Annotated in this window: 53 protein-coding genes, 2 tRNA genes and 2 pseudogenes (1 of these 57 only partly in view); 30 read left to right on the top strand and 27 right to left on the bottom strand. The window is 69.5% G+C overall.

Annotated features, from left to right (window positions below; all coding sequences use genetic code 11):
* Positions 1-508 carry the beginning of a CBS domain-containing protein gene (locus EXE46_RS00285; protein ID WP_137686507.1) on the bottom strand. It extends 695 nt beyond the left edge of the window, so 508 of the gene's 1,203 nt are visible here — the first part of the coding sequence; it begins with the start codon at positions 506-508; its stop codon lies off the left edge, out of view.
* An 84-nt stretch (positions 509-592) separates the two neighbouring features.
* Between EXE46_RS00285 and EXE46_RS00280 the strand changes: the two genes are divergently transcribed.
* Entirely contained in the window at positions 593-973 is a 381-nt protein-coding gene (locus tag EXE46_RS00280; protein ID WP_137686506.1) for a cupin domain-containing protein, read from the top strand.
* 38 nt (positions 974-1,011) lie between these two features.
* Here the strand turns inward: EXE46_RS00280 and EXE46_RS00275 are convergent, their stop codons facing one another.
* Positions 1,012-1,815, bottom strand: coding sequence for a succinylglutamate desuccinylase/aspartoacylase family protein (locus EXE46_RS00275; RefSeq protein WP_137686505.1), 804 nt, complete (start codon positions 1,813-1,815; stop codon positions 1,012-1,014).
* 151 nt (positions 1,816-1,966) lie between these two features.
* The gene (locus EXE46_RS00270) at positions 1,967-2,542 is read right to left on the bottom strand and encodes a DUF309 domain-containing protein (RefSeq protein ID WP_137686504.1); all 576 of its coding nucleotides are present in this window, start codon (positions 2,540-2,542) and stop codon (positions 1,967-1,969) included.
* A 150-nt stretch (positions 2,543-2,692) separates the two neighbouring features.
* On the opposite strand from EXE46_RS00270, the gene EXE46_RS00265 reads away from it, so the two are divergent.
* The 7 genes from EXE46_RS00265 to EXE46_RS00235 all read left to right on the top strand — a co-directional run bounded on the left by EXE46_RS00265 (position 2,693) and on the right by EXE46_RS00235 (position 8,208).
* Positions 2,693-3,574, top strand: coding sequence for an EamA family transporter (locus EXE46_RS00265; RefSeq protein ID WP_137686503.1), 882 nt, complete (start codon positions 2,693-2,695; stop codon positions 3,572-3,574).
* Positions 3,575-3,659: 85 nt separating this feature from the next.
* Complete coding sequence (locus EXE46_RS00260) at positions 3,660-4,706, top strand: HAMP domain-containing sensor histidine kinase (protein ID WP_137686502.1); 1,047 nt, start codon at positions 3,660-3,662, stop codon at positions 4,704-4,706.
* Positions 4,707-4,736: 30 nt separating this feature from the next.
* Positions 4,737-4,820 (top strand) — tRNA-Leu (locus EXE46_RS00255).
* Positions 4,821-5,000: 180 nt separating this feature from the next.
* Entirely contained in the window at positions 5,001-6,656 is a 1,656-nt protein-coding gene (locus EXE46_RS00250) for a CTP synthase (RefSeq protein WP_137686501.1), read from the top strand.
* Positions 6,657-7,574, top strand: coding sequence for a glutamine-hydrolyzing GMP synthase (gene guaA / locus EXE46_RS00245; RefSeq protein WP_137686500.1), 918 nt, complete (start codon positions 6,657-6,659; stop codon positions 7,572-7,574). It abuts the gene before it with no gap.
* Positions 7,574-7,924, top strand: coding sequence for a CTP synthetase (locus EXE46_RS00240; protein ID WP_137686499.1), 351 nt, complete (start codon positions 7,574-7,576; stop codon positions 7,922-7,924). Before guaA ends, EXE46_RS00240 begins: the two co-directional genes overlap by 1 nt.
* Positions 7,921-8,208 (top strand): glutaredoxin family protein, encoded by a 288-nt coding sequence (locus EXE46_RS00235; RefSeq protein ID WP_137686498.1) that lies wholly within the window; start codon positions 7,921-7,923, stop codon positions 8,206-8,208. Before EXE46_RS00240 ends, EXE46_RS00235 begins: the two co-directional genes overlap by 4 nt.
* 33 nt (positions 8,209-8,241) lie before the next feature.
* Here the strand turns inward: EXE46_RS00235 and EXE46_RS00230 are convergent, their stop codons facing one another.
* Positions 8,242-9,966, bottom strand: a complete 1,725-nt coding sequence (locus EXE46_RS00230; RefSeq protein ID WP_137686497.1) for an HVO_2922 family protein — start codon at positions 9,964-9,966, stop codon at positions 8,242-8,244.
* A gap of 141 nt (positions 9,967-10,107) precedes the next feature.
* Here EXE46_RS00230 and EXE46_RS00225 point away from each other — a divergent pair, with 141 nt between their 5' ends.
* Together EXE46_RS00225 and ligA are read left to right on the top strand one after the other, a co-directional pair.
* Complete coding sequence (locus EXE46_RS00225; protein ID WP_137686496.1) at positions 10,108-11,307, top strand: amidohydrolase family protein; 1,200 nt, start codon at positions 10,108-10,110, stop codon at positions 11,305-11,307.
* Positions 11,308-11,366: 59 nt separating this feature from the next.
* Complete coding sequence (gene ligA, locus EXE46_RS00220) at positions 11,367-13,535, top strand: NAD-dependent DNA ligase LigA (RefSeq protein WP_137686495.1); 2,169 nt, start codon at positions 11,367-11,369, stop codon at positions 13,533-13,535.
* Between the two features lie 72 nt (positions 13,536-13,607).
* On the opposite strand, the gene EXE46_RS00215 is transcribed toward ligA, so the two are convergent.
* Positions 13,608-15,023: a GntP family permease gene (locus tag EXE46_RS00215; protein WP_137686494.1), complete on the bottom strand. Its 1,416-nt coding sequence runs from the start codon at positions 15,021-15,023 to the stop codon at positions 13,608-13,610.
* Between the two features lie 280 nt (positions 15,024-15,303).
* Here EXE46_RS00215 and EXE46_RS00210 point away from each other — a divergent pair, with 280 nt between their 5' ends.
* Entirely contained in the window at positions 15,304-16,368 is a 1,065-nt protein-coding gene (locus EXE46_RS00210; RefSeq protein WP_137686493.1) for an ABC transporter ATP-binding protein, read from the top strand.
* Positions 16,365-17,180 (top strand): ABC transporter permease, encoded by an 816-nt coding sequence (locus EXE46_RS00205; protein ID WP_137686492.1) that lies wholly within the window; start codon positions 16,365-16,367, stop codon positions 17,178-17,180. The genes EXE46_RS00210 and EXE46_RS00205 overlap by 4 nt, the downstream gene beginning before the upstream one ends.
* Positions 17,181-17,211: 31 nt before the next feature.
* Here the strand turns inward: EXE46_RS00205 and EXE46_RS00200 are convergent.
* Positions 17,212-17,285: transfer RNA gene (locus EXE46_RS00200), tRNA-Val, on the bottom strand.
* 60 nt (positions 17,286-17,345) lie between these two features.
* Between EXE46_RS00200 and EXE46_RS00195 the strand changes: the two genes are divergently transcribed.
* Entirely contained in the window at positions 17,346-17,834 is a 489-nt protein-coding gene (locus EXE46_RS00195; RefSeq protein ID WP_137686491.1) for a DUF192 domain-containing protein, read from the top strand.
* Positions 17,835-17,876: 42 nt separating this feature from the next.
* Positions 17,877-18,290 (top strand): SHOCT domain-containing protein, encoded by a 414-nt coding sequence (locus EXE46_RS00190; protein ID WP_137686490.1) that lies wholly within the window; start codon positions 17,877-17,879, stop codon positions 18,288-18,290.
* A 51-nt stretch (positions 18,291-18,341) separates the two neighbouring features.
* Here EXE46_RS00190 and EXE46_RS00185 read toward each other — a convergent pair whose 3' ends face one another.
* The 4 genes and pseudogenes from EXE46_RS00185 to EXE46_RS00170 all read right to left on the bottom strand — a co-directional run bounded on the left by EXE46_RS00185 (position 18,342) and on the right by EXE46_RS00170 (position 22,867).
* Entirely contained in the window at positions 18,342-19,460 is a 1,119-nt protein-coding gene (locus EXE46_RS00185) for an ABC transporter ATP-binding protein (RefSeq protein WP_137686489.1), read from the bottom strand.
* 102 nt (positions 19,461-19,562) lie between these two features.
* Positions 19,563-20,507, bottom strand: a complete 945-nt coding sequence (locus EXE46_RS00180) for a carbohydrate ABC transporter permease (protein ID WP_137686488.1) — start codon at positions 20,505-20,507, stop codon at positions 19,563-19,565.
* Positions 20,504-21,490, bottom strand: coding sequence for a carbohydrate ABC transporter permease (locus EXE46_RS00175; protein ID WP_137686487.1), 987 nt, complete (start codon positions 21,488-21,490; stop codon positions 20,504-20,506). The genes EXE46_RS00180 and EXE46_RS00175 overlap by 4 nt, the downstream gene beginning before the upstream one ends.
* 53 nt (positions 21,491-21,543) lie before the next feature.
* Positions 21,544-22,867, bottom strand: a pseudogene (locus EXE46_RS00170) (ABC transporter substrate-binding protein).
* Between the two features lie 198 nt (positions 22,868-23,065).
* On the opposite strand from EXE46_RS00170, the gene EXE46_RS00165 reads away from it, so the two are divergent.
* From EXE46_RS00165 to EXE46_RS00145, 5 genes are all read left to right on the top strand, one after another.
* Complete coding sequence (locus tag EXE46_RS00165) at positions 23,066-23,722, top strand: DUF4013 domain-containing protein (RefSeq protein ID WP_137686486.1); 657 nt, start codon at positions 23,066-23,068, stop codon at positions 23,720-23,722.
* A gap of 94 nt (positions 23,723-23,816) precedes the next feature.
* Positions 23,817-24,866: an AAA family ATPase gene (locus tag EXE46_RS00160; protein WP_137686485.1), complete on the top strand. Its 1,050-nt coding sequence runs from the start codon at positions 23,817-23,819 to the stop codon at positions 24,864-24,866.
* A complete protein-coding gene (locus tag EXE46_RS00155) occupies positions 24,863-25,504 on the top strand; it encodes a protein sorting system archaetidylserine decarboxylase (RefSeq protein ID WP_137686484.1) in 642 nt (213 codons plus the stop codon). Before EXE46_RS00160 ends, EXE46_RS00155 begins: the two co-directional genes overlap by 4 nt.
* Positions 25,505-25,610: 106 nt before the next feature.
* Positions 25,611-26,261 carry an HVO_2922 family protein gene (locus tag EXE46_RS00150; RefSeq protein WP_137686483.1) on the top strand — a complete coding sequence of 217 codons (651 nt, stop codon included), beginning with the start codon at positions 25,611-25,613 and terminating at the stop codon, positions 26,259-26,261.
* Between the two features lie 152 nt (positions 26,262-26,413).
* Entirely contained in the window at positions 26,414-27,601 is a 1,188-nt protein-coding gene (locus EXE46_RS00145) for a DNA primase (protein WP_137686482.1), read from the top strand.
* A gap of 48 nt (positions 27,602-27,649) precedes the next feature.
* On the opposite strand, the gene EXE46_RS00140 is transcribed toward EXE46_RS00145, so the two are convergent.
* The 5 genes from EXE46_RS00140 to EXE46_RS00120 all read right to left on the bottom strand — a co-directional run bounded on the left by EXE46_RS00140 (position 27,650) and on the right by EXE46_RS00120 (position 30,269).
* Positions 27,650-27,865, bottom strand: coding sequence for a hypothetical protein (locus EXE46_RS00140; protein ID WP_137686481.1), 216 nt, complete (start codon positions 27,863-27,865; stop codon positions 27,650-27,652).
* A 58-nt stretch (positions 27,866-27,923) separates the two neighbouring features.
* Positions 27,924-28,115, bottom strand: coding sequence for a hypothetical protein (locus tag EXE46_RS00135; protein WP_137686480.1), 192 nt, complete (start codon positions 28,113-28,115; stop codon positions 27,924-27,926).
* Between the two features lie 117 nt (positions 28,116-28,232).
* Positions 28,233-28,577 (bottom strand): 50S ribosomal protein P1, encoded by a 345-nt coding sequence (rpl12p, locus tag EXE46_RS00130; RefSeq protein ID WP_137686479.1) that lies wholly within the window; start codon positions 28,575-28,577, stop codon positions 28,233-28,235.
* 16 nt (positions 28,578-28,593) lie between these two features.
* Positions 28,594-29,634: a 50S ribosomal protein L10 gene (locus EXE46_RS00125; protein WP_137686478.1), complete on the bottom strand. Its 1,041-nt coding sequence runs from the start codon at positions 29,632-29,634 to the stop codon at positions 28,594-28,596.
* Positions 29,631-30,269: a 50S ribosomal protein L1 gene (locus EXE46_RS00120; RefSeq protein ID WP_137686477.1), complete on the bottom strand. Its 639-nt coding sequence runs from the start codon at positions 30,267-30,269 to the stop codon at positions 29,631-29,633. Before EXE46_RS00120 ends, EXE46_RS00125 begins: the two co-directional genes overlap by 4 nt.
* Before the next feature lie 296 nt (positions 30,270-30,565).
* Here EXE46_RS00120 and EXE46_RS00115 point away from each other — a divergent pair, with 296 nt between their 5' ends.
* The gene (locus EXE46_RS00115) at positions 30,566-32,110 is read left to right on the top strand and encodes an acyl-CoA carboxylase subunit beta (RefSeq protein WP_137686476.1); all 1,545 of its coding nucleotides are present in this window, start codon (positions 30,566-30,568) and stop codon (positions 32,108-32,110) included.
* Complete coding sequence (locus tag EXE46_RS00110) at positions 32,110-32,436, top strand: hypothetical protein (protein WP_137686475.1); 327 nt, start codon at positions 32,110-32,112, stop codon at positions 32,434-32,436. Before EXE46_RS00115 ends, EXE46_RS00110 begins: the two co-directional genes overlap by 1 nt.
* A gap of 240 nt (positions 32,437-32,676) precedes the next feature.
* Here EXE46_RS00110 and EXE46_RS00105 read toward each other — a convergent pair whose 3' ends face one another.
* Positions 32,677-32,889, bottom strand: a complete 213-nt coding sequence (locus EXE46_RS00105; protein ID WP_137686474.1) for a hypothetical protein — start codon at positions 32,887-32,889, stop codon at positions 32,677-32,679.
* Between the two features lie 86 nt (positions 32,890-32,975).
* Here EXE46_RS00105 and EXE46_RS00100 point away from each other — a divergent pair, with 86 nt between their 5' ends.
* A complete protein-coding gene (locus EXE46_RS00100; protein WP_137686473.1) occupies positions 32,976-34,853 on the top strand; it encodes an acetyl-CoA carboxylase biotin carboxylase subunit in 1,878 nt (625 codons plus the stop codon).
* A 585-nt stretch (positions 34,854-35,438) separates the two neighbouring features.
* Here the strand turns inward: EXE46_RS00100 and EXE46_RS00095 are convergent.
* Positions 35,439-36,281 carry a 3-keto-5-aminohexanoate cleavage protein gene (locus EXE46_RS00095; protein ID WP_137686472.1) on the bottom strand — a complete coding sequence of 281 codons (843 nt, stop codon included), beginning with the start codon at positions 36,279-36,281 and terminating at the stop codon, positions 35,439-35,441.
* On the bottom strand, positions 36,278-36,499 hold the full coding sequence (locus EXE46_RS00090; RefSeq protein ID WP_137686471.1) for a hypothetical protein: 222 nt from the start codon (positions 36,497-36,499) through the stop codon (positions 36,278-36,280). Before EXE46_RS00090 ends, EXE46_RS00095 begins: the two co-directional genes overlap by 4 nt.
* A 281-nt stretch (positions 36,500-36,780) precedes the next feature.
* On the opposite strand from EXE46_RS00090, the gene EXE46_RS00085 reads away from it, so the two are divergent.
* The 3 genes from EXE46_RS00085 to EXE46_RS00075 all read left to right on the top strand — a co-directional run bounded on the left by EXE46_RS00085 (position 36,781) and on the right by EXE46_RS00075 (position 38,354).
* A complete protein-coding gene (locus tag EXE46_RS00085; RefSeq protein WP_137686470.1) occupies positions 36,781-37,128 on the top strand; it encodes a hypothetical protein in 348 nt (115 codons plus the stop codon).
* Between the two features lie 142 nt (positions 37,129-37,270).
* Entirely contained in the window at positions 37,271-37,735 is a 465-nt protein-coding gene (locus tag EXE46_RS00080) for a TRAM domain-containing protein (protein WP_137686469.1), read from the top strand.
* A gap of 133 nt (positions 37,736-37,868) precedes the next feature.
* Positions 37,869-38,354, top strand: a complete 486-nt coding sequence (locus EXE46_RS00075; protein ID WP_137686468.1) for a Tfx family DNA-binding protein — start codon at positions 37,869-37,871, stop codon at positions 38,352-38,354.
* A 29-nt stretch (positions 38,355-38,383) separates the two neighbouring features.
* Here the strand turns inward: EXE46_RS00075 and EXE46_RS00070 are convergent, their stop codons facing one another.
* Positions 38,384-39,424: a succinylglutamate desuccinylase/aspartoacylase family protein gene (locus tag EXE46_RS00070; protein ID WP_137686467.1), complete on the bottom strand. Its 1,041-nt coding sequence runs from the start codon at positions 39,422-39,424 to the stop codon at positions 38,384-38,386.
* Between the two features lie 113 nt (positions 39,425-39,537).
* On the opposite strand from EXE46_RS00070, the gene EXE46_RS00065 reads away from it, so the two are divergent.
* Positions 39,538-40,365, top strand: coding sequence for an MBL fold metallo-hydrolase (locus tag EXE46_RS00065; protein WP_137686466.1), 828 nt, complete (start codon positions 39,538-39,540; stop codon positions 40,363-40,365).
* 84 nt (positions 40,366-40,449) lie between these two features.
* A complete protein-coding gene (locus EXE46_RS00060; RefSeq protein WP_137686465.1) occupies positions 40,450-41,574 on the top strand; it encodes a molybdopterin-dependent oxidoreductase in 1,125 nt (374 codons plus the stop codon).
* A gap of 31 nt (positions 41,575-41,605) precedes the next feature.
* On the opposite strand, the gene EXE46_RS00055 is transcribed toward EXE46_RS00060, so the two are convergent.
* Complete coding sequence (locus EXE46_RS00055) at positions 41,606-44,083, bottom strand: DEAD/DEAH box helicase (protein ID WP_137686464.1); 2,478 nt, start codon at positions 44,081-44,083, stop codon at positions 41,606-41,608.
* A gap of 317 nt (positions 44,084-44,400) precedes the next feature.
* Here EXE46_RS00055 and EXE46_RS00050 point away from each other — a divergent pair, with 317 nt between their 5' ends.
* Positions 44,401-44,841 (top strand): DUF5807 family protein, encoded by a 441-nt coding sequence (locus EXE46_RS00050; protein ID WP_137686463.1) that lies wholly within the window; start codon positions 44,401-44,403, stop codon positions 44,839-44,841.
* A 47-nt stretch (positions 44,842-44,888) separates the two neighbouring features.
* Here EXE46_RS00050 and EXE46_RS00045 read toward each other — a convergent pair whose 3' ends face one another.
* From EXE46_RS00045 to EXE46_RS00035, 3 genes are all read right to left on the bottom strand, one after another.
* On the bottom strand, positions 44,889-46,541 hold the full coding sequence (locus EXE46_RS00045) for a long-chain fatty acid--CoA ligase (RefSeq protein ID WP_137686462.1): 1,653 nt from the start codon (positions 46,539-46,541) through the stop codon (positions 44,889-44,891).
* Between the two features lie 124 nt (positions 46,542-46,665).
* Positions 46,666-47,964: a homoserine O-acetyltransferase gene (gene metX / locus EXE46_RS00040; protein ID WP_137686461.1), complete on the bottom strand. Its 1,299-nt coding sequence runs from the start codon at positions 47,962-47,964 to the stop codon at positions 46,666-46,668.
* Between the two features lies 1 nt (position 47,965).
* Positions 47,966-49,258, bottom strand: a complete 1,293-nt coding sequence (locus EXE46_RS00035; protein WP_137686460.1) for an O-acetylhomoserine aminocarboxypropyltransferase/cysteine synthase family protein — start codon at positions 49,256-49,258, stop codon at positions 47,966-47,968.
* A 211-nt stretch (positions 49,259-49,469) separates the two neighbouring features.
* On the opposite strand from EXE46_RS00035, the gene EXE46_RS00030 reads away from it, so the two are divergent.
* Positions 49,470-50,888: a DHH family phosphoesterase gene (locus EXE46_RS00030; RefSeq protein WP_137686459.1), complete on the top strand. Its 1,419-nt coding sequence runs from the start codon at positions 49,470-49,472 to the stop codon at positions 50,886-50,888.
* 25 nt (positions 50,889-50,913) lie between these two features.
* Here the strand turns inward: EXE46_RS00030 and EXE46_RS00025 are convergent, their stop codons facing one another.
* Both EXE46_RS00025 and EXE46_RS00020 read right to left on the bottom strand, forming a co-directional pair.
* Complete coding sequence (locus EXE46_RS00025; protein ID WP_137686458.1) at positions 50,914-52,431, bottom strand: molybdopterin-dependent oxidoreductase; 1,518 nt, start codon at positions 52,429-52,431, stop codon at positions 50,914-50,916.
* Between the two features lie 143 nt (positions 52,432-52,574).
* Positions 52,575-53,138, bottom strand: coding sequence for a HalX domain-containing protein (locus EXE46_RS00020; protein ID WP_137686457.1), 564 nt, complete (start codon positions 53,136-53,138; stop codon positions 52,575-52,577).
* A 144-nt stretch (positions 53,139-53,282) separates the two neighbouring features.
* Between EXE46_RS00020 and EXE46_RS00015 the strand changes: the two genes are divergently transcribed.
* A complete protein-coding gene (locus EXE46_RS00015; RefSeq protein WP_137686456.1) occupies positions 53,283-54,014 on the top strand; it encodes an ATPase domain-containing protein in 732 nt (243 codons plus the stop codon).
* 11 nt (positions 54,015-54,025) lie between these two features.
* Here EXE46_RS00015 and EXE46_RS00010 read toward each other — a convergent pair whose 3' ends face one another.
* On the bottom strand, positions 54,026-55,087 hold the full coding sequence (locus EXE46_RS00010) for a transposase (RefSeq protein WP_241981477.1): 1,062 nt from the start codon (positions 55,085-55,087) through the stop codon (positions 54,026-54,028).
* Positions 55,084-55,182 (bottom strand): annotated as a pseudogene (locus EXE46_RS00005) (IS1595 family transposase); the annotation flags it as partial. The gene EXE46_RS00010 and the pseudogene EXE46_RS00005, both read right to left, overlap by 4 nt.

Here is a 55,182-nt window from a genome sequence, read left to right as displayed (position 1 = left end):
GGACGACGTTCAACAGCGCGAGGTAGCCGAAGACGAAGAGGGCGGCGTTCACCGCGACCGAGGCACCCGTCCCGGCGGGCAGGGCGAAGACGATCCCGTAGCAGGCGACCCCGACCCCGACGCTGACCAGCGGCCCGGCGATCGCGATCCAGAACTCGTGTTTCCAGTCTTCGGGGAACTCGGCGAAGCTGGCGAGGCCGCCGAGCAGCCACAGCGTGATCGACTCGATCTCGTACCCGTACCGCATGGCGACCAGCGAGTGGCCGAACTCGTGGAGCAGCACGCCGACGAACAGCCCGATCGCCGCTGCCAGCCCGAGCAGCCACGGCGCCGGTCCCGACGCGAGTACGGCCGCGTCGATCCCGAGCCCCGCGGTCTCGTTCATCACCTCGACGATCGTTCCGACCTGCTGACCGATGAGGTACGCGAAAAGCGGTAAGACGAGCAGAAACGTCCAGTTGAGGCGGATCGGAATCCCGAACGCGCTCCCGACATTGATCCCACGCATGCCCTCGAGTTCGGCCGGTGATCGGTTAAGTCACCGGGTCCGTGCGGTGATCGGTTAAGTACCCGCCACCCGTCACGGACGCCCATGAACGACGCAGGCGATCCCGAGTCGGTCGTGAAACGCGGCGACGCGGTCGCGTCCGAGCCCGTCGACGCCGCCGAGGGACTCTCGAAAGCCGTGCTCCTCGACGAGTCCGACGGCGCCCCGAACTTCGCGATGCGGCGCTTCGAGCTCGCGCCCGGCGCCGAGGTCCCCAGACACACCAACGCGGTCGAACACGAGCAGTACGTCCTCGCCGGCGAGTACGTCGTCGGGATCGGCGACGAGGAACACGCCGTCGCTCCCGGCGACGCGCTCCTGATCCCCGCGGGCGTCGAACACTGGTACCGCAACGAGGGCGACGAGCCCGGCGCGTTCATCTGCGCGGTGCCGAACGGCGACGACGCGATCGAACTCGTCGAGTAAGAAGCCGGGGCCGACCGCGCTCGGCGCCGCGAGGGCGACTACTCCAGCGTCCCGACGCGGTCGGCGACGTAGCCGAACTGGTCGCGGTAGCCGTTCGGCGACAGCAGCACGGGGTAGAACGGCTCCTCCGCGAGCAGGGGCTCGCCGTCGGCGGCCGCGAACCGCTCGCCGGACTCGACGCGCTCGAAGTTGCGCGCGAACACCTCGTACGCCTCCGCCTCGGGCTTCGGGATGCGGTCGCGCAGCCGGAACACCGAGACGTCCTCGCGGCCGCCCGCGTCCACCACGTCGTCGGCGCCCGGCGCGGAGATGGCGCCGGTCGCCGCGAGGAACGCCCGCGACAGCCAGTAGGCGTTGTCGGCGGCGGCCTCGGAGCCCTGGAGCCCGGCCTCCACTTCGAGTGTGTGCGGGTGCTCGATGAGCCGGCCCTCGGTGAACGCGTCGGTCTGGATCACGGCGCCGACCGGGAGGTGCGGCGCGACCGCGCGGGTCACCTCGTCCATCGAGTCGATGACGGCGAACGGCTCGGCGTACGACTGCGTCGAGTGGATCGCGAGGGTGGTACACCCCGCCAGCGCGTCGAAGAGTTCTGCCGCGAGCCGAACTTCGTGGGCCTCAGCGTCCGGATTTCCCGGGAACACTCGGTTGAGGTCGGCGTCGAGGTAGCGCTCCCCGGCCTCTAGGGCTTCCTCGTTGGCGACGATCAGCCGCACCGGCCGCTTGGGGTCGAGGTCGGCGTCGAGCAGGCGCTCGACGGCACGGGCGCCGCAGGGCTCGTCGCCGTGGATCGCCCCGACGACGGCGACCTCGGGCTCCCCGTCGCCCAAATCGTGAACTTCCATATCTCCCGCAGGCGCGCGGCGGATAAGTGGCGTTCGGATCCGGGGCGACGGGAGGGTGACCGCCGTCGTCCGTGCCGGTTCCGTTCGTCGACCGCTGTCACCCGCGCCGGTTCCGTTCGTTTCCCGTCGCCGCTCACGTCGGCCGGTCCCCTCAGTGCTCCTCGTCGACGCGCTCCGCGTACTCGTAGTCGGCGGGGTACGCCGGCGGGCGCGCGTCGTCGAGGGCGATCCGCCAGTCGTCGACCGCGCTGGGGTCGTCGAGCGCGGCCCGGAGGGTTTCGCGGACGTCGTCGACGTCGACGCCGTAGAAGTCGCCCGGGACGCCCTCGAGGTACTGAAGGGCGGTCTCGAACAGCGACCGCATCCCGGCGTCGTTCTCGAAGTCGACGCGCTTGTACGCGCCCGCCGCGACCTGAACCATCCCGTGGAGGAAGGCGCTCTCGACGGTGCCGCTCCCGTAGTTGTACCACTCGTTTTCGAAGCAGTCGTGGCTCTCGTGGTAGGCGCCGTCGTTGAACAGCCGCACGCCGTGTTCCGTCGCTCGCCGGAGCGTCGCGTGTTCCCAGTACCCGCCGACCACCCGCGAGTCGGACGGTGCGTCGGACCGCGCCGGACCGCCGGACCCCTCCGCCGCGTCGACGGAGTCCGGACCGTCGTCGCCCGCGTGCCACCCGGTCGGGTTCCCGAGCGGCGGGGCGACCCCGGGGTCTCGGGTGTGGTCGTCCATGTGCGCGGCGTTCGCCGGGGAGCGACCTAACGGTTTCGCGGTGACGTGGGAGCGGCCGGTCTCGCGGCGACGGTCCGCGGCCGGTCTCGCGGCGACGGTCCGCGGCCGGATCGAACCCTTCTTTCCCCCGGTCGCGTTCGGATGGATCGAATGGACGCCGGACTCCTCTTCGCGCTCGCCGCCGCCGTCGTCTGGGGCGCGTACCTCTTCGTCCTGAAGCGCGCCTTCTCGGGGTATCCCCCGGCCGCGCTGACGGTGACGATCAACGCCGTGGCGCTCGGGTGGTTCCTCGCGGCGACGGGGCTCACGGTCGGGTTCGGCGACGCCGCGGCCGGGCTGTCCGCGCTCGTCGTCCCGCGGCGGTTCGCCGTCGTCGCCGTTACGAGCCTCGCGACGGCCGCGGCGTTCGTCCTCTTCCTGCGCACCATCGAGGACGGGGCGGTGTCGTACGTCGCGCCGATCAACAAGGTCGTCCCGATGTTCGTCCTCCCGCTGGAGGTCGGGCTGCTCGGGCAGGTGCTGGCGCCGATTCAGGTCGCCGGCGTCGTCGTCACCACGCTCGCGGTGTACGTCGCGAACTACGAGCCGGGGAGCTTCTTCGCGCCGTTCGTCCGGGCCGCTCGCTCGCGGCCCGCGCAGCTGGCGCTCGCGAGCGCGGCCTGCTACGCGGTCGCCGACGTGGGCAAGCGGGTCGCGCTCCAGGAGCTCGCGATCCCCGGGACGCTCTGGGTCCCGCTGCTGCTCGCGGGCGTCGCGGTCGTGCTGCTCCCCGCCGCGGTCCGGACCCCGATCGAGGTCACCCGGCGAGACGTCCCGAAGTTCCTCGCGGTCGGCGCGCTCGTCGCGCTGGGCGAGCACCTGACGACGGTCGCGTTCGCGGCGCTGCCCGCGAGCGTCGCCTCCCCGGTCATCAACACGCAGGCGATCGTCGCGGTCGTCCTCGGCGGCGTGCTGCTCGGCGAGCGCCACTTCCGACTCCGCCTCGTCGCGGCCGTCCTCGCCGTCGTCGGCGTCGCGATGATCGCGGGGTGAGTGCTGCCCGAACCGAGGGGCGCGGTCGTCGCCCGCACCCGCCGACACCCGGGAGACACTTGACCCCCCGGCCCGTAGCGGGCGCATGGATTCTGCGCCGGGACCCGACCGGATCGACCACGCCGAGTCGATCGTGAACGCCCTCGGCGACGGCGCGTACGTCCTCGACGCCGACCGGAACCGGGTGTTCGTCAACGACCGCCTCCGCGAGGTGACCGGCTTCGACGAGGACGTGCTCCACTCGAAACACCCGGAGCGGCTCGTCGAGGAGGGGTACTGGGCCCCCGAGACGGGCGAACGCTACCGGGCCAGCGCCGAGCGCGTCCTCGCTGACGAGGCGGACGACGAGCGGCTCCAGCTCGCGATGACGCTCGGCGACGGGTGCGAGATAACGGTCGAGACGCGGCTGACGCCGATCGAACACGGCGGGTCGATCGTCGGCGTCGTCGGCGTCATCCGCGACGTCACGGACCGGGTCGAACGCGAGCGGGAACTGAAGCGGCTCAACGAGCGGCTCGAACGCCTCGCCGGCTTCCTCTCGCACGACCTCCGGAACCCGCTGTCGGTCGCGCGGGGGTACGTCGACCTCGCACGCGAGACCGGCGAGACCGAGGAGTTGGGGGCCGCCGAGGACGCGCTCGACCGGATCGAGACGATGATAGACGAGGCGCTCGTGATGGCCCGCGACCCCGAGGAAGTCGAGACCGAGGACGCCGCGGTCGACCTCGCGGAGCTCGCGAGCGACTGTCTCGAATCGGGCGACTTCGGCGACTGCCCGGCCGACGCCGACCTCGTCGTCGAGGACCCGGGACCGGTCGCCGGCGATCCGACGCTGCTCCGGCGCGCCGTCGGAAACCTGATCGGTAACGCCTTCGACCACGGCGGCGACGCGCCGACGGTCCGGGTCGGCGTCGACGACCGAGGCGTGTACGTGGCCGACGACGGCCCGGGGCTCCCCGACGCCGACCGCGCGGAACTGACCGACTTCGGCGTCTCGCCGGACGGCGGAACGGGCATCGGCCTCGCCATCGTCGAGCGCGTCGCGGCCGCGCACGGCTGGACGCTGGAGATCGGCGAGTCCGCTGAGGGCGGGTTCCGCGCGACGCTCGTCGGCGCGCAACCGACGGGATAAAGGGCGACGCCTCCCAACGACGGACCGCGTGCGAGGGTAGCCAAGCCCGGAAACGGCGGCGGATTCAAGCTCCGCTCCTGTAGAGGTCCGTGGGTTCAAATCCCTCCCCTCGCATCGCCGGGGTTCACCCCCCGTGATGCGGAAGACGCTCTCGGAGCGCTCTTCCCTCGCAAAATTCCTCACGCCACGCTTCCGCAAGCGACCGCGCCGCCGGTCGCGACGCGGATATTCACGAACGTCCACCCGAAACGGAGGGTCCGAAACGGTTTTGACCCGGCCTGCCGGACGGTCGATATGCCAGCAGATCCCGACACGGGGTACGACCCCTCGCTGGGTCGGAAGTTCGTGTTCGTCACGGGCGGGGTGATGTCCGGACTGGGCAAGGGCATCACCGCCGCCAGCACCGGGCGCCTTCTCGCCAACGCGGGCTTCGACGTCACCGCCGTCAAGGTCGACCCCTACCTCAACGTCGACGCCGGGACGATGAACCCGTACGAGCACGGCGAGGTGTACGTGCTGAAGGACGGCGGGGAGGTCGACCTCGATCTCGGCAACTACGAGCGCTTCCTCGGCACCGACATGACGTTCGACCACAACGTCACGACGGGGAAGACGTACGAACACGTCATCGAGCGCGAGCGTGCCGGCGACTACCTCGGCAAGACCGTCCAGATCATCCCGCACGTCACCGACGACATCAAGCGCCGCATCCGGGAGGCGGCCGAGGGCTCCGACGTCTGTCTGATCGAGATCGGCGGGACCGTCGGCGACATCGAGTCGATGCCGTTCCTCGAAGCGCTCAGGCAGTTCGCCCACGAGGAGGACGACGAGGACATCCTCTTCACCCACGTCACCCTGGTCCCCTACTCGAAGAACGGCGAGCAGAAGACGAAGCCGACCCAACACTCCGTGAAGGAGCTGCGCTCGATCGGGCTCCAGCCGGACATCCTCGTCGGGCGCTCCGAGGACCGGCTCGACCCGGAGACGAAAGAGAAGATCGCCTTGTTCTGCGACGTGCCCACGGACGCCGTCTTCTCGAACCCCGACGTCGAGGACATCTATCACGTCCCGCTGATGGTCGAAGACGAGGGGTTAGACGAGTACGTGATGGAGCGGCTCGGCCTCGCCGACGAGGCGCTCCCGAAGGCCGAGCGGTCGACCGAGTGGCGCGAGCTGGTCACCCGGGATCGCGATCAGGAGATCGACGTGGCCCTGGTCGGCAAGTACGCGCTCGAAGACGCCTACATGTCGATCCACGAGGCGCTGAAACACGCCGGCATCCAGACCGGCACCGAGGTGAACGTGCTGTGGGTCGACGCCGACGAGACCCGCGAGGAACACGAACAGCGCCTCGCCGATGCGGACGCCGTCGTCGTCCCCGGCGGCTTCGGCTCCCGCGGCACGGACGGGAAGATCGAGGCGATCCGCTACGCCCGCGAGAACGACGTGCCCTTCCTCGGGCTCTGTCTGGGCTTCCAGATGGCGGTCGTCGAACACGCGCGCAACGTCCTCGGCCTCGACGGCGCCCACTCCGCGGAGATCGACGCCGACACGCCCCACCCCGTCATCGACCTCCTCCCCGAGCAGTACGAGACGGAGGATATGGGCGGCACGATGCGGCTCGGCGCCCACGAGACCGACATCGAGCCGGACACGCTCGCGGCCGAGGTGTACGGCGCGGACTCCTGTACCGAGCGCCACCGCCACCGCTACGAGGTGAACCCCGAGTACATCGACGCCTTGGAGGCCGACGGCCTCGTCTTCTCCGGGCGCGCGGACAACCGGATGGAGATCCTCGAACGCCCGGACCACCCGTTCTTCTTCGGGACGCAGGCGCACCCCGAGTTCCGGTCGCGACCGGACCGCGCGAGCCCGCCGTTCGTCTCGCTCGTCGAGGCGGCGCTGGGATCGACGGACACAACCGAGCGGAACGCGGACGTGAGGCTATAGATGGTCGACACCGAGGAGTTCATCGAGGAGGCGACCGCCGAGATCAGCGAGGCGATCGGCGACGCGAACGCCGTCATCGCGCTCTCCGGCGGGGTCGACTCGTCGGTCGCGGCGACGCTCGCGTACGAGGCGGTCGGCGACCAGCTCACCCCCGTCTACGTCGACACGGGGCTGATGCGGAAAGGCGAGACCGAAGAGATCCGCGACACCTTCTCCTTCATGGAGTCGCTGCGCGTGATCGAGGCCCAAGACCGGTTCTTCGACCGGCTCGCGGGCGTCACCGACCCCGAGGAGAAGCGCCACGTCATCGGCGAGGGGTTCATCGACGAGTTCGAGGCGGTCGCGCGCGACGTCGACGCCGACTACCTCGTTCAGGGGACGATCTACCCCGACCGCATCGAGTCTGAGGGGAACATCAAGTCGCACCACAACGTCGGCGGACTCCCCGAGGTCGTCGACTTCGAGGGGATCGTCGAGCCCGTCCGCGACCTCTACAAGGACGAGGTGCGCGAGGTGGCCCGCGCGCTCGGCCTCGAAGAGATAATCTCCGAGCGGATGCCGTTCCCCGGGCCCGGGCTCGCCGTCCGGATCGTCGGCGAGGTGACGCCCGAGAAGGCCGCGGTCGCCCGCGAGGCGACCCACGTCGTCGAGGAGGAACTGGAGGAGTACGACCCGTGGCAGGCGTTCGCGGCGGTCCTCGGCAAGGCGACCGGCGTCAAGGGCGACAACCGCGTTCACGGCTGGGTCGTCGCCGTGCGCTCCGTCGAGAGCCGCGACGGGATGACCGCCCGCGCGCAGGAGCTCGACTGGAGCACGCTCCAGCGGATCCAGAGCCGGATCACCGGCGAGAACGAGAACGTGGCGCGGGTCGTCTACGACGTGACCCACAAGCCGCCCGCGACGATCGAGTACGAGTGATGGCGGACCAGCTAACGGCCGTCGTCGCCGGCCCCGACGAGCACGGCCTCGGCGAGGAACTCGCCGCGCTCGGCGTCGAGATCCGCCGGATCGAGGGGCTCGTCACGGCGGAGAAACTGGAGGACGCCGGTATCGCCGACGCCGCCTACTTCGCCCTCACCGACGTCGAGGAGGCGACCGGCATCCCGGTCGCCAAGGAGCTGAACCCGGGCGTGCGGGTCGTGACGTACGCGAGCCGGTCGCTGCCGGAGTTCGTCGCCACCGTCGCCGACCTCGCGGTCGACCCCGAGCTGCTGGACGCCGCGACGGTCGCCGAGGAGCTGCTGGCCGACGGCGACAGCGACTCGTGAGCGCGGACGACGCCGCGGACGCCGACCCGACGACGGTGCCGGTGACCCTCTACACCCGCGAGGACTGCTCGCTCTGTGTCGTCGCCCGCGAGACGATCGAGTCGGTCGCCGCCGACCTCGACGGCGTGACGGTCGACATCGACGAGGTCGACGTCGACACCGATCCCGAGCTGGCAGACGAGTACGGCGAGCGCGTCCCGTACGTGCTCGTCGACGGCCACCCGGCGTTCAAGTACGAGGTCGACGAGCGCGACCTCCGGCTGAAGCTGCTGGCGGCGGCCTGACCCCGAAAAACCCGCTCGATCGCCGCGCGGCGCCTACTGCTCGACGGTCTCCGCACCCATGGCGTTCGCCTTCACGCGGGTGACGGCCTCGACGGCGTCCGACCGGGAGGTGTACCCCTCGCCGGAGTCGGCGAGGATCTCGCCGTTTCGGTGGCGGAGCCGCCAGCGCCACTCCTCGCCGGCGTCCTCGTAGATCTCGAACGCCGCGCTCCCGGCCACCAGCGCGCTCGCGTCGGGCGCGTACTCGCTCGCGCGCTCGACGGCGTCCGTCGCGTTCGACTTCGAGGCGTACCCCTCGCCGGAGTCGGCGATGACGTTCCCGTTGTCGTGGACGAGCCGCCAGCGCCACGTGCCGCCCCCGTCCTCGTAGACGTCGAACGTCGCCTTGCTCTCGCCGTCGCCCGCCCGGTCCTCGTCGTCGCCGTCGGGGAACGCGACCCCCGCGCCGGCGGCGTTCGCCCTGACGCTGTCGAGGCCCTGCTGGGCCTTCTGCCGGGAGGCGTACCCCTCGCCGGAGTCGGCGAGGACGTTGCCGTTCTCGTGGACGAGCCGCCAGCGGTACTCGCCCGCGGCGTCGCGGAACACCTCGAACGCCGCGGGGTCGATCCGGAGGTAGTCCGCGGCCGCGACGTGGTCGCGAAGCCGCGAGAGCGCGCGCTTCGCGTTCGACTTCGAGGCGTACCCCTCGCCGGAGTCGCCGAGGACGTTCCCGTTGTCGTGACGGAGTCGGAAGCGCCACTCGTCGGCGTCGTCCGCGAACAGCTCGAAGGTCGCCCGGCTCTCGGGGGCCGCCGTCTCGTCCGGGAAGGCGACGTCCGGCTCCTCGGCGTCCTCCGGCTCCGGGCCGTCGTCGTCGGCGACCGCCGCCGCCTCCTCGACCGGGGTCTCGATCCGGAGGAGTCCCGCGCCGAGCGCGTTCCGCCGCACGCTGTGGAGCCCCTGCTGGGCCTTCCCGCGGCTGCTGTACCCCTGTCCAGACGTCGCGATGACGTTGCCGTTGCGGTGGCGGAGCCGCCAGCGCGGCCGCCCGTCCGCGTCCTCGAACAGCTCGAACCGAGCCTTACTCGCACGGAGCGACTCGACCGCCGCCTCCGCCGTCCTCCGGTCTTCTCTGACCGTCTCCAACTCGGCCTCGGTCGCGTCCAACTCCTCGCGGACGGTGTCCAGTTCGGCCTCGGTCGCGTCCAACTCCTCGCGGACGGTGTCCAGTTCGGCCTCGGTCGCGTCCAACTCCTCGCGGACGGTGTCCAGTTCGTCGCTCGTCTCCGCGGCGGTCGCCGTCGCCGCGGTCGACTCGGTGCGCATCCGCTCGTAGTCCTCCCGGACCGGGTCGGTCACCATCGGGACGACCGCTCCCGCGAGGCCAATCAGAACGATTCCGGCGGCGTACAGCGCGTTCACGACCGGGTTCCCGGTGCTCGTCGACCACCCGCCCGGGAAGACGGCGAGGAAGTACACCACCGCGACGAGCGTCAGGAGCGTGCCGAGGCCGCCGAGCAGCGTCGCGGACCGCCGGAGCGGGAACCGGACGATCGCGCCCAGCATCGCCAGCGGCGGCGACAGCGCGACGAGCGCGTACCCCACCGAGCGCGGCCCCGTCGCCGCCGTCGTGAGCGAGAAGACGACGACGCCGAGCGCCCCGCAGAGGACGCCGACGGCGAACAGCCAGTACCCCCGGACCTCGTCGTCCGTCGTCGGAGTGCCGATTCGGCCCTCGTACACGTCCGCCAGCGGCCCGGACGGGTTTTTTTGTGACATCCGTTTTGGCGTCACGGCCCAGCCGCATATACTTGCGGATTGCTACCACACTACATAACGTTAGCTCACGGAGCGCGGACGCTCGCGACGCCTCCTACCGCGACCCGACCCTTTACCTTCGCGTCCCACCCTCTGATCGGCATGGCACACAGCGGCGTACACCTGTTCACCGGCGGTCGAGTCGCGGACGCGGACGGAACCCGGCGGGCCGACGTCGCGGTCGTCGACGGGGAGATCGCCGCGGTCGGCGACCCGGGCGCGGTCGCGGCCGCGGTCGAAGACGTCCCGGCCGAGGACCTCGAACGCGTCGACGCGAGCGACCGCGTCGTCGCCCCGGGCCTGATCGACGCGCACGTCCACGTGATGATGGACGGACGGCCGGACGTCGCGACCGCGGTGTCGGACAGCGATTACACCGCGAGCTACCGAACCGCGAGCAACCTCGAAGCCGCCGTCTCGGCCGGCGTCACGACCGTCCGCGACCTCGGCAGCCGGGGTACGCTCGCGCTCGACGCCGCGGAGGCGGTCGCCGCGGGCGACATCCCGGGTCCCCGCGTGCTCGCCTGCGGCCGCAACGTGATCATGACCGGCGGTCACGGCAACTGGTTCGGACGCGAGGCCGACGGCCCCGCGGAGGTGCGGAAGGCGGCCCGCGAGCAGCTGAAGGCGGGCGCGGACGTGCTCAAGTGTATGGCGACCGGCGGCGTCCTCACCGAGGGCGCGGTGACCGGCGCGCCCGAACTGACGCCCGAGGAGCTCGCGGCGTTCACCGACGCCGCCGCGCCGACGGACACGCCGACCGCGGCCCACGCCCACGGCGAGGAGGGGATCAAAAACGCGGTCGAGGCGGGCATCTCCAGTGTCGAACACGGGACGTTCATGGACCGCGAGGCCGCCGAGATGATGGCCGAGCGGGGCACCTACTGGGTGCCGACCGCGAGCGCGCTCCGCGGTATCGTCGAGAACGGCGTCGAGGCCGGCATCCCCGAGGACGCCGTCGCGAAGGCCGAAGACGCCGCGGACCGCTTCGACGACGCGTGGGACCACGCGCTCGCGGCCGACGTCCCCATCGCGATGGGCACCGACGCGGGCACCCCGTTCAATTTCTTCGCGGAGATCCCCCAAGAGCTGGCGCACATGGTCGAGTACGGGCTCTCGCCCGAGCGGGCGCTGGAGGCCGCCACTGTCAACGCCGCCGACCTGCTCGGGCTCGACGGCGTCGGCCGCGTCGAGGAAGGGCATCGGGCGGATCTGGTCGTTCTCGACGCCGATCCGAACACCGACGTCGAGGCGTGGCAGGAGCCGGAGGCGGTGTTCGCGCGCGGCGAGCGCGTCGCCTGACCGGAACCGGCGCCGCGGGAACGAGCATTTTTACCCCGATTCGGCCCCATCTCCCGTCGATGACGACTTCGTCGACCCGGCACGCGGACCCGGCCGAGAACCCCTACGTCGAGGACCCGCCGACCGAGTTCGAGCCGGTCGGCGAGCTCACCCCCGAGGAGGCGGCCGAGCAGGCCGAACTGCTCCGCGTGGCGGTCCGCGAGCACGACCACCGGTACTACGTCGCGGCCGATCCCCTGATTTCGGACGAGGCGTACGACGCGCTGTTCGCCCGGCTGGAGGAGCTGGAAGCCGCGTTCGACCTCCCGACCGAGGACTCCCCGACCCGCCGAGTCGGCGGCGAACCCCTCGACGCGCTGGAGACGGTCGAGCACGTCGCGCCGATGCTGTCGATCGACAACGACACCGACGCCGCGGCGGTCCGCGAGTTCGACGAGCGCGTCCGGGCGGGACTAGCCGACGCAGCCGAGGCCGGAGAACTTGCGGACTTCGACCCCGACGACCTCGCGTACGTCTGCGAGCCGAAGTTCGACGGGCTCTCGATCGAGGTGATCTACGAGGACGGTGAGTACGTCCGCGCGGCCACCCGCGGCGACGGCCGCGAGGGCGACGACGTCACCGAGCAGGTCCGCACGATCCCCTCGGTCCCCGGCCGCCTGCGCGGCGACGACCACCCCGAACGCCTCGCGGTCCGGGGAGAAGTGTACATGCCCCGGGACGCCTTCGAGGCGTACAACGACGAGCTGATCGAGCGCGGCGAGGAGCCGTTCGCGAACCCGCGAAACGCCGCGGCCGGCACCCTCCGCCAGCTTGACCCGTCGGTCGTCGCCGAGCGCCCCCTCGACGCCTTCTTCTTCGACGTGCTGGCGTGGGAGGCCGGCGCGGACGGTCCCGAACGGCCTGGTCGGCACCGCGAGGCGCTCGACGCGTTCGCGTCGCTCGGCCTCCGCCGGAACGACCGGGTGGCGATCGTCGACGACGTCGAGGCGGCGATCGACTACCGCGACGAGATCCTCGCCGCCCGCGACGACCTCAACTACGCCGTCGACGGCGTGGTGATCAAGGTCGACGCGCTCGCGCACCGCGAGACGCTCGGGAGCACGTCGCGCGCGCCGCGCTGGGCGTTCGCCTACAAGTTCCCGCCCCGGACCGCGACGACGACCGTCGAGGGGGTCACGGTCCAAGTGGGGCGGACCGGTCGCCTCACTCCGGTCGCCGAGCTCGACCCCGTCGACGTCGGCGGCGTCACGGTCGCCCGCGCGACGCTCCACAACCCCGCCGAGATCGAGGCGCTGGGCGTGAACGTCGGCGACCGCGTCCGGATCTACCGTGCGGGCGACGTGATCCCGTACGTCCCCGAGGTCGTCGAGAAGCGCAGCGAGGGGACGTACGCGTTCCCCGAGACCTGCCCGGTCTGCGGCGCCGACGTCGAGCGCGACGGCCCGCTCGCCTTCTGTACCGGCGGGCTCGGCTGCCCGGCGCAGCTGGAGCGCGCGGTCGAACACTGGGCGCGCCGCGACGCGCTCGACGTCGAGGGGCTCGGGCCGGAGCGCGTCGAACAGCTCCGCGAGACCGGCCTCGTCGAGTCGCTGCCGGACCTGTACGACCTGACCGCCGACGACCTCGCCGACCTAGAGGGGTGGGGCGAGACGAGCGCCGAGAACCTGATCCGCGAACTCGACGCGACGCGAGCCCCGCCGCTCGACGACTTCCTCGCCGGGCTCGGGATCCCGGACGTGGGCGCGACGACCGCGCGGGCGCTCGCCGCGCACTTCGGGACGCTCGACGCCCTCCTCGACGCCGACGAGGAGGCCCTCCGCGAGGTCGACGACGTCGGGCCCGAGGTCGCCGAGTCGATCCGGACCTTCCTCGACGGCGAGGAGAACCGCGCGGCGATCGAGGGGCTCCGCGAGCGCGGCGTCGACCCCGAGCCCTTCGAGACCGGCGCGGGCGACGGGGCGACAGACGCGCTCGACGGTCTGACGTTCGTGTTCACCGGCTCGCTGTCCGTCCCGCGGAGCGACGCGCAGGCCCACGTCGAGGCTCACGGGGCCAACGCCACGTCGAGCGTCTCCGGGAACACCGACTACCTCGTCGCCGGCGAGAACCCCGGCCGGTCGAAGCGCGACGACGCCGACGCCGAGGGCGTTCCCGTCCTCGACGAGGACGCGTTCGCCGATCTGCTCGCCGACCGCGGCGTCGAGTGGCCGCCCGAGGCGGACGAGTAGGATCGGTCCGGGTTGTCGTCGTCGACAACCGGCCCGTGCTGTCGTCGTCGATAAAAAAAGAGACCGCTCGCTTCAGACGAGCGGGAGGACCGTCGACAGGATCAGCACCGTGACGAGCCCAGTCACCGAGATGATCGTCGTGAGGGCGGTCCAGGTCTGAAGCGTCTCCCGCTTCGTGAGCCCCCCGATCTCGCTGACGAGCCAGAAGCCGGAGTCGTTGAACCACGAGAAGATGTTCCCCCCGGCGCCGATGACCATCACTAGATAGGCCGGATGGACGGTCAGCTGTCCGGTGAGCGGCGCCATGATCCCCGCGGCCGTCAGCATCGCGGCCGTGGCCGACCCCTGTGCGATGCGGACGATCGCGGCGATGAGCCAGGCCGTGACGAGCAGCCCGATGCCGACCTCCTGAAGCGCACTGGCAAGGTAATCGCCGATGCCGGAGGCGGCGAGCAGCGCACCGAAGGCCCCGCCGGCCGCCGTGATCGCGGCGATGTTCCCGCCGCTTTTCAGCGCCTCGGTGAGCTCGTCGCTCCACTCGCTCCGGGTCATCTCGTCGTAGCGGTAGAACGTGTACGCCGCCGCGAGTGCGGCGACCGTCAGCGCGACGTTCTTGTTGCCGATGAAGTCGGTGAGCGGCTGGAGTGAGGCCAGTACCGGAAACAGATCCTGGAAGGTGTTGACGAACGTCGACGACGCGATGAGCAGAACGGCCAGCAGGATCGGCGCCAGCGACTCCAACATGCCCGGGAGATCGCTGGTCGGTCGGTCCGCGACCTCCTGGAGTTCCTCCGTCGAGGTCGCCATCGTGTCACGCAGCGGAATGTCGAGGCGGCTGTTGATCCAACGCCCGTAGACGAGTCCGGAGACGATCGCAGCCGGAACGGCGACAGCCAGCCCGATCACGATCGTCGTGAACAGGTTGCTCCCGATCTGGTCGGCGACTGCGAGCGGGCCGGGTGTGGGCGGGACGAACACGTGCGTCGTCGCCGCCCCCGCACCGACGACGACGATGAACAGCGTGTAGTCGCGGCCGACGCGCGCCCGCATGGAGCGCGCGAGCGGCGCCATCAGGTAGAACACGCTGTCGAAGAACACCGGAACCGCCAGCACCGAACTGCTCCCGAGCAGCGCGATGTCTGAGTTACGCTCACCGAGCGCGCCCTGGAACCCGCGGACGACCCGTTGGGCCGCGCCGCTTTCAAGCATCCCCTTCCCGATGACCGCCGCCATCAGGATCGGGATACCGATCCCCGCCATTCCGTTCCCGAACGCCGTCGCGACCTGGCTTCCGGCGTCGGCCGCGGTGAAGTCCGCGACGAAGATCGTGTTCACCACACCGACCAAGAACGCCGAGATGATCAGCCCGATGAACGCCGGGAGGTCCAGCCACACCAGTAGGGCCACCACAATTATCAGGCCAATTACGAATGTTAGCAGCGGACTATGCGAAAACTCGACAGCTGCTTGAAGTGGTATCGGAGGCATGCTGTTGAGAGTGTTTGAGATTACCATTCAAATTTTTATTTGAGATATTATCTGTCGATATGTCCTAATATATCTCCAAAACAAGACATTTTTGTCTGAATTCCGGATCGTTTTGACCGGAGAAAAAGCAGTCAGAGAAATAGAGATTGATCGATAGCAAATTTAATCAAACACTTCTGACGGCGACAAACAGGTATCTGTGCTGACATACTCGCCGAGCGGAGCGACGCCCGCGCCTCGACCCGCAATCCTTTATCAACTCACGCCGGAACCGAAGGGTATGACCGCGATCGAACTGCGCGGCGTGACGAAGTCGTTCGACGACGTCACGGCCGTTCGCGACCTCGATCTCACCGTCGAAGACGGAGAGGTGTACGGGTTCCTCGGGCCGAACGGCGCGGGCAAGTCGACGACGATCGACATGCTCTTAGACCTCGTCCGGCCGACCGCGGGGACGGTCCGCGTCCTCGGCGCCGAGGTCGCGACCGAAGGATTCGAGATCCGGCGTCGGACGGGGGTGCTCCCCGACGGTTTTTCCGTGTACGACCGGCTCTCCGGGCGGAAACACGTCGAGTTCGCGGTCGAGTCGAAGGACGCCGCCGCCGACCCCGACGCGCTCCTCGACCGGGTCGGCCTCGCGGGCGACGCGGACCGCCCCGCCGGCGACTACTCGAAGGGGATGCGTCAACGGCTCGCGCTGGCGATGGCGCTCGTCGGCGACCCCGACCTGCTGATCCTCGACGAGCCATCCTCCGGGCTCGACCCGGCCGGCGCGAAGGAGATGCGCGAGATCGTCCGCGCGGAGGCCGAGCGCGGCGCCACCGTCTTCTTCTCCTCGCACGTCCTCGAACAGGTCGGCGCGGTCTGCGACCGGGTCGGTATCCTCCGTGACGGCGAGCTCGTCGCCGAGGACTCCGTCGAGGGCCTCCGCCGGGCGGTCGGCGGCGAGGAGACCCTGGAGGTCGCGGCCGCGGGCGCCGACGACGACGCGGTCGCGGCGGTCCGCGCGCTCGACGGCGTCTCCGGCGTCACCCGCGACGGCGACGAACTGGTGGTGAACTGCGCGAGCGACGCGAAGACCGACGTCATCGCGTCGCTGGAGGAGGCCGGGGTCGCCGTCGCCGACTTCCACACTCGCGAGGCGTCGCTGGAGGACCTCTTCCTGGCGTACACGGAGGGCGACGCGGCGAGTGCGGACGTGACACCGGCCGATTCCGACGCGACCGACGCAGCACAGACCAACGCTGATCCGACCGACGCCGGTCCGCCGGTCGACGACGAGCCGACGACCGACGACGAGCCGACGACCGACGACGAATCGGCAGTCGACGAGGTGGACCGATGAGCCTCCCCGCCATCGCCCGGAAGGACTTCCAGGAGACGGTGCGCTCGCGCGGCATGATCGCCTTGGTGGCGCTGTTCTCGCTGCTCGTCGCGGCGTTCGCCTTCGCGGTGCGGCCCACAGGCGGGAACGAGCAGTTCGCCACGGAGGTGCTGTTGAGCGTGTTCATCGGCCCCTTCCTCGTGACGACGCTCGTCCCGCTCGTCGGCGTCGTCGTCGGCTACAACGCTGTCAGCGGCGAGCGCGAGTCCGGCTCGCTGAAGCTCCTCCTCTCGCTCCCGCACTCGCGGGCCGACGTGGTGTTCGGGAAGGTCGTCGGCCGCGGCGCGGCGCTCGCGCTCGCGGTGTTCGCCGGCTTCCTGCTGCCCGGCCTCGTCCTGATCGCCGCGCCGGTCGCGTTCAACGCCGGCGCGTTCCTCGGGTACACCGTGTTCGCGGCCGCGCTCGGCGTCGTGTTCGTCGCGATCGCGGTGGGCTGTTCGGCCGCGTCGTCCACGCAGCGCCGGGCGCTGATCGGCGGCGTCGCGATCTACGTCCTCTTCGTCCTGTTGTGGGGCGCCGTCACCGGGAGGCTCGTCGGCGCGGCCGGTCCCCTCGTCGACGCTCTCCCGGTGTCGGCGACTCAACTCCGCGTCTTCCTCCGGGTGTCGAACCCGACGACCGCGGTCGAGGCGCTGTCGAACGCGTTCCTCGGCGAGCAGCTGTTCAGCGGCGACACGGCGAACCAGCAGCTCTCGGCGGCCGCGATGTTGGTCTTCTGGACGCTCGCGCCGCCGCTCGCCGGGCTGCTGAAGTTCGACGCTGACGATTTATAGCCCCGCTCGCGGGATCGATCGCCGCAGGAAGTGGGCTCGGGCGGGTTCGAACCGCCGATCTCAGCCTTGTAAAGGCCGCGTCATAACCAGCTAGACCACGAGCCCTCACCGAAACAACCCCCCGAGAGCGGAAAACGATTTCCTTCCGCGACGCGAACCACGACCGTGAACCGCCGTCTCATCGGGGTCGCGGCCGCGCTCGCGCTCATCGTGCTCGCCGGCGTCGCCGTCGCCGCGACGACTCCAACTCTCCTGATCACCGGCTACGACACGACCACGGTCGAGGCCGTCGACGGCGAGACTGGAGAGTCGCTCGCGACCGTCGAGGCCCGGGTCGCCGACGGGTTCGTGAAACAGTACGTCGGGCTCTCCGCGACCGACGAGCTCGACGGCGGCGAGGGAATGTTGTTCGTCCACGGCGAGTCCGCGGAGCGCGCCTACGTGATGCGCGACATGGCGTTCCCCCTCGACATCGTCTTCGCCGACGCGAACGGCACGGTCACGACGATCCACGAGGCCGAACCGGAGTCGCGACCGCTCACGCGCTACGAGGGCACCGGGCGGTACGTCCTCGAAGTCCCGCGGGGGTGGAGCGAGCGCCACGGCGTCGAGCCGGGCGACCGACTGGTGATCGAGGGCTTCGACGGGGAGTGACCCGACGAAACCGCTTTCCGCGTCGCCGGCGTCGCCTCGACCATGACCGGACTCGCCCGCCGGATCGCGTGGAACCTCCGCCACCGCTGGCGGCGGGTGTTCGCGCTCTGCGTCGTCGGCGCCGGCGTCGCCGCGCCCCTCCTCACCAACCTCTGGTGGACCCTCCCGCTCGTGTGGTTCTTCGGCCTCGTCATCCTCCTCCCGGTCCTCCACACGCTGACGAAGCCGGTCCCGGACGACGACTCCGCCGATACTGAAAACGCGACCGGCGACCCCGCGCTCGACGCGCTCCGCGAGCGCTACGCGCGCGGCGACATCGACGAACGAACGTTCGAGCGAAAGCTGGACCGACTCTTGGAGACCGAAGACGCCGAGACGGTCGACGACCCGGACGGCGACGTCGCCGACAGGGTCCGTGAGGGTATCCGGCGCGAGGTAGAACGAATCCGGGAGTGAACGCGGGAGCTGCCGGCGCCGGTCGACCGGCCGAGCCGCGATACAGACGCGCTACTCCTCGATGTCGCGGTTGTGGACCGCTTCTCCCGTGCTCCCGTCGAAGAGGTGGATCGCCTTCTCGGGGATCTCGATGCTGATCTCGTCGCCGACCGAGATCCGCTGGAGGCCGCCGACGGTGGCGATGAACGTCTCGCCCTCGGGGGCGTCCTCGAACCGCAGGTAGACGGTGTTCTCGTCGCCCATCGGCTCGACGACCTCGACGACCGTCGAGAAGGTGTGGTCGCCGCTCGCGTCCTCGGTCACGGTGATGTCCTCGGGCCGAATCCCGAGGGTGAGGTCGGTCACGTCGCCGATGTCGTCGAGCGTCGACTGGGAGAGCGGGTAGTCGAAGGTGTCGCCGATGAGCGTGTCACCGTCTCGTTCGACGTCGAAGAAGTTCATCGACGGGTCGCCGATGAACCCGGCGACGAACCGGTTCGCCGGCTCGTGGTAACACTCCAGCGGCGTCGCGACCTGCTGGAGCTCGCCGGCGTTGAGGATCGCGATGCGGTCGCCCATCGTCATCGCCTCGGTCTGGTCGTGCGTGACGTACATCGTCGTCACGTCGAGCTCGCTCTGGAGGCGCTGGAGCTCCGTCCGCATCTCCGACCGGAGCTTGGCGTCGAGGTTGCTGAGCGGCTCGTCCATGAGGAACACCTCTGGGTCGCGGACGATCGCCCGCCCGAGCGCCACCCGCTGTTGCTGGCCGCCGGAGAGGTCGGACGGTTTCCGGTCCAGCAGTTCGGCGATACCCATCGTCGCCGCGGCGTCGGTGACGCGCGTCTCGATCTCCTCGTCGGAGAGGTCCGTCGACTCTTCGAGGCCGAACGCCATGTTCCCCTTCACCGTCATGTGCGGGTACAGCGCGTACGACTGGAACACCATCGCGATATCCCGGTGTTGGGGTTTCACGTCGTTGATGACGTTGCTCGCGAGCCGGATCTCGCCGCTGGTGACCGTCTCCAGCCCCGCGACCATCCGGAGCGTCGTCGATTTGCCACAGCCCGAGGGACCGACGACGACGAGGAACTCGCCGTCGCGCATCTCGATGTTGACGTCGTCGACGGCGACGACCTCGCCGTCGCCGTCGGGGAACACCTTGGTCACGCCGTCGAGTTCGAGCGTTCCCATGCTATCGCCCCCACGGAGCGGCGCGACGGTTTGCGAGCGATACCTCCGGTCGGCTGCGTGGTAGCTGTCGAGTCATGGATTGCTGCTGGCGAGCGGCGGCGTTCATGTCGCCACCCCCTCGGCGAACTCCTCGCCGAACGCGATGTACACCGCGAGCGTCGGCAGGGCGGCGATGAACGCGCCCGCCATTCGGAGCGCGAAGTCTTGGCCTTCGAGCGACGTCCCCAGTCCGGCGAGGATCAACACGATCGGCGCCGCCGCGCTGGATTCGGTCTGAACCAACACGAGCGTGAACAGGAGGTCGTTCCAGATCTGCGTGAACTGATAGATGAGGACCACCGCGAACATCGGTCCCGAGAGCGGGAGCACGATGCGGCGGTAGATCCGGCGGATGGACGCGCCGTCCAGCCGCGCGGCCTCGATCATCTCCTCGCTCATGTTCTTGTAGTACGACCTGAACAGAACGGTACAGATCGGCAGTCCGTACGCCACGTGAGTGACGATCAGTTCGATGACGCCCACGTAGTCGTTGTTGATCCCGAGCGCCCACAGGAATCCCAGCCACTCCTGGAGCGGGACCATCGACCAGAACTGCGAGAGCGGCACGAGAACGGCCTGATAGGGGATGAAAATCCCGGCGACGAACAGCGCGAGGAGCGGCGCCTTGTACTTCTGTTTCCAGTTGGACTGCGTGATCCCGTAGGCGGCGAAGCTTCCGAGCAGCGCCGAGATGACGGTCGCCGGGATCGCGTACAGCGCGCTGTTTATCAGTCCCCGCCCGAGCGCGTCGAACGCGGACTGCCACTTTTCGAGAGTGAACGTGCTCGACGTGGGCGGTGCGAAGGGAAGCGACCCGGAGACGCCGCCCGGCGTCTTAAACGAGGTGACGAGCCCCGACTCGATCGGAATCAGGAAGAACGCCAACATTCCGACCAGCCCGAGATACAGCAGGATTCGGTACCCGTCGATCCGGGCGAGCGCTCCCGCTGACGCGCCGGTGTCCGTCGCCGATGCCGTGCCGCCGTCGGTTCGTGCGTCGTTGCTCATAGGTTCCCCCGATTGTACTGGTAGTAGAGGTACGGTCCGACGATGCCGAGGGTCATCAGGAACAGGGTGATGGCGACCGCCGAGGCGTACGCCCAGTTCAGGTTCGCGTACGCCTCACGGACCATCTTCGTCGCGAGGATGTCGGCCCCGTTCGGCGGTCGGTACCCGCCGACGAGCGAGTACAGGAAGTCGAACGCCTTCAGGGCGAACACCATCAGGACGACCGAGGCGCTGATCGTCGACCCCTTCAGCTGGGGAATGATCACGCGCCAGTACATCCTGACCGTGGAGGCGCCGTCGACCTTCGCCGCCTCGTAGTGTTCGTCCGGGATGGCCCGCAGGCCCGCGAGGAACACCACCATCGCGTACCCCGCGAACTGCCACATCAGCGCGAACATCACCGCCCAGAGGACGATGTCGGGATTCCCGATCCAGTCGACTCGGCCGAAGCCGAGCGACGTGATGACGATGTTTATCACCCCGTTGTTGAAGTTGAACATCCACGCCCAGAACTGGGCGGTGACGACGAACGAGAGGCTCATCGGCAACAGGTAGATCGTCCTGAACGTGTTCTCGAACCGGATGTTGCGGTCGATCAGGATCGCCAGGCCGAGGCCGAGCGCCAGCGTCACCAGGGTGAACCCAACGAGCAGGATGAAGGTGTTGATCGCGGCGTCGACGAATCCGCTGTCCGCCAACGCGCGGCTGTACATCTCGAGGTCCAAGTCGCCGTAGTCCGGGGTCCCGAAGCCGGTGAAATCCGTCAGCGATATCAGGAGGTTCCAGATGATCGCGCCGTAGACGAAGAGACCCACCAGCAGGAACGGCGGCAGCCAGAACTGCGACGACTCCACGAAGTCGCTGCCGAAGCGTTCGTTCAGCGCCGAGACCGGGCTGAACCCGGAGCGCTGTCCGCTCTCCGCGACGCCACCGTCGGGAAGTGCGTCGCCACTGTCGTCGCCGGTGTCAGTGTTCCGTGTCATATGGTTCGTCGTGTGCCGAAACCGCCGAAAGCCGGTCGCATCGGTGACCGGTGTCAGTTAGAGACCGCGTCGACGAAGCCCTCCGCCGCGGCCTCGACGTTGTACGGTCCGGAGAACTCGCTGGAGATCACGTCGTTCAGCGCCGTCATGGTCTCCGAGGGAACGCCCAGCCCGTGCTGGAGGTTCGGCGGCCGCTCGTCCGCCTCGGCGAAGTCCTGCTGCGTCTCCTGGAGGTACGGCCCGAACTCGCTCATGTCGACGTCGGTGCGCGTCGGGATCGACCCCTTATACTGGTTGAACGCGACCTGCGCCGCCTCGCTCCCGGCGAAAGCCATGAACTGGTCCGTCACGTCCGGACTCGGGTTGTTCGAGGGGTAGAGGAACGAGTCGAAGTGGAGCATGTACATGCCCTCCGAGCCGGGGTACGTCTTGAAGCCCCAGTCCTCGTCGTAGTTGAAGTCCTCGGCGTTCCGATAGGCGCCGGCGGCCCAGTTACCCTGGTGGATGAACGCCGCGTTCCCCTCGATAATGTTCTGGTTGGACTCCGTGAGTCCGATCGAGGAGGCGTCCTCGTTGATGTAGTTCCCGAGGATCTCCGCGAGCGACTCGAAGGTCGCCTGGACGGCCGCCTCGTCGGGGCTCCCGTCGAGGAAGTTCATGTACGCCTCGTACCCTTCCTGACCGAGCATCGTCGAGGCGAACAGCTGGGTCGTCGTCCAGGTGCCGCTCGCGCCGTGGGTCATCGGAATCGCGTCCGTCTCGTTCTGGACGGTCTCCAGCGCGTCGATCAGCGCCGACACGCTCGTCAGCGAGTCGGGGTCGACCCCCGCCTCCTCGACGACCGACGTGTTGTAGAACAGGCAGTTCAGGCGGTGCGAGCCCAGCGGAACCGCGCGATAGGCGCCGTTGTACTGGTGGAGGTCGACCGCCTCTTGGACCATCACGTCCTCGAAGCCTTCCGACTCCCACACGTCGTCGACCTCGCCCAGCACGCCCTCGTAGCGCTGGAGGTTCGGGCCGGGCCAGTTGGCGAAGGAACTCGGCGGGTCCCCGTTCTGAAGTCGGTTCGCGACGACCGCGTCGAGATTCTGGTTCCCGCCGCCGCCGATCGGGTTGAACTCGTGTTCGACGTCCGGGTACTCCTCGTCGAACGCAGCGACGAGCGCCTCCGCCGCGCGCGCCGTCGCCGCCGGTCCAACCGTGGAGCACTTCGAGCGTGTTCCCCCCTCCGCCGCTGCCGCCATCGCCACCGTCACCGCCGTCGCCGCCGTCTCCCCCGTCTCCGCCGCCGGAACAGCCGGCGAGCCCTGCGAGCGTCGCTGCCCCAGTCGCGCCGACGAAGTGGCGCCGAGATAACCGCGAGTCTTGGTCTGTCATGGTACTTCACGTTGGTCAATGGACGTTTGGCATATATACTTACTCATTACTCCAGAACAATTTCTAAAACCGATTTTTCCCCGCTTTCAAACCTCCTAGTGCCGATTCCGCGCCGCTCGGTCGCGTCCGCGGAGTCGCCCCCCGCCCGCACGGAGGCGGACCGACGGGCATACTACGGTCCGGCGGATGAGCGTACCCATGCGCCCCTCGATCGCCGCCGTCACGTACCCGATCGCCGGCGACGCCGCGGAGCGGCCCCTCCTCGCTGTCTGGCTGTTGCTCGCACTGTCGGTCGTCGTCCCGGTCCTCCCGGCGGTGCCGGTCGTCGGCTACCTCGTCCGCGTGCTGGTCGCCAGCGAACGCGGCGACTCGATCCCGGAGTTCCTCGCCGACGGGCGGACGCTCGTCCGGCGGTCGCTCGGGGGGCTGGTCGTCTGTCTGGTCTTCCTCGGCGTCCCGTTCGCGGCCCTCCTCGTCACCCTCTACGGCATCGTCTCGCTGGAGCCCGGGGCGAACGCGCCGGTCGGCCGCATCCTCGCCGGTTCGACGGCCGTCCTCCTCGTCGGAATCCTCGGCACGTACCTCGCCCCGATATCGCTGACGACCTACGGCCGCGAGGGTTCGCTCCGCCGAGCGTTCTCGCCGGCGGCCCTCCGGCCGGTCGCCGGGCACGCGGCGTACTTCTTCGGGTGGACGCTCGGGTTCACTGCGCTCGTCGTCACGGCCGGCGTCGGCGGCGCGCTCTTTACCGTCTCGCGCGCCGGCCCGCTGTTCGGGACCTTCGTCCTCGCGTACGGGCTCCTCGTGACCGCGTACCTCTGGGGCCGTGCCGTCGAGCGCGCGAAGCGCCGGTAGGGAGTCCGCGCCCGCCGTACCGGCGCGCTCCCCGGCCGCGACGGCGGCGCCGCGACCGACCGATTCTTGACCGCGCGGCCCGGAACTGGTGGTAATGCAGGGACCGCTGTGGACGGACGCACACGCGCCCGATCTCGACGAGATCCGGCAGGACGAGGCCCGCGGCCGTCTGCGCCGGGCCGTCGACGAGCCGATGAACCTCGTCGTTCAGGGCCCTCCCGGAGTCGGGAAGACGGCGGCGGCGCGCGCGCTCGCCGACGCGTCGCACGCCGACCCGGACGCCGACCTGATCGAGATCAACGTCGCGGACTTCTTCGGCCGGACGAAAAAGGAGATCCGGACGGACCCGCGGTTCGAGGGGTTCCTCGCGGGACGGAGCGGCATGGCGAAACGCGACATGATAAACCGCGTGCTGAAGGAGTCGGCGTCGTACGCCCCGATGTCCGGCGAGTACAAGACGATCCTGCTGGACAACGCCGAGGCGATACGCGAGGACTTCCAGCAGGCGCTGCGCCGCGTGATGGAGAAGCACCACCGGACCACGCAGTTCGTGATCGCGACCCGCCAGCCCTCGAAGCTCATCGCTCCGATCCGGTCGCGCTGTTTCCCGATCCGCGTGCGCTCGCCGACGACCGACGAGACGATCGACGTCCTCGAAACGATCTGCGACCGCGAGGGCGTCGCGTACGAGGCGGACGGACTGGAGTTCGTCGCCAGCGCGGCCGGCGGCGACCTCCGCGAGGCGATCCTCTCGGCGCAGGCCACCGCGGTCGCGGGCGACGAGATCACCATGTCGACCGCCTACGAGACGCTCGGCGAGGTGGGGGACGACGACGCGCTCCGCGAGGCGCTCGCCGACGCCCGCGCCGGCGACCTGAAGGACGCCCGGTCGACGCTCGACGACCTCCTTGACGAGGGGTACGACGGCCAGGAGCTGCTCCGCGAGACGCTCCGCGTCGCCCGCGCCGGCTCCGAGTACGGCGGCGACGACCTCGCGCGGCTCCACGCGCTCGCGGGCGAGGCCGACCTCGACCTGTCCGACGGGCTCGACGACACGACCCACCTCGTCCACCTGCTCGCGGCGTGGGCCGCGGGGCGGACCAAGCTCTCTCCCGAACTGCGCGACGCGGAGGTGGCGCCGTGAGCCGGACGCCGCCGTTCGCCCGGCTCCTCCCGTTCCCGGTGGTCGACGCGGCGTGGGACCTGGCGCTCGTCCCGGCGCTCGCGGGCGCCGTCGCGCTGCCGTTCGTCCCGCCGCTCGGCGGCGCGCTGGTCGCGCTCGCGCTCGCGATCCTCTGGTTCCACCGCGACCCGGAGCGCGAGCCGCCGGAGGCGGACGCGACGGTCGTCGCTCCCGCCGACGGGACCGTCTCGGTGGTCCGCGAGGAGGGCTCGCGGCTCCGGGTCGGCGTGTTCATGAACGTCACCGACGTCCACGTCAACCGCGCGCCGCTCGCGGGCGAGGTCCGGGAGGTGCGGCACCGCCCCGGCGCGAACCGCCCGGCGTTCGACAAGGAGTCGGACCGCAACGAACAGGTCGCGATCGACTTCGGCGAGTACGAGCTGCTCGTCATCGCGGGCTGGTTCGCCCGCCGCATCCACCCGTCGGTCGAGCCCGGAGACCGCGTCGAGCGGGGCGACCGCGTCGGCCACGTCTCGTTCGGCTCGCGCGCGGACGTGGTGTTGCCCGCGGACGTGACCCGCGACGACCTGCTCGTCGCCGAGGGCGACGCCGTGCGCGCGGGCGAGACGATCATCGCGGAGCGGTCGGACGCGACGTAACTCGCCGAGACGCCGCCGGACTCCGAATCATGAGGCCGATCTGCGGCCGACGACACCCGAGATCGGGCATACGCTTTTGTTTCACGGCTGTGACCGCTTTTCTTGTATGTCAGAGGAGACTATCCACGAAGAGAAGCGGTCGCGGAGCCGACAGGGACTGGCCACGTACCTCCGCCGGATCGCCCGCGCCCTCGGGCGGGGGGAACCGGTTCCGGTCGACGAGGGGGGGACGGTGACGGTCGACCCGGCGCCGACCGGCGACGTCGAGGTCGAGCTCGAACGCGAGGACGGGACCGTCCACTTCGAGGTCGAGATGGAGTGGCCCGACGAGGACGCGGAGATCGACGACGACGCGGCCGCGAGCCGGGGGACCTTCGAGCTGTACGCCGACAGCGCCGACCAGTACCGCTGGCGGCTCCGTCACGACAACGGGAACATCATCGCCGACGGCGGCGAGGGGTACTCCGACAAGCGCGACGCCCAGTCGGGGATCGAGAGCGTCCAGCGCAACGCCCCCGGCGCGCACGCGATCGACGTCTCCCGGGACGAGGCGGCTCCCGAGGAGGGCGGAAGCGACGCCGTCTTCGAGCTGTTCCGCGACAAGGCCGACGAGTATCGCTGGCGGCTCCGCCACGACAACGGCAACGTGATCGCCGACTCCGGGCAGGGGTACGCCTCGAAACAGAAGGCGAAACAGGGGCTCGAAAGCGTCAAGTCGAACGCCCCCGGCGCCGCGATCGAGGAGACCGACGGGTAGCTCCCGGAGTCGGCGCGGTCGAACCGCGCCCACTCTGACCGTCCGGGGATCTCCCTGACTGTCCGGGGATCGCCCTGACCGCCCCCGCACCGCCTGCGGACCGCCCGCGGACCGCACCGCTTATTCGCCGGCCCTCTCTACCTCGGAGCGACATGGACGCGCTCGACGCCAAGTACCCGTTCTTCGCGAGCGCCCGCGAGGCCGTCGCCGAGGCCGCGGTGTCGCTGCCGGAGCTCGTCGCGGCCGACGCCCCGGCGGTCGAGCGCGCCCGCGAACGCGTCGAGCGCGCCCTCCTCGAAGGGACCGTCGCCTCGGAGAGCGGCGCGTTCCCCGGCGAGTCGGCGTACGACGCGCAGGCGGAGCTGCTCTCGTACCCCATCGCGCGGATCCTCGTCTCGCTGCTCGACTCCGACCCCGCCATCGAGAAGTACGCGGCCGCGGAGGCGGCGACCGCCATGGAGCGGGTCCGCCGCGACCTCGCGACCGACGACGAGCTGCGGTCGGTGTCGTCCGCGACCGTCGCGCTCGACGACCTGCTCGCCGAGTTCGACCTCGCGGCCGCCGTGCGCCCCGACGCGACCGCGCCGGCCGGCAGCAGGGCGAGCCGCGGGACCGGGAGCGGCACGGCCGGGGGCGGCGCAGCCGGGACCACGTCCGGTCGCGACCCGGACCACTACCGGATCGACGTCGGCCCGTACCTCCGGCTCACCTCGCCCGAGTGGGGTGAGTCGTGGCGGCTCGTCAACCGCGCCCTCGCCGACGGCGCGGTGCGCGTCTCCCGCGAGGAGCTGCTCGCGGCGCTCGAGGCCGCCGTCGAGGAGCGCGTCGCCGAGGGGCTCCCCTTCGAGCTGGCGGCCGACGAGGGGATCGCCGAGGCGCTGGAGTCGCGCGTCGCCGACCTCCGACGGCTGCTCTCCGAGCGGACGTACGCCGAGCCGCCGGATGTCGTCGCGCCCGCGCTGTTCCCGCCGTGTATGACGAACCTGATCGAGAAGGCGGAGCGCGACGTCGCCCTCTCGGCGGCCGAGTCGTTCGCGCTGATGGCGTTTCTCGTCGGCATCGGGATGAGCCCGGACGAGGTCGTCGCCTTCTGCGCCGACACGAGCCTCGACGCCGAGGGCATTCGCTACCAGACCGAGTTCCTCACCGACGACCGGGGGACGCAGTACCCGCCGCCGACCTGCGAGACGCTCGCGAACTACGGGATCTGCCACAACGAGGACGACCACATGCAGGTCGCGGCCGACCCCCTCTCGTACTACGAGAAGCGGGTGGCCGCCGCCGACGAGGTGACCGACTGGCGGGACGGGCGAGCGACGGACGAGGCGGAAGAAGCGTGAACGCTACGGGTCGGAAGGCGACGAACGGGACGCGAACGACGGATTGAGCTACGACTCGTCTTTCGCGCGCATCAGGTACGTCCCGACGCCGGCCATCAGGAGGACGAACCCGGCCAACAGCGCGACGAGCGCGATCGCCCCCGCCTCCGGGAGGACCGTCGACCCGCCGAAGGTGACGCCGATCGCGACTAATCCGACGATGAACACCGCGGCCGCCGCCAGCGAGACCCCGATCTGCCGACGGAGTTCCGCGTCGATTTCCATGCGTGCGGCTTCCCGTCGCCGCTTAAAAAGGACTTCGATGGGCGCCCCGCTCGGCGGCTCACTTCGCGAGGTGAGTGATGTCTCGCCGTAGGGTGTATCCGCGCGGCACGCCGACGATCTTGAGACACTCCCCGCACAGCACCCGCTCGTAGTCGCGGTTGGTCTCTTTCTCCAACAGGGAGACGTCCGCGAGCGGGAACACCGACTCGCAGCGGTCGCACTCCGCTTTGTCGCCGTCGACGATCTTCATCGACTCACCGTTTTCGAGATCGACATATAAACTCGCGGACGGCGTTATCACTCCGGATACTGACTCGTCGGCAAAAATCGGTGGTCGGTCGACGCGGTCGGCGTCCGGAACGCCGGTTTAACCGAAGAGCTCGCCGAGCCCTTCGCCGCCGTCGCCGTCTTCCTCGTCGTCGTCCGCCTCGTCGGCGGCGTCGGCCTCGCCGGCCTCGTCGTCGTCGTCGTCAGCCTCGTCGGCCGACGCGTCGGCGTCGGCGGCGCCACCGGCGGACGCGCCGGCGGCCGGGGCCGCGGCGGCCGTCTCGATGGCCTCCTCGATGTCGACGTCCTCCAGCGCGGCGACGAGCGCCTTGACGCGGGACTCCTCGACGTCGACGCCGGCGGCTTCCAGCACGCCGGTGACGTTGTCTTCGTTGATCTCTTCGCCAGTCTCGTTCAGGATGAGCGCAGCGTAAACGTATTCCATTGGTGTGTACCTCGTGTTATCCGAACATCGCGCCGAGACCTTCGCCGCCGTCGTCGCCGTCGTCGTCGTCGGCGTCGTCGTCGGCCTCCTCGGCGTCTTCCGTTGCTTCGTCCGCCTGTTCCTCCTCGTCGGCGTCGTCGTCGGCCGGCTCCGCAGCCGGCGCGGCCTCGACGCCCTGGAGCTCCTCAGGGAGCGCCTCTTCGTCGTCGATCTGCGCCGCGAGCGCGCGCAGCTGGGCGTCGGCCTTCCCGATCAGGTCGGGCACGACGTCCGGGCTCTCGATCTCCGCGAACAGGCCGACGGACTTCGCCTCGCCGGACGCCTTCGCGAGAAGGGTGCCGGCGGTGGCGGCCGTCGGGTACGCGGCGTTGACCGAGAGGTTGCGCGCGGCGGCCGCGGCGGACTGAATGTCCGCGCGGTACTCGTCGACGTCGATTTCGAGCTCGTCCGGCTCGAAGAAGACGCCCTCCGAGTAGACGGCGCGCAGGTCCAAGCCGACCTCCTTGGGCTCGATGCCGAGCTCGACGAGGACGTTCGCGAGGTCGTCGTCGACGACCTCGCCCTCCTCCAGCACGGTCGAGTCCTCGGTCACCTTGATCGAGCCGTCCATGATGCGGGCGGACGCGCCCACGGTCTGGAGCTCGCCGACGAACGGTCCCGGGTCGACGCCGGTGTCGCCCTCGGGGATCACGATGTCGTTGGGGGTCACCTCGCCCGCGTTGATCGGGGCGGGCGTCTTCGAGGCTTCGAGCTGCTTGAAGAGGCCGAACGGGTTGTCGTTGGTGCCGACGAGCGCCACCTGGCCGCTGACGTACTCCGTCAGCGCCTCGACGCCGTCGTCGACCTCGTCGAGCGCCCGGTTCGTGAGCGTGTTGCGGCTCATGCGGACGGCCGCCGAGCCGTGGAGCTCCCGGCGCATGGCCTGGAGCTGCCGGCTCGGGATGCCGGCCACGCCGACGATCCCGACGGACTGGTAGGAGTCGATGAAGTCGACGAGCTCGTCGACCTCCTCCCGTTTCCACTCGGGGATCGTCTCGGTCTTGCGGACCGAGCTCATACGGGCACCTCCTTCGCGGGACCCATCGTGGTCTTCACGTAGATCCCGTCGATGTTGAGCGGGCCCTTCTCGAGGTTCGCTTCGAGCCGCCGGATGATGACGTCGATGTTGTCCGAGATCGCGTCGGCGCCCATGTCCTCGGCGCCGACGCGGGTGTGGAACGTGCGCCGGTCGCGCGACCGGAGCTGCACCGTGTTCTTCATCCGGTTGACTGTGTCGACGACGTCGTCGTCCGGCTGTAGTGGGGTAGGCATCTTCCCGCGCGGACCGAGGACGGTACCGAGGTACCGACCGATGTCCTGCATCAGGTTGGCCTCCGCGACGAAGAAGTCGGTCTCGTCGGCCAGATCCTTTGCGCGGTCGTCGTCGTCTCCAAGGTCTTCGAGGTCGTCGCTGTCGAGCACTTCGTCAGCGACGTCCTGTGCGCGGACGGCGGTTTCGCCCTCCGCGAAGACGACGATCTGTGTCTCCTGCCCCGTTCCAGCCGGCAGCACGACGGACTCGTCGATACGGTTCGACGGATCGTTGAGGTCGAGGTCTCGCAGGTTGATCGCGATGTCCACGGTCTCGCGGAAGTTCCGCTCGGGCGCATCGTCGAGTGCGAGGGTTACGGCCTCTTGTATTGTGTCTGCCATTTTCACCTCCGTAGTACGCAGGTCGCTCCTACGGGTCAGTGAAACAGGCGAAGCCTGTCTCATCGGAGAGTGGTTCATCGGAGGTTTAAAAGCGTCGAACCGCCGGTCGCCGTGTGAACCCGAGACAGGGCCGTTCCGCGGTGATCGCGGCGTCGTCGCGGGTCCCCGCTTTTCGCCGCCGCCGGCGTCGCGGCCGTGTTCGACGTCCGTCGAGGTCGAAAACGTCGGATAGGGGAACCCTTTTGACGGCGGTCGCCGACCCACGAGGTAATGACGCAGGGTGGTCCGCCGTGACAATGGACGACCGTATCGAGGACCTCCGAGAGCGCCGCGAGCGGGCGGCGAAGGGCGGGGGCGAAGACCGGATCCAGTCACAACACGACAAGGGGAAGATGACCGCCCGCGAGCGGATCGACTACTTCCTCGACGACGGCACGTTCCACGAGTTCGACCGGTTCCGCACCCACCGAAACCACACGTTCGGAATGGAGGAACAGCAGATCCCGGGCGACGGCGTGGTGACCGGCTACGGCGAGGTGAACGGCCGGAAGACGTTCGTCTTCGCGCACGACTTCACCGTCTTCGGCGGGTCGCTCGGCGAGGTGTTCGCCGAGAAGGTGTGTAAGGTGATGGACAAGGCGATGGACGTGGGCGCGCCGGTCGTCGGCCTCAACGACTCCGCGGGCGCCCGGATTCAGGAGGGCGTCGCCTCGCTCGCCGGCTTCGCCGAGATCTTCCGCCGAAACACCGAGGCGTCGGGCGTGATACCCCAGATCTCGGCGATCATGGGGCCCTGTGCCGGCGGCGCGGTGTACTCGCCCGCCATCACGGATTTCACTTTCATGGTGAAAGACACCTCGCACATGTTCATCACCGGGCCGGACGTCATCGAGACGGTCACCGGTGAGGAGGTGAGCTTCGAGGAGCTGGGCGGTGCGGTCACCCACTCGTCGACCTCCGGCGTCGCGCACTTCGCCGAAGAGAGCGAGGAGGAGGCGCTCGACAACATCGCGCGGCTGTTGTCGTACCTCCCGGCGAACAACGTGGAGGACCCGCCTCGGGTCGAGCCGTGGGACGACCCGGAGCGCGCGGACGACGAGCTCGCCGAGATCGTCCCCGACGCGCCCCGGAAGCCGTACGACATGAAGGACGTGATCGGCAGCGTCGTCGACGAGGGGTCGTTCTTCGAGGTGCACGAGAACTTCGCGAAGAACATCGTCGTCGGCTTCGCCCGGCTCGACGGCCACTCCGTCGGCGTCGTCGCGAACAACCCCCGCGTGAACGCGGGCACGCTCGACATCGAGGCGAGCCAGAAGGGCGCGCGGTTCGTCCGCTTCTGTGACGCGTTCAACATCCCGATCCTCACCTTCGAGGACGTTCCCGGCTTCATGCCCGGCACCGACCAAGAGCACAACGGGATCATCCGTCACGGCGCGAAGCTGCTGTACGCCTTCTCGGAGGCGACCGTCCCGCTGCTCACCGTCATCACCCGGAAGGCGTACGGCGGCGCCTACTGCGTGATGTCGTCGAAACACATCGGCGGCGACGTCAACTACGCGTGGCCCACCTCGGAGATCGCGGTGATGGGGCCGAAGGGCGCGGTCAACGTCCTCTACCGCGAGGAGCTGGCCGAGGCGGACGACCCGGACGCGCGCAGACAGGAGCTCATCGACGAGTACCGCGAGGAGTTCGCCAACCCCTACACCGCGGCGGACCGCGGTTTCGTCGACGACGTGATCGAGCCGACCGAGACGCGCGCGCGCCTCGTCGAGGACCTGAAGATGCTGAAGGGGAAGAAGCCGGACCAGCCCGCCAAGAAGCACGGCAACATCCCGATCTGATGGCGACCGACGACGATCCCGCCGATTCCGGGACGGCCGACGCCGGATCGACCGCCGCCGAAGCGGCCGCGCTCCCCGGTCTGTCGATCCCCGACGACGCCCGCGACGACGAGGCGGCCGCCATCGCCGCCGCCGTCGCCGCGCACCTCCGCGACGGCGAGTTGGCGGCGGCAGCGGCCGCCGCGAGCGAGGCGGACGACGGCCGCGACGAGGGGATCTGGGCGCTCGCCGGGCGGATCGACCGGCTCCACCGCCGCCGGGTGCGCGTCCCCGCCGACGCGCCCGCGGACCCGTGGACCGCGGCCGGTCGCAGCGACCGGTTCTGAGCGGGAGGGCGGCGCCGATTTTTCGGGCTCGACACGCGACAGCGCCGTCGCTGGTCGGGTACTCGACACGTCGAACGGTGTCGCCGGACGCGGGGGCGTCCGGCCGCGTACATTCCCCCGACAGCGCGGCGTCAGATCGTCGCGCCGTCGACCCGGCCCTGACTCAGGGCGCGTTTACAGATACGCCCGCCGGCATATATACCTGTGGTAACATCTCTCTCGATCCGTCGCGGGCGGCGATCACTCCCCGCTGGGCTCGTCGTCACCCGGGCTCGTCGGCTCCCCTCGGCCGCCGAACAGCCGGTTGAGAACCGTCGGGACGACGACTACGAAGGCGAGGAGGGCGGCGATCCGGATCGGAAGCGAGACGTCCGTGGCGACCGTGAGCCCGAGGTAGACGGCGGCGCCGACCAGTACCGACGGCAGCACGTACGGATTTCCGGCGTCGAGCATACCTCACCGTGGCGTCCGCGGCCCCCTTAACCGTCTCGGCACGGACCGACAGAGTTTGGTAGCAGTTGGTGGAAGAACCGACAGGAATGTTCGATAAGGTTCTCGTGGCGAACCGCGGCGAGATCGCGGTCCGTGTGATGCGCGCCTGTGCGGAGCTGGGCGTCGACACCGTCGCTGTCTACAGCGACGCCGACAAGCACGGCGGCCACGTCCGGTACGCGGACGAGGCGTACAACGTCGGCCCCGCCCGCGCTGCCGACTCGTACCTCGACGGCGAGGCCGTCGTCGAGGCGGCGCGCTCGGCCGGCGCCGACGCGATCCACCCCGGCTACGGCTTCCTCGCGGAGAACGCCGACTTCGCCGCCCGCGTCGAGGCGGCGGACGGGATCACGTGGATCGGCCCCGAAAGCGACGCGATGGAGCGGCTCGGGGAGAAGACGCATGCCCGCCGCGTGATGGACGACGCGGACGTCCCGATCGTCCCCGGGACGACGGAGCCGGTCACCGACGTCGAGGCAGTCACGGAGTTCGGCGACGAGTACGGCTACCCCGTCGCGATCAAGGCCGAAGGGGGCGGCGGCGGCCGCGGGATGAAGGTCGTCGAGAGCGCGGACGAGGCCGCCGAGGCGCTCGAATCCGCGAAACGCGAAGGCGAGGCGTATTTCTCGAACGACTCGGTGTACCTCGAACGCTACCTCCAGACCCCCCGCCACGTCGAGGTGCAGATCGTCGCGGACGAGGGCGACGACGGCGAGGGACCCGCGGACACGTCCGACGTGGTCCACCTCGGCGAGCGCGACTGCTCGCTCCAGCGCCGCCACCAGAAGGTGATCGAGGAGGGACCCTCCCCCGCGCTCTCGGACGAGCTGCGCGAGAAGATCGGCGAGGCCGCCCGCCGCGGCGTCGCCGCCGCCGATTACACCAACGCCGGGACAGTCGAGTTCCTCGTCGAGGAGGACCCCGACCGCGACCCGGACGAACCGCTCGGTCCCGACACGCCCTTCTACTTCCTCGAAGTCAACACCCGGATTCAGGTCGAGCACACCGTCACCGAGGAGCTGACGGGGATCGACATCGTCAAAGAGCAGCTCCGGGTCGCCAGCGGCGAGGGGCTCTCCGTCTCGCAGGCGGACGTGGAGCTGGAGGGGCACGCTATCGAGTTCCGGATCAACGCGGAAAACGCCGCGAACGACTTCCAGCCCGCCAACGAGGGGTCGCTGGAGACGTACGACCCGCCGGGCGGGATCGGCGTGCGCGTCGACGACGCGCTCCGGCAGGGCGACGAGCTGGTCACCGACTACGACTCGATGATCGCGAAGCTGATCGTGTGGGGGAGCGACCGCGAGGAGTGTCTCGCCCGCTCGAAGCGCGCGCTCGCGGAGTACGAGCTCGACGGCGTCGTCACGATCGTCCCGTTCCATCGGCTCATGCTCGACGACGAGCGCTTCGTCGACGGGACGCACACGACGAAGTACCTCGACGAGGAGCTCGACCGGGAGCTGGTCGCCGAGGCGCAGGAGAAATGGGGCACGGAGTCCGCCTCGACGGGCGACGACGAGGAGGAGGTGACCGAACGCGAGTTCACCGTCGAGGTGAACGGCAAGCGCTTCGAGGTCGAGCTGGAGGAGCGCGGCGCGCCCGCGATCCCGGTGCCCGAGGGCGGCGCGGGAGGCGGCAGCGGCGCGCAGCGCCCCCCGCAGGCGAAATCCGACGACGACGGCGACGATGGCGGCGTCGACGTCGCGGAGGGCGGCGAGGCCATCGACGCGGAGATGCAGGGGACGATCCTCTCGGTCGACGTCGATGAGGGCGACGAGGTCGCCGCGGGCGACGTGGTCTGCGTCCTCGAAGCGATGAAGATGGAGAACGACGTGGTCGCCGAGCGCGGCGGCACCGTCGCGAGCGTCCACGTCGGCGAGGGCGACAGCGTCGACATGGGCGACGTGCTGATCGTCCTGGAGTAGGACCGGGCGTTTTCGGCTGCGGTCGCTTATAAATGGTCGACGATTCTGGGGTGAGCGGAGCCGAAATCTCAGCCGCTTATGTATAAATCGTTGGCTCTGTCGAACTCCTCTGCTAGCGACATACTTCGCCCACCTACCGGTCGGTACAGAACGCCCGCCTACCGATGGTTACCAAGAATTTCATCAGATAGGGTATCCTCAATCGCCACGATGTCCGGAGAAACGAGTTCTGCGCTTTCTTCGGCGAGGAATCGTTCGATACACTCATCGCACAGCTCTAATTCGACCGTTTGAGGGTCCCTCTCTGTAGGAGAGAATCGTAATGTATAGTCGTCGGGTTCTGCCGCCCCGCAGTGGGTACACGTCATTTTGGGCAATTGGACAGCAGAATATATAATTATATTCACATTTTCTCAACGTTCTGTAATGACGTACTCGCAGCTATCATCGACCGGCTGTTTCAGTCGAAAACGCACCTGAATATTGGATTTCAACGGGGACATCTGTGTATAAGCAATCGTCGACATCTCTCACTTCTCTATTTAAATATCGTATCGCTGTCGAGGGCCGCGGCGCAAACTTCCGTTACCGACCGCGTAGCCCCAGTAGCTCCCGCGTCTGCGCCGGCGTCGCCACGGGTCGCCCGAGTTCCTCCGCGATCCGCGCCGCCCGCGCCACCAGCTGCTCGTTCGTCGCCAACTCACCCCGCTCGTAGTACCGGTTGTCCTCCAAGCCGACCCGGACGTGTCCACCGAGCAGCAGCGACTGGGTCGTCATCGGGAGCTGGTGCGGGCCGAATCCGATCACGTTGAACTCGACGCCCTCGGGCAGCGCCTCGACCCGGTTGATCAGGTTCCGCGGGTGCGGCGGTGACGTGGTCCCGCCGCCGAACAGGAAGTTGAGGTACGGGGGGTCGTCGAGGTCGTCGAGGATCGCCAGCGACTCGTTGAGGTGGCCGTCGTTGAACACCTCTAACTCGGGCTTGATCCCCCTGTCTTTCATCTCCGCGTGGAGCGACGCCACCAGCTCGCGCGTGTTCTCCGAGGTGAGCCGGTCGTAGCGGTTGAGCGGGCCCATGTCGAGCGACGCCATCTCGGGCGCGGGGTCGGTCCGCAGCGGCTCGTGCCGGAGGGCGTCCGGCGCCGCCGTCCCGCCCGTCGAGTGCTGGAGAACGGCGTCGTCGGTGGCCTCGCGAACGGCGTCCGCGACTTCCTGAAAGCGCTCGGCCGAGAAGGCGCGCTCCCCGTTGTCCCGCCGCGCGTGGAGGTGGAGCACGCTCGCGCCCGCCTCCTCGCAGGCGGCCGCGGCCGCCGCTATCTCTGCCGGCGTCTCCGGGAGGTCGGGATGCGCCTCCTTCCCGTGGACGCCGCCGGTGAGTGCCGCGGTGACGATCGCCGGCTTCCCGTCGAGGTAGTCGTCGTAGGTCATCGGTCGGCGTCGGGGCTCGCGTCGTCCGCCGGCTCCGCCTGCGAGTCCACGTAGAACTCGCAGTCCGTCGCGGGGTCGAGATCGTAGCGCGCGTTACAGATGTCCGCGCGCATGGGCTGGACGAACGACTCCGTCACGGTACAGAACGCGCGGGCCGTCTCGAACGACTTCCCGTCGCCCGACTCGCGGTACGTCAAATGCTGGCACATCTCGTTCATGCCGGACGGAGGCGGGGAAGCGGCTTGAAACCACCCGTCGGGTGGTTCGATTCGACCCGCTCGACCTGACGCGGTCCGTCTCGGCCTATCCCCGAGCAGTCCGTCTCGGCCTACCCGCCCCGACGCAGTCCGTCTCGGCCTACTCGCCCCCACACGGTCCGTCCCGGACACCGGCGGGTTCGGTCCGCGCTCCGAGCGCGAGATCCTACTCGCCCCCACACGGTCCGTCCCGGACCGATCCGACCGACGCTGTTTAACCGACCGCCCGAGAACGGGCGGACATGGAGCCGGTCGACGACTGGCGCTCGGCGATCGAGGAGGCCGGCGAGCTGACCGGCCCGATCGCCGCGGCCATCGTCGAGGCGCACGGCGACCGCGGCCAGCGCGCCATCGAGGCCGTCGGCGAGGGGCGCGTGAAGCGCTACCGCGATTTCACCGTCGTCGTCGGCCACGAGGACGAGTACGTCGTCGAGGACGGGGAGTGTAACTGCGCCGACGCGACGTACAACCTCGACGCCGACGACCCCGACCAGCGCTGCTGGCACGCCATCGCGGTCGACGTCGCGGACGCGCTCGACGCCGTCGACCACCACGACATGTGGTACTCCGAGGTCCGCGAGTTCCTGTGAGGCCGCCTCGGCGCCCGCCGGCACCGCCTTTCTTTCCCGCCTCTCGAAGCAGCCGCCGCTCGCCCGCGTGAATCGGCCGTTTTCGCGAACTTCGGCCTGAGAGTCGAAAACGTTTACAACGGCGGCCGGTCTCCCCTACGGTATGGCGGACTGTCCACTCGCCGACGACTGCCCCAGCTTCGACGAACGGATCCAGGGGATGGGGTGTCAACACTACGGCAACAAAGGCGGCGCGGAGTGGTGTAACCACTACGACATGCCGATCTACGAGCTGAAACAGCAGCCGGTCCAGCCCGGCGAGGCGGTCGTCGTCGAGGTCGACGACATCCACGAGAGCGGCGCCGGCGTCGGCCGAACCGACGACGGCTTCATCGTCCTCGTCGACGGGCTCCTCCCGCCGGCGCGCGCCGAGGTGAAGATCCACCGCGTGAAGTCCAGCCACGCGACGGCACAGGAAGTGATCGAGCGCCTCCCCGACGACCCGGAGGAGGATGCGGAGGGAGAGACGACCGCCGCGGGCGACGACGACGAAGACGACGAACGCAGTCGCCCGGACCGCACGGACCGCGAGCGGCTCGGCAGCCGCGAGAACTTCTGGGGCAAGTGACGGCGTCCCGGGGGAGCCCCACCCCACGGACAGTCCGGACGCCGTCGATCGGTCGCGTGGGCCGCCGATATTCACGTCCGCGACCCCCTCGCGAAACCGCCGTTTTTTGACCGGCCGGCCCGTCGGTGATCACATGGCCGCAGACGACGGACGACCGGACCCGGCGGACGTCGACGCCGACTCGATTCTGGAGCGCTCCGGCTTCGACGCCGACGAGAGCGTGCTCACCCGCCGGCAGGCGGAGGTGTTGGCGCTCCGCGAGCGCGGGCTCCGGCAGTCGGACATCGCCGACCGGCTCGGCACCTCGCGCGCGAACGTCTCCAGCGTCGAGGCGAGCGCCCGCGACAACGTCGAGCGCGCCCGCGAGACGGTCGCGTTCGAGGAGGCGCTTTCGGCGCCCGTCCGCGTCGAGATCGAGGCGGGGACCGACCTCTACGACGCTCCAAAACGCGTCTACGACGCCTGCGACGAGGCCGGCGTGAAGGTGAACCAGACCGCGCCCGACCTGATGAAAGCGATTGGCGACCGCGCGGGCGACGCGGTCCACGGCCGGGAGGTCCGGAGGCGGCTGTTCGTCACGGTCGCGGCCGACGGACGGATCCGCGTCCGCCGGCCGTAAGTGCGGACTGTCGACCGGTTTTCTCGTGCTCACTCCCCGTCGATCCGCTCCGCGACGCCGACGAGCGTCGCGCCCGCGGTGACGGTCGCCTCCCGCGCGACCGAGTACGCGATCCCGTCGCGGTCGACGCGCGCGACCTGAAGCGTCTCGAACGTCGTCGGGTCGAACACCTCGCCGACGCGCTCGCCCTCGGTCACCCGATCGCCGACGGCGAGGTCGGGTTCCGGAACGAACAGCCCGGAATCGTCGGCGATCACTCGGCCGAGGTGGTTGCGCGCGACGACGCCGTCCCACGGCTCGGGCTCGCCGGAAAGGAGCCCCTCGTGCCGGATGGCGCCGAGCATCCCCGAGACGCCGGTCTCGACGGCTCCCGGAACGATCTCCTTGCTGTGAGCGAGCTCGGGCGTGATCGTCGGGATCCCCTCGCGGGTAGCCGCGACCCGGAGCTTCCCGGCGAACCCGCGCTCGTCCCACTCGGTGTCGGCGTCGTCACCCGCGGCCTCCGCGAGCAGGAGGTCGGTGCCGAACGCCGCCGCGAGTTCGCGACAGGCGCCGTCGCCGCGCATGTACACCGTGTGGGTCGCCATCGCCGGCGACCCGGTGTGGAGGTCGACGATCGCGTCCGCCGCGCCCGCGAACCCCCAGAGTCGAGCCGCCATCCGCTCGTGGAGCGAGCCCTCGGGGTCCCCGGGCCAGCACCGGTTCATGTTCGGCTGCCGCGAGTCGAGCGACTCCGGCGTCGTGTACGAGACGTGGTCGAAGGTGAGCGGGTCGGCGACGGGCACCGTCACGAGCGTCCCGTCGAGGTCGGCGGCCGTCGGACTGTCGGCGCTTCCCCCTCCGTCGCCGCCGACCAGACGGTCGTGAAGACGCCGGAGGACCGCCGCACCGTTCACCTCTCGGCCGTGCTGTGCCGCCTGCGCGTACACCACCGGCGAATCTCCGGGCGCGTCGAGCTCGGGGCCGTCGTCGCCGTCGACGAGCTCGCCGTCGCCGTACGCGTGGACGGTCGTCCGGATCGGCACGCCCGAGGGGAGCCGCGCGAGGGTGAGGCTGCGACTGGTGTGCATGGTTTCGCTCCGTCCGGCTCGGGGTTATACGTCGGGGTCGCGGTCGCGGTCATCCCCGATCTCCGCCGATCCCGACCGCGGACGCTAAGGCCGTGGCCCCCGCACCGCGATCCATGCGGGTCACCCTCCTCGGGACGGGCGATACGACGGGGACGCCGACCGTCGGCTGCGACTGCGACACCTGCGTTACGGCCCGCGAGCGCGGGGTGTCGCGGTCGCGCTTCTCCGTCCACGTCGCCAACGAGCGCACCGGCGAATCGCTCCTCGTCGACTTCAGTCCCGACTTCAGACAGCAGTTCCTCGCGGCCGACGTCCCGCTCCCGGACGCCGGGCTCGTGACGCACATCCACTTCGACCACCTCGACGGGCTGGGGAACGCCTACCGGCTCGTCGACGGGCTCCCGGTCCACGCCCCGAACGAGACCGACCCCGCGACCGACGAGAGCGTCGCGGAGACGATCCGGCGCAAGTACGACTACCTCGAAGACCGGATCGGCGTCCACGCCCGCGACCCCTTCGAGCCCTTCGAGACCTGCGGGTTCGAGGTGCGGTTCGTCCCCGTCGACCACCCGCCACTCCTGTGTTACGGCGTCGTCATCGAGGACCCCGAGACGGGCGCGACGCTCTCGCTCACCGGGGACACCAGCTACGACGTCCCGGAGCGCTCCCGCGAGGCGCTCGCCGACCCCGACCTGCTGCTCGCCGACGCCATCGTCCCCGCGTCGCTCTGTGAGCACCACCCGATCGGCGGGCGCCACGAGGGCCCCGACGGGGTCCCGCGGACCTTCGGCACGAAGCACATGACCCGGGAGGGCGCGCTCGCGCTCGCCGACGACCTCGACGCCGACCGCACGCGGCTCGTCCACCTCGCGCACTTCTACCCCGCCGACGAGGCGTTCGAGGAGCCGCTCGCGGTCGACGGCGAGGTGTACGAGCTGTGAGCCGTTCCGGCCCCGAGCCGGAGTTCGCGAACGACCGCCGCCTCGACCGCACCGTTTTGTCTCGCTAGCACGTACCACGCGTAGATGGCCGCGAGGGACCGACTCCGGACCGCGCTCGACCGGCTAGAGCCGCCGCCGCGCGCGGTCGACTGGTCGCTCCTCCTCTTCGTCGTCGCCGAGGCGGTCACCGGGCTGGTCTCGTTCACCGTCGGCGTTCCGGCGGGATGGCCCCTGTTCTGGCTCCACCGCGCGCTCGGCGTCGGGATCGTCGCGCTGCTCGCGTGGAAGCTCGCGCGCGTCCGCCGCCGGCTCACCGACCCGAACCTCTGGCGGCGGTCGACCGCCCTCTCCGTCCTGACGCTCGTCGCCGCGGTCGGCGCGATCGGGACCGGCGCCGCGTGGGTGTTCGGGCTCGACGTGCGGCTCTCGTACTGGACGCTGCTGTCCGTCCACGTCGGCTTCGGGCTCGTCTTAGTCCCGCTCGTGGCCGCACACGCCGCCACTCGGTTCCGGCTCCCCCGCCGCGTCGACTTCGAGCGCCGGCGGACCGCGGTCCGCTACTTCGCGTTGCTCGCGGCCGGCGGCGCGACGTACCGGCTCCAGCAGGGGGTCAACGACGCGCTCGACACCGCGGGCGCGGACCGCCGGTTCACCGGGTCACAGCCCCGCGAGGGCGCGGGCAATGGCGCCTTCCCGATCACCTCGTGGGTCGCGGACGACCCCGACCCGATCGACCGCGACGAGTACCGGCTGACGGTCGACGGGCTCGTCGCCGACTCAGTCGAGCTGACGGCCGACGAGCTCGCGGCGGGCCACGAGACCGAGGCCCTCCTCGACTGTACCAGCGGGTGGTACACGGTCCAAGAGTGGGGCGGAATCCGCGTCGGCGACCTGCTCGACGCGGCCGGCGGAGTCGAGGCCGCGAGCGAGGCCGACGACGGAACCGCCGTCGACCGCGAGCCCGCCTACGTCCGGTTCACCTCCGTGACGGGGTACCGGTGGAGCCTCCCGATCGAGGAGGCGGAGGACGCACTGCTCGCCACCCACGTCGGCGGCGAGCGCCTGACCCACGGCCACGGCGCGCCCGCCCGGCTCGTCGCGCCCGACAGGCGGGGGTTCCAGTGGGTGAAGTGGGTGACGCGCGTGGAGGTCCGCGCGGAGTACGACCTCGGGCAATGGGTCGTGACGCTGGTGAGCGGGTTCGACTGAGCGCGACGCAACCACCGGCCGCTGATCCCGGCTACTCGTACTCGCTCCCGACGACCTCGCGGATGCGCTCGGCGGTCACCGGACCGACGCCCTCGACCTCCAGTAAGTCGTCCTCCGGCGCCGTCATCACGGCCTCGACCGTGCCGAAGTGTTCGAGCAGCGTGCGCGCCGTGACGGGACCGATGTCGGCGATCGAGGAGACGACGTACTCCTGCTGTTCGGCGCGGGTCTTCGTCGTCTTCTCGCCGTGGACGCTCACCTCGCGGTCGCGCGTCTCCTGCTCCCGCTTCGCGATCGTCGCGAGCAGTTCGGTGGTGTCCTCCTCGCTCTCGGTGCGGAGCACGCTCACGTCGAAGTCGACCGCGAGCGACGCGAGCGCGCCGCGGATCGCGTTGGGGTCGATGTCGCGCTGCCCGTAGAGGTTCGTCCCCTCGACGATCATCACGGGGCGCGCGTACGCCCGCGAGAGCTCGCCGACCTGCTCGAACATCGACCGGTCGGAGTCGAGCATCGAGTCCACGAAGTCGGCCGCCGACTTCCGCTCGACGGCGACCCGGTCCGAGAGGACGTAGTCGCCGACCGCGAGCGTCTCCAGCCGGGTGACGAGCCCGTCGCGCGTCGAGAGGTCCTTCGCGATGGAGGAGTCGAGCTCGCGCTGGTCGACGACGATTTCGACCCCCTCGTCGACCCCGGCGGTCGCGACGACGCCGTCGTCGTCCGCGTCGGCGGTATCGTCGCCCACCTCCGTGTCGCCGGCGTCGTCCTCACCGCCCGCTTCGTCACCGCCTCGCGCCTCCGCGGCGAAGTCGGTGAGGCCGGCGTCGGCGTCGCCTTTGCTCCCCTCGTCGCCCTCCTCGGCCTCGACGGCATCCGCCGTCGCGTCGTCGTCCGGCGCGTCATCGTCCGTCGCCGCGTCCCCGCCGGAGAACGCGTCGAGCCCGGCCTGCCCGTCGTCGCCGACGGTGTCCTCGATGTCGTCGGTGGCCTGCTTCAGCTCCGTGAGCTGACTGGCCATCTTCTTCTCGCGCCGACGGGAGATCCAGAAGAACGCCTCGTCGCGGGTGTCCTCGGCCATCAGGACGACCACCTTCCCCTCCGCCTGCCGACCGGTTCGACCCTTCCGCTGGATCGAGCGGATCGCGGTCGGGACCGGCTCGTAGAAGCAGACGAGGTCGACCTCGGGGACGTCGAGCCCCTCCTCGGCGACGCTCGTGGAGACGAGCACCTCGAACTCGCCCGCCTTGAACTCGTCGAGCGTCTCCTGCTGCTGTTTCTGGCTCATCCCGTCCGAGCCGTCCTTGTCGCCCTGCCCGACGAATTTCCGCACGTCGAAGCTCGCGGAGAGGAACTCCACGAGCGCCTCGGCGGTGTCGCGCGACTCGGTGAAGAGGATGGCGCGCTCTCCCTCGTTGATCCCGAGCGTCTCGGCGAGCAGGATTCGCGCCTTCGAGAACTTGGGGTGGAGCCCGTCGAACGACTCCGCCTTCCGCATGGCTTCTCTCACTTTGGGGTCCGCGACCATGCGCTGGCTCGCCTTCGAGGCGCCCGAGGAGCGCGCGGCCTCGCGCTGGCGCTCGAAGTAGCGCCGGACGGACTCGACCGACTGCGTCTCGACCAGCTCGGTCGCGCGCCGGAGCTTCATCACCTCGGCGTGGGTGCTCATCCCCTTGTACCCCTCCGACTGGTCGTTGTCCATCATCTGTTTCAGCTGCCCCCGCATCTTGTTGAGGTCCTTCTGCGAGAGGTCGGGGTTCGTCGTGTTCGTCACCCCGAGCTGCTTCAGCTTCTCCAGCCGGTCCGTGATCACCTCGTTGAGCGCGTCGCGGATCGCGAGGACCTCGTCCGGGAGCGTCACCTGCTCCCACTGGACGTCGGTGTCGTGGGTGTACTCGTCGACGTCGGCGTCGTCTTCGGTCATCACCTCGACGTTGACGAGCCCGAGGTTCTCGCAGACCGTCTCGATCTCCTCGGTGTCGCCGCCGGGCGAGGCGGACATCCCCGTCACGAGCGGGTCGGCCGCGTCGGCGTGGTAGCGCTCGGCGATGTAGACGTACGCGTAGTCGCCGGTCGCGCGGTGACACTCGTCGAAGGTGAGGTGAGTCACGTCGCGAAGCGAGATCCGGTTGCCGACGAGGTCGTTCTCGACGACTTGCGGGGTCGCGATCACGATCCGCGCGTCGTCCCACAGTGCGGCCCGGTCGTCCGGCTTCACGTCGCCGGTGAACACGACGATCTCGTCGTCCGGGATCGAGAGCGCCTCGCGGTAGAAGTCGGCGTGCTGCTGGACGAGCGGCTTGGTGGGGGCCAAGAAGAGCGCCTTCCCGCCCGCCTCGTGGAGGCGCTCGGCGGTGACGAGCAGGCTCACCGTCGTCTTGCCGAGCCCGGTCGGGAGACAGACCAGCGTGTGTTCGTCGGCGGCGGCGTCCGCCAGTTGGAGCTGGTAGCGGCGGCGCTGGAGGAAGTCGTCGACGAGCAGCGGTCGGTCGATTCCGGCGGCCTCGGTCGCCATCGCCGGTGCTTCGCCGCCTTCGGCCTAAAGCCTTCGCGAAGCGGGGTGAAAGTTATCCGTCGGCGGAGCGCTCCTCCCGGAGCTCCTCCGGCACGTCCTCGTCGACCAGCTGCGCCCACTCTGCGAGCCGGTCGCCGGATCGGGTCTGCGCACTCATCACGCGACGGATCTCCGTGATGCGTATTAACAGTTACCCCGATTCTACACAGTTTATCATCGGTTCGGGCCGACTTCCTCGCCGCCGGTCGGTCGCGAGAGGCGCCGTTCCGCTCGGGTCGACACGCACGCCTTTTACCGCTCACGCGCCTCCGGCCGGCATGAGCAACCTCGACGAGTTCCTCGCGGGCGAGCGGCTCGACGACGTGGTCTTCTACCTGAGCGACGCGTACCTCGACGACGACTCCCGGCTGCGGGAGGTCGGTACCGAGACCGACGGCGGCGTTCGCCTGATCCTCGACGGCGAGACCGGTCGCTCCGCGTTCCAGGCCGGCACGGGGATGGGCGCGATGGAGTTCGCGAAGACGGCGATGGGCGCCGAGGGCGAGATCGCGCGCACGCTCGACGACGGGGCGTGTCCCTTCGCCGATGAGGAGCCCGACGACGACCACGAGGTCCAGTTCGTCTTCGCGTTCGCGGAGGCGCAAAACGAGGAGGTCGGCGGCCTCTACGCCGAGGGCGACGTGGTCCACGCGTACGCCCACTGTACGTGCGGGGAGAGCTACTCGCACAAGTGGGTGATCGGCGACCGCGACGACTGAAACGCGCCCGCGACGACTGAGTTCGCCGAGCCGCGGTTACGCCGCCGTTACTCGCCGTCTGGCGCGTCGTCTTCCGGCACCGCGCCCTCGACGAGCGACTGGTCGCCGTACTGCTCCCGGAGATCCTTCTTCGAGAACTTCCCGGTCGCGGTCTTCGGGACCTCGTCGATGAACTCCACCGCGTCCGGCACCCACCACTTGGGGTACTCCTCGCGGAGCCCGGACTCGATCCGCTCGACGAGTTCGTCGCGGTCGACGTCCTCGGCCACGACGACGAACGCGACGGGGCGCTCCTGCCAGCGCTCGTGGGGGACGCCGACGACGGCCGCCTCGCTGACGCCGTCGTAGGCCATGATCGCGTTCTCTAACTCGACGCTGGATATCCACTCCCCGCCGGACTTGATCACGTCCTTCGTCCGGTCGACGAGCTGCATGTACCCGTCCTCGTCGACGGTCACTACGTCGCCGGTCTTCAGCCAGCCGTCGACGAACTCCTCCTCGCTGGCCTCCGGGCGCGCGAAGTACTCCTTCGTGACCCACGGCCCCCGAATCCGGAGCTCGCCGAAGTCCTCGCCGTTCCACGGCACCTCTTCGCCGTCCTCGTCTATCACCTCGAACTCCAGTCCGGGGACGACGAGCCCCTGCTTCGAGCGCTTGGTCACCTGCGTCTCGTAGTCCGCGTCGCGCAGGTCGTCCGTGAGGTGCGAGACGGTGCCGATCGGCGAGAGTTCGGTCATCCCCCACGCGTGAAGCACCTCGACGCCGCGCTCGTCGTACCACTCGATCAGCGCCCGGGGCGCGGCCGCGCCCCCGACGATCACCGTGTCGAGCGTCGAGAGGTCGACGTCGTTCCCCGCCTCGACGTACTCGCGCAGCCCGAGCCACACCGTCGGGACGCCCGCGGAGATCGTCACCCCCTCCTCTTCGATCAGCGCCGCGAGGTCGGCCGGATCGGGCGCGGGGCCGGGGTAGACGTGTTTCGCGCCCGCGGCGGCCGCGGTGAACGGCATCCCCCACGCGTTGACGTGAAACATGGGGACGACGGGCATGACGACGTCGGAGTCCTCCATCGGGATCCCCTGCGGCGTCTGGGAGGCCATCGTGTGGCTCCACAGCATCGACTGCGTGTACTCGACGCCCTTCGGCTTCCCCGTCGTGCCGGAGGTGTAACAGAGGCCGGCCGGCTGGTCGCCGTCGAGGTCCGGCCAGTCGTACTCCGTCGAGTGGTCCGCGATGAACTCCTCGTAGGCGGGCGCGTCGAGCGCGTCGATCCCCTCCGAGCCCATCGCGACGAAGTCGACGTCCTCGAACTCGGCGGCGCCCTCCGCGGCGCCCGCGATCTTCTCGGCGAGCGAGGGGTCGACGAAGAGGATCTCGTCGTCGGAGTCGTCGACGATGTATCGGATGTGTTCGTCGGGCAGCAGGGGGTTGATCGTGTGGAGCTGCGCGCCGGTGTTCGGGACGCCGAAGTACGTCTCGAAGTGCCGGGTGTGGTTCCAGCAGAACGTCGCGACCCGGTCGCCGCGCTCGATCCCGTAGTCGTCCAAGGCGTTCGCGAGCTGTGCGGTCCTGTCGGCGTACTCGGCGTACGTGTGCCGCGTGCGCCCCTCGTGGGTCCGGGAGACGATCTCCGTGTCCGGGTACAGTCGTTCGGCGCGCCACATGAACGGTCGCAGGGTCTGCGCGTGTCCGCCTGGCATACCTCACACACCACGGGAGGGACCGGCATGAACGTTCTCATGGTCGTTCGTGATAAACCCGCGACAACGATCGACGCGTTCCCGATCGCGCGACAGCGCCGCCGAGGCCGCGGCCGGAGACCGCTCAGCCGCGGAACAGACTCGCGTGGACCGGTGCGTGGTCGGAGTCCGGTCGCGGATCGTCGCCGTCGTCGCCGCCCTCGTCGGAGACGGCCCGGCCGTCGACGCCGTCCGCGAGGAAGTCCCGGACCGGCGGGCCGACGTGTTCGGGCTCGACGAGGAACGCGTCGTGGCCGTGGTCCGAGTCGACCACGTGGTGCGCGGCCGGCACCTCGGCCTCGCGGAAGGCGTCGGCGAGCGAGCGGGACTGCTCGACGGTGAAGTGCCAGTCGGCGGTGAAGCTCACGAGCAGGGTCTCGCCCTCGAAGGCGGCGAGCGCGTCGGCGTCGGTGCCGTGGCCGGCGGCGAGGTCGTACTCGTCCATCGCGCGCGTCAGGTAGAGGTAGCTGTTCGCGTCGAAGCGGTCGCCGAACCCCTCCGCCTGGTAGTCGAGGTACGACTCCACCTCGCGGTACGGGAAGAAGCCGGCCGTCGGCTCGGGCGGCAGCCCGAGGTCGCCGTCCTCGCGCGTGAGCGAGTCGCGCCCCGCCGAACGCCGCCCGAACTTCCGCTCCATCGACGCCTTCGAGAGGTACATGATGTGGCCGATCTGGCGGGCGATGGCGAGCCCCTCCGTCGGGCCCGGCCGGTCGTCGCCGTAGTAGTCCCCGCCGTTCCAGTCCGCGTCCGCCCGGATCGCCCGCCGCGCGACCGCGTCCAGCGCGAGACACTGCGCGTCGAGGCGCCCCGCGGTCGCGATGGCGACCACACGGTCGACGTCGTCCGGGTACCGCTTCGCCCACTCCAACGCGTTCATCCCGCCGACGCTCCCGCCCACGACCGCGCGGAGCCGCCCCACGCCGAGGTGGTCGAGCAGGCGGCGCTGCGCGCGCGCCCAGTCCTCGACCTGAACCGGCGGGAACGCGGTCCCCCACCGATCGTGGTCGGGCTCCTCGCGCAGGTCGAGTCCCGCGGGCCGCTCGCTGGCCGGCCCCGTCGTCCCGTAGCACGAGCCGGGGACGTTCGCGCAGACGACGTAGTACTCCGTCGTGTCGATGGCCTTCCCCGGGCCGACGACGTCGTCCCACCACGCGCGGGCCTGCCCGGCCTGCCCGGCACCGGTGGTCTCAGCGTCGCGCTCCGGCTCGGGAGAGCGCGCGACGTTCTGGCTGCCGGTGAGCGCGTGGCAGACCAGCACGACGTTGTCGCCGTCGAACTCGCCGTGGGTCTCGTAGGCGACCTCGAAGTCGGGTACCGACTGGCCGCACTCGAAGGTGAACTCGCCGAGTTCGGCGACGCCGTGGTCGGTCGGGACGGCGCTCATCTCAGTTCCCCTCGGCGACTCGCTCGCCCGCGGCCAGCCCCGCGTCGAGGTCGGCGATCACGTCTTCGGCGTCCTCGATGCCCACCGACAGCCGAAGCATCTCCGGGTAGACACCGGCGAGCCGCTGTTCGTCTTCGTCCATCTGCGCGTGCGTGGTGGAGGCCGGGTGGATGACGAGCGTCTTCGCGTCGCCGATGTTCGCGAGGAAGCTCGTCAGCTCGACCGACTCGCAGAACGCCTTGGCCGCCGCGTAGCCGCCGTCGACGCCGAAGGTGACCATCCCGCCGAAGCCGTCGAGGTACTCGGCGGCGTTGTCGTGGCTCTCGTGGTCCTCGAAGCCGGGATAGCTGACCCAGTCGACGCGGTCGTCGTCGCGGAGGAACTCGGCGACCCGGCGCGCGTTCTCGCAGTGGCGCTCCATCCGGAGCGGGAGCGTGTTGAGTCCCTGGATCGTCTGCCACGCGTCGAACGGGGACTGCTGGCCGCCGGTCGGCCGCATCCCGCGCTGTCGGACGACGTTGGCGAACGCGGCGTCACCGAACTGCTCGACGAAGTCGATCGGATAGGCGGGCGACTCCCCGTCTAACTCGTCGTAATCGGCGTCGGGGTGGTCCCACGGGAACTGCCCGCCATCGACGACGACGCCGCCGACGGTGGTGCCGTTGCCCGTGATCCACTTCGTCGTCGACTCCCACACGATGTCGGCGCCGTGCTCGAACGGCCGACAGCAGTACGGGGTCGCGAACGTGTTGTCGACGACGAGGGGGACCGCGTTCTCGTGGGCGATGTCGGCGAGGCGCTCGAAGTCGGGCGTGACGAGCGAGGGGTTCGCGATCGTCTCCACGTGGACGAAGGCGGTGTCCTCGTCGATCGCCTCGGCGTACCCCTCGTAGTCGAGGGTGTCGACGAGCCGCGCCTCGATCCCGCGGCGGTCCGCGATCGTCGTGAGATACGCGGCCGTCCCGCCGTACATCTCGGAGCTGGCGACGACGTTGTCGCCGGCGCTCGCGAGGACGGTCGTTATCGCGTCGAACGCGGCCATTCCCGAGCCGGTCGCGACCGCGTCCGACCCGCCGGAGAGGTCGGCGAGCCGGTCTTCCAAGACGTTCACCGTCGGGTTCGAGAGCCGGGAGTAGATGTGCCCTTCCGCCCGGAGCGCGTACATCTCCGCCGCCGTGTCCGCGTCGTCGAAGACGTACGACGTCGTCTGGTGGATCGGCGTGGCGCGGGCGCCGGTCGCCGAGTCCGGCTCGGCCCCGGCGTGGAGACTCCGGGTGGAAAACCCACGTGTCATGTTTGTTGCTCATACGTCTACACACATCTATAACTGGCAGTTACGGCAATTGATGCCCCTTCGCCGGACGATGGGTTCGCCGCTGCCGTCGCGGCCGCGGCGGTCGCGGGCGCCGCCAACGTCGAGCGCGCCGCCGCACCGCTTCCGGCTCGGTCCGCGCTCGCATCCCCGAAGCGTGCGTTTATGCCCGATCGGACGCCAAGCGGTGGTAATGGCAGTCGCCGCTCCAGTCTCCGACCTCGCCGACCGCGCGACCGACTGCGCCGACCGACTGCGCGAGGCGGGCCGGGTGCTGCTCGCCTCCCACATCGACGCCGACGGGATCACGAGCGCCGCGGTCGCGTCGACCGCGCTCGCGCGGGCCGGGATCGACCACGAGGTCGTCTTCGAGAAGCAGTTGGACGCCGACTCGATCGCGGGGATCGCCGCCCGCGAGTTCGACGTGGTGTTGTTCACCGACTTCGGCTCCGGTCAGCTCGACGTGATCGCGGCCCACGAGGACCGCGGCGACTTCGTCCCCGTCATCGCCGACCACCACCAGCCCGCCGACCGCGACACCCGGTTCCACCTCAACCCGCTGCTCGAAGGGATCGACGGCGCGAGCGAGCTTTCGGGGGCCGGCGCGAGCTACCTCCTCGCCCGCGCGCTGGAGGGTCCCGACGGCGACAACCGCGACCTCGCGGCGCTGGCGGTCGTCGGCGCCGTCGGCGACATGCAGGACTCCGACGGGGGCCTCGTCGGCGCCAACGAGTCGATCGTCGCCGACGGCGTCGACGCCGGCGTTCTGGAGGCCCGCACGGATCTGGACCTGTACGGCAGACAGACCCGCCCGCTCCCCAAGCTGTTGGAGTACGCCTCCGACGTGAAGATCCCGGGCATCTCGAACGACGAGGCGGGGGCGATCTCCTTTCTCACCGACCTCGACGTCGACGTGAAACGCGACGGGGAGTGGCGGCGCTGGGTCGACCTCGACGCCGAAGAGCGCCAGACGCTCGCGTCGGCGCTGATGCGACGCGCGGTCGCCTCGGGCGTCCCGTCCGACCGGATCGAGGCGCTCGTCGGGACCTCCTACACGCTGGTCGACGAGGAGCCCGGCACCGAGCTGCGGGACGTGAGCGAGTTCTCCACGCTGCTCAACGCGACCGCGCGCTACGAGCGCGGCGACATCGGGCTCGCCGTGTGTCTCGGCGACCGCGGCGACGCGCTCGCGGAGGCGCGCCGGCTGCTCCGCACGCACCGACGGAACCTCTCCGAGGGCCTCCAGTGGGTCAAAAACGAGGGCGTCACCCACGAGGAACACCTCCAGTGGTTCGACGCGGGGTCGCGCATCCGCGAGACCATCGTCGGCATCGTCGCCGGGATGGCGGTCGGCTCGCCCGCCGTCGACCGTTCGAAACCGGTGATCGCGTTCGCCGAGGAGAGCGCCGAGGAACTGAAGGTCTCCTCTCGCGGCTCGCACGCGCTCGTCCGGCGGGGGCTCGACCTCTCGACGGTGATGCGAGAGGCGAGCCAATCAGTCGGCGGTGACGGCGGGGGGCACGACGTGGCCGCGGGCGCGACGATTCCGATCGACGAACGCGACGCCTTCCTCGCCGAGGCGGACCGGATCGTCGGCGATCAGCTCTCTTAACCTGGTCACGGACACCGCACGGTCGTCACCCGACCGTCCGGCGAACCCACCCCGACGCCCCGCTCGGGACCGGCCCGGACTCCTCCCGCAGCTGCCGGGTCCCCTCGCCGTCGACCGCGCGGACGACGACCTCGTGTTCCCCGTCGGGCTCGAAGACGTGGCGCCACTGCCGCCAGACGTCCGCGTCGGGGAGCGGGTCCGAGAGTTCGGCGTCGGTCCACGAGTCGCCGCCGTCGGTCGACACCTCGACGCGCGCGACGCCAGGCGTCCCGGCGTAGGCGTGGCCGGCGAGCTCGATCCGCCCGTCGTCGAGCTCCGTGACTCCCTCGTCCCAGAGCTTGGCGACGGTCGTCACCTCGCCGGTTCCCTCCCAGCCGCGCTCCTCCCAGTAGCCGTCGTCTTCGACGTTCAACAGCTCGATCTCCGAGAGCCACTTCACGTTCGTCTCACCCCAGTGGCCCGGGATCAGCACCCGGACCGGATGGCCGTGGCTGGTCGGGAGTTCTTTCCCGTTCATCCCCCACGCGAGGAACCCCTCCGCGAGGACGTCGACCGGGAACTGGACGTAGTAGCCGTCCTCGCCGCGCAGCATGGCGCAGTTACAGTCGCCCTGCGGGTCGACCGACTCTAGCAGCGGCCGGATCGGCGTCCCCGTCCAGACTGCGTTGCCGATGCGGCGACCGTTCTGGTCCTCGCCGACGCAGCGCAGCGTCACCGCGCGGTTCTCGACGGGCCGGTCGATCAGTTCGTCGAACGCGACCGTCCGCCCGCTGCCGGTCTCGCCGGTGAACGTGAGCGACCACTCGCTCGCGGTGACCTCCGGATCGAACTCCGCGATGTCGACGTTGTAAAACTCGCCGATCGGCGTTACCATCCCCTGAAGGGTGTCGCTCTCGAACGCGAGCGACGCCGAATCGAGCTCTTGGAGCCGCACGGACGCCCCCTCCGATCGCGGGGCGTCGGGGAGGGGATCGTCGCCCGACGCGAGCGCCCGCCGGCCCACCGCGGTCGCGACGACGAACCCGAGCGCACCGGCGACGACCCCGAGCGTCCGGCGGCGCACCGCGTCGACGACCGCCGGTGCGTCCCTCGCCGCGGCCGTGTCGCCTCCGGTGGGCGCGGCGGACGGCGGGAGCCAGCCGAGCCCGACGACGGTCGCAGCGGGGAGCGCTGCGCCCAGTGCGCCCGGCGAGAGACCCGTCAGCCCGACGGCGAGCAGCCACGACCCGCCCCCGGCGACGGCCGCCCCCGTCGCGCGTCGGTCGGTGCGCGTGGCGAGCCGAAGCCCCGCGAACGCGACCGCGCCGAACAGCCCGACCACGGCCGCGACCGCCAAGGAGACGTGGATCAGGTGGCCCGCCTCACCGAACGTCTCGATCGAGAACGTCACGACCGGCCCCGGCGTCAGGTTGACGACCGCCTGGTCGACGGGCCTGACGACGAACGACGGCGTCCATCCCGTGACGAGGTACGAGCCCGCAACCGCGGCCGCGCCGGCTGCCGCCGCGAGCAGCGCCTCCCGGTGCTCGGTAACAGTAGTCACAGTTACTCTCCGGGCTCAGATCACTTGAACTGCGTCCTCCACCGAACGATTCCCTATCGATGTTACTCGACGGAGCCACCAAACGCGGTAAACAGATCGATCGGAGTGAACGTCTCAGGGACCGCGAGACGGTCGGCGTCGCTTCAGGCCTCGCCGAGGTCGCGGAACATCGCGCGGTAGTCGTCGGTCGACAGCGACTCGCCGAGGTCGTCGATGTCGGCGTCTAAGTTCTCCAGCCGCTCGACAAGCTCCGCGTACGCCTCGTTCCCCTCGCGCTGTGCGGCCGGCTTCTGCGAGCTCAACACGGCGCGCTTGCTGGCGAGCGCGGCGGCCTCCCGGACGAGGTCGTCGTACTCGCTGCGCGTCAGAAGCGTTTCGATGGCCGCGAGCAGCTTCGTGCGGCTCACTGGTTTGGTGAGGTAGAGGTCGAACCCCATGTCGATGATGTCGAAGTCGGGCTCGACCGCGGTGACCATCGCCACCCGGCAGTCGTACTCCTCCTCGCGGATGTGTTCTAAGACGTCGTCGCCGCTCCCGTCGGGGAGTCGGCGGTCGAGGAGCACCACGTCGACGGCCGCGTCGACCCGATCGACCGCGTCGGCGGCGGTCTCGGCGACGTCGACGGCGTACCGCTCCTCCAAGAAGCCGGCGTACAGCGCTGCGATGTCTGGCTCGTCCTCCACGACGAGCACCGACGGATCGCTCACCGCCGATCACCGCCGGGAGTGACGGGACACGCTTCACCGGGCATACACGAACGGGCGGCGTGTCGAGAAATAAAACTGTCGCCGTCCGTTCGCCCGATGTTCTGAACCGTCCTTTATATACTCCGGCCGCCAAAGGAGAGACGAATGTCAGAACTCGTCTCCACCGGGGTCGAGGGGCTCGACTCCATTCTCACCGGCGGTATCACCCAGCGGTCGACGGTTCTCGTTTCCGGCAACCCGGGCACCGGAAAGAGCATCTTCGGCATCCAGTACCTCCACCACGGCGTCTCCGAACACGGTGAGCGCGGCGTCTACGTCTCCTTCGAGGAGGACGAGGCCGACATCCGCGGCGCGGCCGAGTCGGTCGGCTTCGAGGGCTTCGACGAGATGGTCGACGACGGCGACATCGTCATCCTCGACAAACGTGAGATGCTCCGGGAGACCGACTTCTCGACCGCGGTCGACCGGCTGCTCGACACGGTCGAGGACGGCGACTTCGACCGGCTCGTCCTCGACTCGCTGTCGATGTTCCAGCTCTTCTTCGACGCGGAACAGGAGAAGCGCACGTACCTGCTGAAGTTCTCGGACATCCTCAAGGCGAACGGGCTCACCTCGCTGCTCATCAACGAGCAGGGCGCCGTCTTCCCCGACACCGAGGTCGGCTTAGAGAACTTCCTCACCGACGGGAACATCTACTTCATCCAGACGCCGACCGACTCGGGCGTCAACCGCTACGTTTGGGTGGCGAAGATGCGGAAACAGGACATCGACACCGACATCTTCCCGATGGAGATCGGGCAGGGAGGGATCACGGTCCACGAGCGCGCGGGCGGCTTCTCGATGATGGGCGGCTCCGACAACCAACCCTCGTTGTAAACTACCCCACCCTATTTCGCTCGATCTGACGACCTCGCTTCGTTGAGGGTGGGGCTTTCGCGTGGACTCCCGCTCTGGCCGGATTCTCCGGCAGGAGATTCATACTCTCCGTTCACGTTCAACATCCCGCGATTCAAGCGCACGCCTACGGGCGCGCCTCCGCCGTCTCCGGTTTGGTTACGGCGGAGATACCATAGTCCGATGTTCTTCGCGGCGTTGTAGTCGGCGTGGTTCTCGTAGCCGCATTTCAGACACTCGAAAGCTTCGCCGTCGCGGTTGTCCGGATGGGTGAACCCACAGTGTGAGCAACGGCGTGACGTATTCTCCGGAGCTACCTGCTCCACGTCGATGCCGTGGACTTCGGCCTTGTATTCGACGTATTCGTACAACCGATCAAACGCCCACGTGTGTCCCCACGAGGCATCCGAGAGCCGGTCGCGGATACCGGTCAGCTCCTCGAAGGCGATGACCGTACAACCGTTTTCGGCGGCTTCTTCGATGATACCGTTCGCAATCCGGTGAATCATTATTTTGAACCGCCCCGTTTCTTTCTCTCCAACCGCCTGTATATTCTCGTGAGCGTGACGCGACCCACACTGCTGGAGTGACACCCGGCGTTTTTCGTACTCTCGTCGCCAGTGGTTGATCTCGTGGCCGCTCCAGAAGGAGCCTGTCGAAGTGACAGCAAGTTGGTTCACGCCGAGGTCAACACCGAGAACTGTGCTGTGCTCGGTCGTTGCCTGTTCCGACGTGTCGGACTCCACCTCCGCCTTTGTTCGGAGATGAAGAAACCACCCGCTGTCTTTGTTATGGAGTTCTGCCCCTGTCACCTCGTAGTCGTCGTTGTTGAGATACCGGCTGTGAGGTGTGTCGCGATCTTCGTCGGGCAGGACGTACTCAACTTCAATACGTCCGTCAACGGTTGCCAGCGACACGAACTCGTCGTGAAAAGTCGCACACCGTTTGTCGTAAACGACGGTGGGATTCGTGAAGTGCGGCTTGCTTGCGTACTCTCCTTGCTTCCAGCGGGCGACGACGCTTCGCTCTTGTGGCGGAGATTGTTGGTGAGTCATAGCGCAGTTTCGAGGATGGTTTTGAGCGCTTCTTTCCCCGGTTTTCGGAACACTTCACGACGGAGCTGAAACGCTCGGAGATATGGTGTGAGTCT

It is taken from the genome of Halorubrum sp. GN11_10-6_MGM, assembly GCF_005435165.1.
Taxonomy (GTDB): domain Archaea; phylum Halobacteriota; class Halobacteria; order Halobacteriales; family Haloferacaceae; genus Halorubrum.
The sequence above is the reverse complement of the archived record's forward strand: the minus strand, read 5'-3'. Positions and strand labels throughout refer to the sequence as shown.

Bases quoted from the DNA above. Each gene is read 5' to 3' on its own strand.
- EXE46_RS00280 (WP_137686506.1), top strand. From the start codon at position 593: ATGAACGACGCAGGCGATCCCGAGTCGGTCGTGAAACGCGGCGACGCG.
- EXE46_RS00275 (WP_137686505.1), bottom strand. From the start codon at position 1,815: ATGGAAGTTCACGATTTGGGCGACGGGGAGCCCGAGGTCGCCGTCGTC.
- EXE46_RS00270 (WP_137686504.1), bottom strand. From the start codon at position 2,542: ATGGACGACCACACCCGAGACCCCGGGGTCGCCCCGCCGCTCGGGAAC.
- EXE46_RS00265 (WP_137686503.1), top strand. From the start codon at position 2,693: ATGGACGCCGGACTCCTCTTCGCGCTCGCCGCCGCCGTCGTCTGGGGC.
- EXE46_RS00260 (WP_137686502.1), top strand. From the start codon at position 3,660: ATGGATTCTGCGCCGGGACCCGACCGGATCGACCACGCCGAGTCGATC.
- EXE46_RS00250 (WP_137686501.1), top strand. From the start codon at position 5,001: ATGCCAGCAGATCCCGACACGGGGTACGACCCCTCGCTGGGTCGGAAG.
- guaA (WP_137686500.1), top strand. From the start codon at position 6,657: ATGGTCGACACCGAGGAGTTCATCGAGGAGGCGACCGCCGAGATCAGC.
- EXE46_RS00240 (WP_137686499.1), top strand. From the start codon at position 7,574: ATGGCGGACCAGCTAACGGCCGTCGTCGCCGGCCCCGACGAGCACGGC.
- EXE46_RS00230 (WP_137686497.1), bottom strand. From the start codon at position 9,966: ATGTCACAAAAAAACCCGTCCGGGCCGCTGGCGGACGTGTACGAGGGC.
- EXE46_RS00225 (WP_137686496.1), top strand. From the start codon at position 10,108: ATGGCACACAGCGGCGTACACCTGTTCACCGGCGGTCGAGTCGCGGAC.
- ligA (WP_137686495.1), top strand. From the start codon at position 11,367: ATGACGACTTCGTCGACCCGGCACGCGGACCCGGCCGAGAACCCCTAC.
- EXE46_RS00215 (WP_137686494.1), bottom strand. From the start codon at position 15,023: ATGCCTCCGATACCACTTCAAGCAGCTGTCGAGTTTTCGCATAGTCCG.
- EXE46_RS00210 (WP_137686493.1), top strand. From the start codon at position 15,304: ATGACCGCGATCGAACTGCGCGGCGTGACGAAGTCGTTCGACGACGTC.
- EXE46_RS00205 (WP_137686492.1), top strand. From the start codon at position 16,365: ATGAGCCTCCCCGCCATCGCCCGGAAGGACTTCCAGGAGACGGTGCGC.
- EXE46_RS00190 (WP_137686490.1), top strand. From the start codon at position 17,877: ATGACCGGACTCGCCCGCCGGATCGCGTGGAACCTCCGCCACCGCTGG.
- EXE46_RS00185 (WP_137686489.1), bottom strand. From the start codon at position 19,460: ATGGGAACGCTCGAACTCGACGGCGTGACCAAGGTGTTCCCCGACGGC.
- EXE46_RS00180 (WP_137686488.1), bottom strand. From the start codon at position 20,507: ATGAGCAACGACGCACGAACCGACGGCGGCACGGCATCGGCGACGGAC.
- EXE46_RS00175 (WP_137686487.1), bottom strand. From the start codon at position 21,490: ATGACACGGAACACTGACACCGGCGACGACAGTGGCGACGCACTTCCC.
- EXE46_RS00165 (WP_137686486.1), top strand. From the start codon at position 23,066: ATGCGCCCCTCGATCGCCGCCGTCACGTACCCGATCGCCGGCGACGCC.
- EXE46_RS00160 (WP_137686485.1), top strand. From the start codon at position 23,817: ATGCAGGGACCGCTGTGGACGGACGCACACGCGCCCGATCTCGACGAG.
- EXE46_RS00150 (WP_137686483.1), top strand. From the start codon at position 25,611: ATGTCAGAGGAGACTATCCACGAAGAGAAGCGGTCGCGGAGCCGACAG.
- EXE46_RS00145 (WP_137686482.1), top strand. From the start codon at position 26,414: ATGGACGCGCTCGACGCCAAGTACCCGTTCTTCGCGAGCGCCCGCGAG.
- EXE46_RS00140 (WP_137686481.1), bottom strand. From the start codon at position 27,865: ATGGAAATCGACGCGGAACTCCGTCGGCAGATCGGGGTCTCGCTGGCG.
- EXE46_RS00135 (WP_137686480.1), bottom strand. From the start codon at position 28,115: ATGAAGATCGTCGACGGCGACAAAGCGGAGTGCGACCGCTGCGAGTCG.
- rpl12p (WP_137686479.1), bottom strand. From the start codon at position 28,577: ATGGAATACGTTTACGCTGCGCTCATCCTGAACGAGACTGGCGAAGAG.
- EXE46_RS00125 (WP_137686478.1), bottom strand. From the start codon at position 29,634: ATGAGCTCGGTCCGCAAGACCGAGACGATCCCCGAGTGGAAACGGGAG.
- EXE46_RS00120 (WP_137686477.1), bottom strand. From the start codon at position 30,269: ATGGCAGACACAATACAAGAGGCCGTAACCCTCGCACTCGACGATGCG.
- EXE46_RS00115 (WP_137686476.1), top strand. From the start codon at position 30,566: ATGGACGACCGTATCGAGGACCTCCGAGAGCGCCGCGAGCGGGCGGCG.
- EXE46_RS00110 (WP_137686475.1), top strand. From the start codon at position 32,110: ATGGCGACCGACGACGATCCCGCCGATTCCGGGACGGCCGACGCCGGA.
- EXE46_RS00105 (WP_137686474.1), bottom strand. From the start codon at position 32,889: ATGCTCGACGCCGGAAATCCGTACGTGCTGCCGTCGGTACTGGTCGGC.
- EXE46_RS00100 (WP_137686473.1), top strand. From the start codon at position 32,976: ATGTTCGATAAGGTTCTCGTGGCGAACCGCGGCGAGATCGCGGTCCGT.
- EXE46_RS00095 (WP_137686472.1), bottom strand. From the start codon at position 36,281: ATGACCTACGACGACTACCTCGACGGGAAGCCGGCGATCGTCACCGCG.
- EXE46_RS00090 (WP_137686471.1), bottom strand. From the start codon at position 36,499: ATGAACGAGATGTGCCAGCATTTGACGTACCGCGAGTCGGGCGACGGG.
- EXE46_RS00085 (WP_137686470.1), top strand. From the start codon at position 36,781: ATGGAGCCGGTCGACGACTGGCGCTCGGCGATCGAGGAGGCCGGCGAG.
- EXE46_RS00080 (WP_137686469.1), top strand. From the start codon at position 37,271: ATGGCGGACTGTCCACTCGCCGACGACTGCCCCAGCTTCGACGAACGG.
- EXE46_RS00075 (WP_137686468.1), top strand. From the start codon at position 37,869: ATGGCCGCAGACGACGGACGACCGGACCCGGCGGACGTCGACGCCGAC.
- EXE46_RS00070 (WP_137686467.1), bottom strand. From the start codon at position 39,424: ATGCACACCAGTCGCAGCCTCACCCTCGCGCGGCTCCCCTCGGGCGTG.
- EXE46_RS00065 (WP_137686466.1), top strand. From the start codon at position 39,538: ATGCGGGTCACCCTCCTCGGGACGGGCGATACGACGGGGACGCCGACC.
- EXE46_RS00060 (WP_137686465.1), top strand. From the start codon at position 40,450: ATGGCCGCGAGGGACCGACTCCGGACCGCGCTCGACCGGCTAGAGCCG.
- EXE46_RS00055 (WP_137686464.1), bottom strand. From the start codon at position 44,083: ATGGCGACCGAGGCCGCCGGAATCGACCGACCGCTGCTCGTCGACGAC.
- EXE46_RS00050 (WP_137686463.1), top strand. From the start codon at position 44,401: ATGAGCAACCTCGACGAGTTCCTCGCGGGCGAGCGGCTCGACGACGTG.
- EXE46_RS00045 (WP_137686462.1), bottom strand. From the start codon at position 46,541: ATGCCAGGCGGACACGCGCAGACCCTGCGACCGTTCATGTGGCGCGCC.
- metX (WP_137686461.1), bottom strand. From the start codon at position 47,964: ATGAGCGCCGTCCCGACCGACCACGGCGTCGCCGAACTCGGCGAGTTC.
- EXE46_RS00035 (WP_137686460.1), bottom strand. From the start codon at position 49,258: ATGACACGTGGGTTTTCCACCCGGAGTCTCCACGCCGGGGCCGAGCCG.
- EXE46_RS00030 (WP_137686459.1), top strand. From the start codon at position 49,470: ATGGCAGTCGCCGCTCCAGTCTCCGACCTCGCCGACCGCGCGACCGAC.
- EXE46_RS00015 (WP_137686456.1), top strand. From the start codon at position 53,283: ATGTCAGAACTCGTCTCCACCGGGGTCGAGGGGCTCGACTCCATTCTC.
- EXE46_RS00010 (WP_241981477.1), bottom strand. From the start codon at position 55,087: ATGACTCACCAACAATCTCCGCCACAAGAGCGAAGCGTCGTCGCCCGC.